Origin of the sequence: Streptomyces albireticuli (assembly GCF_021228125.1) — a bacterium.
Taxonomy (GTDB): domain Bacteria; phylum Actinomycetota; class Actinomycetes; order Streptomycetales; family Streptomycetaceae; genus Streptomyces; species Streptomyces albireticuli.
In genome coordinates this window covers 228,845-285,197 of sequence record NZ_JAJQQS010000005.1, presented here as the reverse complement: position 1 = coordinate 285,197, position 56,353 = coordinate 228,845, and the positions used below count along the sequence as shown (strand labels likewise).

Annotated in this window: 55 protein-coding genes, 3 tRNA genes and 3 pseudogenes (2 of these 61 cut by a window edge); 28 read left to right on the top strand and 33 right to left on the bottom strand. The window is 70.5% G+C overall.

Annotated elements, in window-relative coordinates; all coding sequences use genetic code 11:
• Positions 1-442: the 5' portion of a DUF5819 family protein gene (locus tag LUZ64_RS11995; protein ID WP_095584685.1), read on the bottom strand. Its footprint begins 230 nt before the window's first position; the window shows 442 of its 672 coding nt (coding positions 1-442); it begins with the start codon at positions 440-442; its stop codon lies off the left edge, out of view.
• A 190-nt stretch (positions 443-632) separates the two neighbouring features.
• Between LUZ64_RS11995 and paaA the strand changes: the two genes are divergently transcribed.
• The 6 genes from paaA to LUZ64_RS11965 all read left to right on the top strand — a co-directional run bounded on the left by paaA (position 633) and on the right by LUZ64_RS11965 (position 5,613).
• On the top strand, positions 633-1,595 hold the full coding sequence (gene paaA / locus LUZ64_RS11990) for a 1,2-phenylacetyl-CoA epoxidase subunit PaaA (RefSeq protein ID WP_095584686.1): 963 nt from the start codon (positions 633-635) through the stop codon (positions 1,593-1,595).
• On the top strand, positions 1,592-1,879 hold the full coding sequence (gene paaB, locus LUZ64_RS11985) for a 1,2-phenylacetyl-CoA epoxidase subunit PaaB (RefSeq protein ID WP_095584687.1): 288 nt from the start codon (positions 1,592-1,594) through the stop codon (positions 1,877-1,879). Before paaA ends, paaB begins: the two co-directional genes overlap by 4 nt.
• Positions 1,876-2,625: a 1,2-phenylacetyl-CoA epoxidase subunit PaaC gene (paaC, locus tag LUZ64_RS11980; RefSeq protein ID WP_095584688.1), complete on the top strand. Its 750-nt coding sequence runs from the start codon at positions 1,876-1,878 to the stop codon at positions 2,623-2,625. Before paaB ends, paaC begins: the two co-directional genes overlap by 4 nt.
• Positions 2,619-3,149: a 1,2-phenylacetyl-CoA epoxidase subunit PaaD gene (paaD, locus tag LUZ64_RS11975; RefSeq protein ID WP_095584689.1), complete on the top strand. Its 531-nt coding sequence runs from the start codon at positions 2,619-2,621 to the stop codon at positions 3,147-3,149. The genes paaC and paaD overlap by 7 nt, the downstream gene beginning before the upstream one ends.
• Positions 3,150-4,238 carry a 2Fe-2S iron-sulfur cluster-binding protein gene (locus LUZ64_RS11970; protein WP_095584690.1) on the top strand — a complete coding sequence of 363 codons (1,089 nt, stop codon included), beginning with the start codon at positions 3,150-3,152 and terminating at the stop codon, positions 4,236-4,238.
• A gap of 166 nt (positions 4,239-4,404) precedes the next feature.
• Positions 4,405-5,613 carry an acyl-CoA dehydrogenase family protein gene (locus LUZ64_RS11965; RefSeq protein ID WP_232389898.1) on the top strand — a complete coding sequence of 403 codons (1,209 nt, stop codon included), beginning with the start codon at positions 4,405-4,407 and terminating at the stop codon, positions 5,611-5,613.
• Positions 5,614-5,897: 284 nt separating this feature from the next.
• Here LUZ64_RS11965 and LUZ64_RS11960 read toward each other — a convergent pair whose 3' ends face one another.
• The 4 genes from LUZ64_RS11960 to LUZ64_RS11945 all read right to left on the bottom strand — a co-directional run bounded on the left by LUZ64_RS11960 (position 5,898) and on the right by LUZ64_RS11945 (position 10,008).
• Entirely contained in the window at positions 5,898-6,245 is a 348-nt protein-coding gene (locus tag LUZ64_RS11960) for a rhodanese-like domain-containing protein (RefSeq protein WP_095583090.1), read from the bottom strand.
• Positions 6,246-6,255: 10 nt separating this feature from the next.
• Positions 6,256-7,065, bottom strand: coding sequence for a hypothetical protein (locus LUZ64_RS11955; RefSeq protein ID WP_095583089.1), 810 nt, complete (start codon positions 7,063-7,065; stop codon positions 6,256-6,258).
• 203 nt (positions 7,066-7,268) lie between these two features.
• Positions 7,269-8,834: a DUF2252 domain-containing protein gene (locus LUZ64_RS11950; RefSeq protein WP_372471958.1), complete on the bottom strand. Its 1,566-nt coding sequence runs from the start codon at positions 8,832-8,834 to the stop codon at positions 7,269-7,271.
• A 67-nt stretch (positions 8,835-8,901) separates the two neighbouring features.
• The gene (locus tag LUZ64_RS11945) at positions 8,902-10,008 is read right to left on the bottom strand and encodes a hypothetical protein (protein WP_232389899.1); all 1,107 of its coding nucleotides are present in this window, start codon (positions 10,006-10,008) and stop codon (positions 8,902-8,904) included.
• 184 nt (positions 10,009-10,192) lie between these two features.
• Here LUZ64_RS11945 and LUZ64_RS11940 point away from each other — a divergent pair, with 184 nt between their 5' ends.
• Positions 10,193-10,585 carry a MarR family winged helix-turn-helix transcriptional regulator gene (locus tag LUZ64_RS11940; protein ID WP_095579186.1) on the top strand — a complete coding sequence of 131 codons (393 nt, stop codon included), beginning with the start codon at positions 10,193-10,195 and terminating at the stop codon, positions 10,583-10,585.
• Here LUZ64_RS11940 and LUZ64_RS11935 read toward each other — a convergent pair.
• Entirely contained in the window at positions 10,578-10,937 is a 360-nt protein-coding gene (locus LUZ64_RS11935; RefSeq protein WP_095579185.1) for a winged helix-turn-helix transcriptional regulator, read from the bottom strand. The genes LUZ64_RS11940 and LUZ64_RS11935 overlap by 8 nt on opposite strands.
• A 166-nt stretch (positions 10,938-11,103) precedes the next feature.
• Between LUZ64_RS11935 and LUZ64_RS11930 the strand changes: the two genes are divergently transcribed.
• Complete coding sequence (locus LUZ64_RS11930) at positions 11,104-11,754, top strand: FMN-dependent NADH-azoreductase (protein WP_095579184.1); 651 nt, start codon at positions 11,104-11,106, stop codon at positions 11,752-11,754.
• A 318-nt stretch (positions 11,755-12,072) separates the two neighbouring features.
• Complete coding sequence (locus LUZ64_RS11925; RefSeq protein ID WP_095581321.1) at positions 12,073-12,408, top strand: helix-turn-helix domain-containing protein; 336 nt, start codon at positions 12,073-12,075, stop codon at positions 12,406-12,408.
• A gap of 96 nt (positions 12,409-12,504) precedes the next feature.
• Here the strand turns inward: LUZ64_RS11925 and LUZ64_RS11920 are convergent, their stop codons facing one another.
• Positions 12,505-13,284: a hypothetical protein gene (locus LUZ64_RS11920; protein WP_095581320.1), complete on the bottom strand. Its 780-nt coding sequence runs from the start codon at positions 13,282-13,284 to the stop codon at positions 12,505-12,507.
• Between the two features lie 331 nt (positions 13,285-13,615).
• Positions 13,616-13,702: transfer RNA gene (locus LUZ64_RS11915), tRNA-Leu, on the bottom strand.
• A 609-nt stretch (positions 13,703-14,311) separates the two neighbouring features.
• On the opposite strand from LUZ64_RS11915, the gene LUZ64_RS11910 reads away from it, so the two are divergent.
• From LUZ64_RS11910 to pknB, 6 genes are all read left to right on the top strand, one after another.
• Positions 14,312-15,166: an FHA domain-containing protein gene (locus LUZ64_RS11910; protein WP_095580863.1), complete on the top strand. Its 855-nt coding sequence runs from the start codon at positions 14,312-14,314 to the stop codon at positions 15,164-15,166.
• Between the two features lie 10 nt (positions 15,167-15,176).
• Positions 15,177-15,704 (top strand): FHA domain-containing protein FhaB/FipA, encoded by a 528-nt coding sequence (locus LUZ64_RS11905; protein WP_087927277.1) that lies wholly within the window; start codon positions 15,177-15,179, stop codon positions 15,702-15,704.
• A gap of 66 nt (positions 15,705-15,770) precedes the next feature.
• Positions 15,771-17,297: a PP2C family protein-serine/threonine phosphatase gene (locus LUZ64_RS11900; protein ID WP_095580867.1), complete on the top strand. Its 1,527-nt coding sequence runs from the start codon at positions 15,771-15,773 to the stop codon at positions 17,295-17,297.
• A gap of 31 nt (positions 17,298-17,328) precedes the next feature.
• Positions 17,329-18,765 (top strand): FtsW/RodA/SpoVE family cell cycle protein, encoded by a 1,437-nt coding sequence (locus tag LUZ64_RS11895; protein ID WP_095580862.1) that lies wholly within the window; start codon positions 17,329-17,331, stop codon positions 18,763-18,765.
• Positions 18,762-20,219 carry a peptidoglycan D,D-transpeptidase FtsI family protein gene (locus LUZ64_RS11890; RefSeq protein ID WP_095580861.1) on the top strand — a complete coding sequence of 486 codons (1,458 nt, stop codon included), beginning with the start codon at positions 18,762-18,764 and terminating at the stop codon, positions 20,217-20,219. The genes LUZ64_RS11895 and LUZ64_RS11890 overlap by 4 nt, the downstream gene beginning before the upstream one ends.
• A 161-nt stretch (positions 20,220-20,380) precedes the next feature.
• Positions 20,381-22,420, top strand: a complete 2,040-nt coding sequence (gene pknB / locus LUZ64_RS11885) for a Stk1 family PASTA domain-containing Ser/Thr kinase (protein ID WP_095580860.1) — start codon at positions 20,381-20,383, stop codon at positions 22,418-22,420.
• Between the two features lie 103 nt (positions 22,421-22,523).
• On the opposite strand, the gene LUZ64_RS11880 is transcribed toward pknB, so the two are convergent.
• The 6 genes from LUZ64_RS11880 to LUZ64_RS11855 form a co-directional block, all read right to left on the bottom strand.
• The gene (locus LUZ64_RS11880) at positions 22,524-23,234 is read right to left on the bottom strand and encodes a class E sortase (RefSeq protein WP_095580859.1); all 711 of its coding nucleotides are present in this window, start codon (positions 23,232-23,234) and stop codon (positions 22,524-22,526) included.
• Positions 23,235-23,274: 40 nt separating this feature from the next.
• Entirely contained in the window at positions 23,275-24,117 is an 843-nt protein-coding gene (locus tag LUZ64_RS11875) for a class E sortase (RefSeq protein ID WP_420877526.1), read from the bottom strand.
• Complete coding sequence (locus LUZ64_RS11870; RefSeq protein ID WP_095580858.1) at positions 24,114-24,752, bottom strand: aminodeoxychorismate/anthranilate synthase component II; 639 nt, start codon at positions 24,750-24,752, stop codon at positions 24,114-24,116. Before LUZ64_RS11870 ends, LUZ64_RS11875 begins: the two co-directional genes overlap by 4 nt.
• Positions 24,749-24,925 carry a hypothetical protein gene (locus tag LUZ64_RS11865; protein WP_087927271.1) on the bottom strand — a complete coding sequence of 59 codons (177 nt, stop codon included), beginning with the start codon at positions 24,923-24,925 and terminating at the stop codon, positions 24,749-24,751. The genes LUZ64_RS11870 and LUZ64_RS11865 overlap by 4 nt, the downstream gene beginning before the upstream one ends.
• 68 nt (positions 24,926-24,993) lie before the next feature.
• Positions 24,994-25,767 (bottom strand): class E sortase, encoded by a 774-nt coding sequence (locus tag LUZ64_RS11860; RefSeq protein ID WP_095580857.1) that lies wholly within the window; start codon positions 25,765-25,767, stop codon positions 24,994-24,996.
• A gap of 18 nt (positions 25,768-25,785) precedes the next feature.
• Positions 25,786-26,550 (bottom strand): DUF881 domain-containing protein, encoded by a 765-nt coding sequence (locus LUZ64_RS11855; RefSeq protein WP_211304985.1) that lies wholly within the window; start codon positions 26,548-26,550, stop codon positions 25,786-25,788.
• 144 nt (positions 26,551-26,694) lie between these two features.
• Between LUZ64_RS11855 and crgA the strand changes: the two genes are divergently transcribed.
• Entirely contained in the window at positions 26,695-26,952 is a 258-nt protein-coding gene (gene crgA / locus LUZ64_RS11850) for a cell division protein CrgA (protein ID WP_087927269.1), read from the top strand.
• 376 nt (positions 26,953-27,328) lie between these two features.
• On the opposite strand, the gene LUZ64_RS11845 is transcribed toward crgA, so the two are convergent.
• Positions 27,329-28,201, bottom strand: a complete 873-nt coding sequence (locus tag LUZ64_RS11845) for a rhomboid family intramembrane serine protease (protein ID WP_095580856.1) — start codon at positions 28,199-28,201, stop codon at positions 27,329-27,331.
• Positions 28,202-28,299: 98 nt separating this feature from the next.
• Entirely contained in the window at positions 28,300-28,827 is a 528-nt protein-coding gene (locus tag LUZ64_RS11840; RefSeq protein ID WP_095580855.1) for a peptidylprolyl isomerase, read from the bottom strand.
• A gap of 247 nt (positions 28,828-29,074) precedes the next feature.
• Here LUZ64_RS11840 and LUZ64_RS11835 point away from each other — a divergent pair, with 247 nt between their 5' ends.
• On the top strand, positions 29,075-29,737 hold the full coding sequence (locus LUZ64_RS11835) for a DUF5324 family protein (RefSeq protein ID WP_095580854.1): 663 nt from the start codon (positions 29,075-29,077) through the stop codon (positions 29,735-29,737).
• Positions 29,738-29,817: 80 nt separating this feature from the next.
• Here LUZ64_RS11835 and LUZ64_RS11830 read toward each other — a convergent pair.
• Positions 29,818-29,890, bottom strand: a tRNA-Ala gene (locus tag LUZ64_RS11830).
• A 118-nt stretch (positions 29,891-30,008) separates the two neighbouring features.
• Here LUZ64_RS11830 and LUZ64_RS11825 point away from each other — a divergent pair.
• Positions 30,009-30,554, top strand: a complete 546-nt coding sequence (locus LUZ64_RS11825) for a helix-turn-helix domain-containing protein (RefSeq protein WP_087927265.1) — start codon at positions 30,009-30,011, stop codon at positions 30,552-30,554.
• A gap of 51 nt (positions 30,555-30,605) precedes the next feature.
• Positions 30,606-31,784 carry a serine/threonine-protein kinase gene (locus tag LUZ64_RS11820; protein ID WP_095580853.1) on the top strand — a complete coding sequence of 393 codons (1,179 nt, stop codon included), beginning with the start codon at positions 30,606-30,608 and terminating at the stop codon, positions 31,782-31,784.
• 159 nt (positions 31,785-31,943) lie between these two features.
• On the opposite strand, the gene LUZ64_RS11815 is transcribed toward LUZ64_RS11820, so the two are convergent.
• From LUZ64_RS11815 to LUZ64_RS38185, 11 genes and pseudogenes are all read right to left on the bottom strand, one after another.
• On the bottom strand, positions 31,944-32,078 hold the full coding sequence (locus tag LUZ64_RS11815) for a DLW-39 family protein (RefSeq protein WP_003958712.1): 135 nt from the start codon (positions 32,076-32,078) through the stop codon (positions 31,944-31,946).
• Positions 32,079-32,293: 215 nt separating this feature from the next.
• Positions 32,294-32,367, bottom strand: a tRNA-Ile gene (locus LUZ64_RS11810).
• 72 nt (positions 32,368-32,439) lie between these two features.
• Positions 32,440-33,351, bottom strand: a complete 912-nt coding sequence (locus LUZ64_RS37490; protein WP_232389900.1) for a DUF3566 domain-containing protein — start codon at positions 33,349-33,351, stop codon at positions 32,440-32,442.
• A gap of 132 nt (positions 33,352-33,483) precedes the next feature.
• Entirely contained in the window at positions 33,484-36,114 is a 2,631-nt protein-coding gene (gene gyrA / locus LUZ64_RS11800) for a DNA gyrase subunit A (protein WP_095580852.1), read from the bottom strand.
• A gap of 51 nt (positions 36,115-36,165) precedes the next feature.
• Positions 36,166-38,211, bottom strand: coding sequence for a DNA topoisomerase (ATP-hydrolyzing) subunit B (gyrB, locus tag LUZ64_RS11795; RefSeq protein ID WP_095580851.1), 2,046 nt, complete (start codon positions 38,209-38,211; stop codon positions 36,166-36,168).
• 394 nt (positions 38,212-38,605) lie between these two features.
• Positions 38,606-39,145, bottom strand: a complete 540-nt coding sequence (locus LUZ64_RS11790) for a DciA family protein (protein ID WP_095580850.1) — start codon at positions 39,143-39,145, stop codon at positions 38,606-38,608.
• Positions 39,142-40,266, bottom strand: a complete 1,125-nt coding sequence (recF, locus tag LUZ64_RS11785; RefSeq protein WP_095580849.1) for a DNA replication/repair protein RecF — start codon at positions 40,264-40,266, stop codon at positions 39,142-39,144. Before recF ends, LUZ64_RS11790 begins: the two co-directional genes overlap by 4 nt.
• 43 nt (positions 40,267-40,309) lie before the next feature.
• Positions 40,310-41,188 (bottom strand): phosphogluconate dehydrogenase (NAD(+)-dependent, decarboxylating), encoded by an 879-nt coding sequence (gene gnd / locus LUZ64_RS11780; protein WP_087927257.1) that lies wholly within the window; start codon positions 41,186-41,188, stop codon positions 40,310-40,312.
• A gap of 158 nt (positions 41,189-41,346) precedes the next feature.
• Positions 41,347-42,477: a DNA polymerase III subunit beta gene (gene dnaN / locus LUZ64_RS11775; RefSeq protein WP_095580848.1), complete on the bottom strand. Its 1,131-nt coding sequence runs from the start codon at positions 42,475-42,477 to the stop codon at positions 41,347-41,349.
• An 892-nt stretch (positions 42,478-43,369) separates the two neighbouring features.
• A pseudogene (dnaA, locus tag LUZ64_RS38190) lies at positions 43,370-44,470 on the bottom strand (chromosomal replication initiator protein DnaA); the annotation flags it as partial.
• Positions 44,471-44,557: 87 nt separating this feature from the next.
• Positions 44,558-45,340: pseudogene (locus LUZ64_RS38185) on the bottom strand (chromosomal replication initiator protein DnaA); the annotation flags it as partial.
• Between the two features lie 426 nt (positions 45,341-45,766).
• Between LUZ64_RS38185 and rpmH the strand changes: the two are divergent.
• From rpmH to LUZ64_RS11725, 9 genes and pseudogenes are all read left to right on the top strand, one after another.
• Positions 45,767-45,904: a 50S ribosomal protein L34 gene (gene rpmH, locus LUZ64_RS11765; RefSeq protein ID WP_003949374.1), complete on the top strand. Its 138-nt coding sequence runs from the start codon at positions 45,767-45,769 to the stop codon at positions 45,902-45,904.
• Positions 45,905-45,929: 25 nt separating this feature from the next.
• Positions 45,930-46,298: pseudogene (rnpA, locus tag LUZ64_RS11760) on the top strand (ribonuclease P protein component); the annotation flags it as partial.
• 62 nt (positions 46,299-46,360) lie between these two features.
• On the top strand, positions 46,361-46,678 hold the full coding sequence (yidD, locus tag LUZ64_RS11755) for a membrane protein insertion efficiency factor YidD (protein WP_095580845.1): 318 nt from the start codon (positions 46,361-46,363) through the stop codon (positions 46,676-46,678).
• 3 nt (positions 46,679-46,681) lie between these two features.
• On the top strand, positions 46,682-47,773 hold the full coding sequence (gene yidC, locus LUZ64_RS11750) for a membrane protein insertase YidC (RefSeq protein ID WP_095580844.1): 1,092 nt from the start codon (positions 46,682-46,684) through the stop codon (positions 47,771-47,773).
• Between the two features lie 14 nt (positions 47,774-47,787).
• Complete coding sequence (locus LUZ64_RS11745; protein ID WP_087930557.1) at positions 47,788-48,306, top strand: Jag family protein; 519 nt, start codon at positions 47,788-47,790, stop codon at positions 48,304-48,306.
• Positions 48,307-48,434: 128 nt separating this feature from the next.
• Positions 48,435-49,145: a 16S rRNA (guanine(527)-N(7))-methyltransferase RsmG gene (gene rsmG / locus LUZ64_RS11740; protein WP_087927251.1), complete on the top strand. Its 711-nt coding sequence runs from the start codon at positions 48,435-48,437 to the stop codon at positions 49,143-49,145.
• Positions 49,146-49,454: 309 nt separating this feature from the next.
• Positions 49,455-50,507, top strand: a complete 1,053-nt coding sequence (locus LUZ64_RS11735) for a ParA family protein (RefSeq protein ID WP_095580843.1) — start codon at positions 49,455-49,457, stop codon at positions 50,505-50,507.
• Positions 50,504-51,604 (top strand): ParB/RepB/Spo0J family partition protein, encoded by a 1,101-nt coding sequence (locus LUZ64_RS11730; RefSeq protein WP_095580842.1) that lies wholly within the window; start codon positions 50,504-50,506, stop codon positions 51,602-51,604. The genes LUZ64_RS11735 and LUZ64_RS11730 overlap by 4 nt, the downstream gene beginning before the upstream one ends.
• Before the next feature lie 301 nt (positions 51,605-51,905).
• Positions 51,906-52,523: a GNAT family N-acetyltransferase gene (locus LUZ64_RS11725; protein ID WP_095580841.1), complete on the top strand. Its 618-nt coding sequence runs from the start codon at positions 51,906-51,908 to the stop codon at positions 52,521-52,523.
• Positions 52,524-52,618: 95 nt separating this feature from the next.
• On the opposite strand, the gene trxA is transcribed toward LUZ64_RS11725, so the two are convergent.
• The 5 genes from trxA to LUZ64_RS11700 form a co-directional block, all read right to left on the bottom strand.
• Positions 52,619-52,948: a thioredoxin gene (trxA, locus tag LUZ64_RS11720; RefSeq protein WP_095580840.1), complete on the bottom strand. Its 330-nt coding sequence runs from the start codon at positions 52,946-52,948 to the stop codon at positions 52,619-52,621.
• Between the two features lie 53 nt (positions 52,949-53,001).
• Positions 53,002-53,970 (bottom strand): thioredoxin-disulfide reductase, encoded by a 969-nt coding sequence (gene trxB / locus LUZ64_RS11715; protein ID WP_095580839.1) that lies wholly within the window; start codon positions 53,968-53,970, stop codon positions 53,002-53,004.
• Between the two features lie 116 nt (positions 53,971-54,086).
• Complete coding sequence (locus LUZ64_RS11710; RefSeq protein WP_095580838.1) at positions 54,087-55,040, bottom strand: RsmA family anti-sigma factor; 954 nt, start codon at positions 55,038-55,040, stop codon at positions 54,087-54,089.
• Positions 55,037-55,726, bottom strand: coding sequence for an RNA polymerase sigma factor SigM (gene sigM / locus LUZ64_RS11705; RefSeq protein WP_095580837.1), 690 nt, complete (start codon positions 55,724-55,726; stop codon positions 55,037-55,039). The genes LUZ64_RS11710 and sigM overlap by 4 nt, the downstream gene beginning before the upstream one ends.
• A gap of 25 nt (positions 55,727-55,751) precedes the next feature.
• Positions 55,752-56,353, bottom strand: partial view of a protein kinase family protein gene (locus tag LUZ64_RS11700; RefSeq protein ID WP_095580836.1) — the final stretch only. The gene runs 1,132 nt beyond the window's last position; 602 of the gene's 1,734 nt are visible here — the last part of the coding sequence; its start codon lies off the right edge, out of view — the gene reads right to left on this strand; it ends in the stop codon at positions 55,752-55,754.

Genomic DNA, 56,353 nt, shown 5'->3' with positions numbered 1-56,353 from the left:
GCTCCCGCGCATCGTGCGTGCCCGCGTAGAAGTCCCAGGCGCGCCGCAGCTGGTTCTGCTGGGTGTGGCTGGGGAGGAGGTTGTGGTGGATGGCGGCACCGTCCTGCGCGGAGAGATCGGTCCAGCGGGTGAGGGTGGTGCGGCCGTCCGGGCCCTTCAGCTCGGCACGCGCCTGGACGGCGACGTTCTGCTGGAGGGGGTTGGGGGCGAAGAACTTCCAGTTCTGTTCGAACTCGGGGTAGATGTAGTCGCCAATGGCCTGGGCGTGCTGCTTACTGACCGTGTTCGACGGCGCCACATGCAGGAACACCATCCCCATGTGCACGGCCGCCGCGACCGTCACCACCGCGGCACCGGCGGCGACGGCGACGCGCGCGGGAAGCGACAGTCGGGTCAGCCCGGCGCCGCCGCCGGGCTCGTCGCGCTCGTCATCCGGCCCCATGCCCCGCCCCGTTCCTGCGTGTCACCTGTCGTCCCACCTGTCGTCGTGCACCCCGAACCGTACCGATGGCTTCGGGCCCGGCACAGCGCACCGGGGTTATCCACAGGCTTGACACCCCCGGAGGCCGCGGCCCACCATTGAACCGAACGATCGGTCGGTCGGGAGTCAATCGAGAGGCAGGGGGCATGCCATGACGACGATGGCGCCGGACACGGGGTCGTACGAAGCGGTGTTCGACGCCGCCGTGGCCGCCGACGAGCGCATCGAGCCACGCGACTGGATGCCCGACGCCTACCGCGCCTCACTCGTCCGGCAGATAGCGCAGCACGCCCACAGCGAGATCATCGGCATGCAGCCCGAGGCCAACTGGATCACCCGGGCCCCCTCGCTGCGGCGCAAGGCCATCCTGATGGCCAAGGTGCAGGACGAGGCGGGCCACGGCCTCTACCTCTACAGCGCCGCCGAGACCCTGGGCACCAGCCGCGACGAGCTCCTCGACAAGCTCCACTCGGGCCGCCAGAAATACTCCTCGATCTTCAACTACCCGACGCTGACCTGGGCCGACGTCGGCGCCATCGGCTGGCTCGTGGACGGCGCGGCCATCACCAACCAGGTCCCGCTGTGCCGCTGCTCCTACGGCCCCTACGCCCGTGCGATGGTCCGGGTCTGCAAGGAGGAGTCCTTCCACCAGCGCCAGGGCTATGAGCTGCTGCTCACCCTGAGCCGCGGCACCGAGGCCCAGCACGCCATGGCACAGGACGCCGTGGACCGCTGGTGGTGGCCGTCCCTGATGATGTTCGGCCCGCCCGACGGCGAATCGGCGCACTCCGCGCAGTCCATGGCCTGGAAGATCAAGCGCCACTCCAACGACGAGCTGCGCCAGCGGTTCGTGGACATCTGCGTACCGCAGGCGGAGTCCCTCGGCCTCACGCTCCCCGACCCCGACCTCCGGTGGAACGAGGAGCGCGGCCACCACGACTTCGGCCCCATCGACTGGGCCGAGTTCCATGAAGTCCTGCGCGGCAACGGCCCGTGCAACGACCAGCGGATCACCCGCCGGCGGCAGGCCCACGAAGACGGCGCGTGGGTGCGCGAGGCCGCCGCCGCGTATGCCGGGAAGCACCGCGACACCCAGGGGGAGGCAGGGGCATGACCAGCACCGATTGGCCGCTGTGGGAGGTGTTCGTGCGCAGCAGGCGAGGTCTGTCGCACACCCACGCGGGAAGCCTGCACGCACCGGACGCCGAGATGGCCCTGCGGAACGCCCGGGACCTCTACACCCGGCGCTCCGAGGGCGTCTCGATCTGGGTGGTGCCCTCCGCCTCGATCACCGCCTCGTCGCCGGACGAGAAGGACCCCTTCTTCGAGCCGGCCGCCGACAAGCCCTACCGCCACCCCACCTTCTACGACATCCCGGAGGGGGTGCGGCACCTGTGAAGCAGGCCCCCACGCCCGTCCCGCCCGCCGCCGGCGCGGTGCCCACGGCCGCGGCGCTGGCCCTCGGCGACGACGCCCTGGTGCTCTCCCACCGCCTGGCCGAGTGGGCCGGGAACGCCCCCGTCCTGGAGGAGGAGGTCGCGCTCACCAATATCGCGCTGGACCTCCTCGGCCAGGCCCGCTTCCTCCTCTCCCTCGCCGGTGACGAGGACGAGCTGGCGTATCTCCGGGAGGAGCGCGCCTTCCGCAACGTCCAGCTGGTCGAGCAGCCCAACGGCGACTTCGCCCACACCATCGCCCGCCAGCTCTTCTTCTCGACCTACCAGGAGCTGCTCTTCGGTCAGCTGGCCGCCGGGGACGGCCCGTTCGCGCCGCTGGCCGGCAAGGCCGTCAAGGAGGTCGCCTACCACCGCGACCACGCCGAGCACTGGACGCTCCGGCTCGGTGACGGCACCGAGGAGAGCCACCGCCGGACACAGACCGCGCTCGACGCCCTGTGGCGCTATACGGGCGAGCTCTTCGAGCCGGTCGAGGGCCTGGAGGTGGATGTCACGGCCCTGCGCGACGGCTGGCTGACCTTGATCACCAAGACGGTGCGGCAGGCCACCCTGGAGCTCCCCACGGGCCCCCAGGCGGGCGCGTGGACGGCCGGGGCGGGGCGCCAGGGGCTGCACACCGAGCCGTTCGGACGGATGCTCGCCGAGATGCAGCACCTGCACCGCAGCCACCCGGGGGCGTCATGGTGACGACCCGCGCCCCGCTGTCCGCGCCGCCGCCCACACCGCTGGAGGAGCGGCTCCGGGAGCTGGCCGGTGCCGTGCCCGACCCGGAGCTCCCGGTGGTGACCCTCGCGGAGCTGGGCGTCCTGCGCGGTCTCCAGATGTCCGGTCCCGGGCGGGTCGAGGTGGAGCTCACCCCCACCTACACCGGCTGCCCGGCCGTCGAGGCGATGGCGGCGGACATCGAGCGGGTGCTGCACGAGGAGGGCATCCCCGAGGTCGAGGTCCGCACCGTCCTCACCCCGGCCTGGTCCACGGACGACATCACGGCCGAAGGCCGGCGCAAGCTGGCCGAGTTCGGGGTGGCACCGCCGCGCGTCAGCGGCGGGGGCGACCGGAGCGGCCCCGTGCCGGTGTCCCTCGGCATCCGCTGTCCGCACTGCGGATCCACCGACACCACCCTCCTCAGCCGTTTCTCCTCCACCGCCTGCAAGGCCCTGCGCCGCTGCGAGGCATGCCGCGAACCGTTCGACCACTTCAAGGAGTTGTAGATGGCAGCGGCCCGCCATGGCGCCTTCCACCCCCTGCGGGTGACCGCCGTCGACACCCTCACCGACGACTCCGTCGCCCTGACCCTCGCCGTGCCCCCGGAGCTCCGCGAGGCGTACCGCTACACCCCGGGCCAGCACATCACTGTCCGCCGCCGCACCGAGGACGGCGAGATCCGGCGCACCTACTCCCTCTGCGGCACCGCGCCGGCTCCGGAGGACACCGGCGCGGCGGAGCTGCGGGTGGGGGTGCGGCTGGTCGACGGCGGGGTGTTCTCCACGTACGCCCTGAAGGAGCTGACCGCCGGAGACACCGTGGAGGTGATGACGCCGGTCGGCCGGTTCGTGCTGGAGCCCCGTGCCGGGCACTTCGCGGCGATCGTCGGCGGCAGCGGGATCACCCCCGTCCTGTCCATCGCCTCGACCCTGCTCGCGCGGATACCGGATGCCCGGTTCTGCTTGATCCGCGGCGACCGCACCACGGCCTCGGCGATGTTCCTGGAGGAGGTCGCCGACCTCAAGGACCGCTATCCCGACCGCTTCCAGCTGGTCCACACCCTCTCCCGGGAGGAGCAGCAGGCGGGCCTGCCGTCCGGCCGACTGGACGAGGAGCGGCTCATACGGCTGCTGCCCGCGCTGCTGCCCGTGGAGGCCGTCGACGGCTGGTATCTGTGCGGCCCGCACGGGTTGGTGCGGGGGGCCGAGCAGGCGCTGAGCGGTCTGGGCGTCCCCCGGGAGCGCGTGCACCAGGAGATCTTCCACGTCGAGTCCACGGCGCCCACGACCGCGGCACCGGCGGAGGTGCCCGCCCCCGCCCACAGCACGGTGACCGCACAGCTGGACGGGCGCAGCGGCAGCTGGCCCGTCCGGGAGGGGGAGTCGCTACTGGAGGCGGTCCTGCGCAACCGCGCCGACGCCCCGTACGCCTGCAAGGGCGGCGTCTGCGGCACCTGCCGGGCCTATCTGGTCACGGGTGAGGTGCGAATGGAGCGGAATTTCGCCCTGGAACCCGAGGAATTGGCGGCCGGATATGTGCTGGCCTGCCAGTCGCACCCGACGACGGAAGAGGTGGAGCTGGACTTCGACCGCTGAGCGAGGACGGGCACCGACCGCGGGCCGCCCGTACCCCGGTCAGACACCCGCCGCGCACGGACCGCCTCCCGTTCCCCTGCCGCCGACTGTTCCCAATTCCTGCAACCTGTTCTAAGTTGACGCTCCGTCAGTTCAGGCGTCGGCGGCGGCTCGCAGGAGGACGGCAGTGGACTTCACCTTCACCGAGGAGCAGCGGGCCGCCGAGGAGGCGGCCGGGGCGGTCTTCGCCGGGGTCTCCCCCGACGGCGTCCCCAGCCCGGCGCTCACCCGGGGCGCGGTCGCCGAGGACTTCGACCGGACCCTGTGGGACCGGCTCGCGGAAGCCGACCTGCTGAGCCTCTACGGTCCGGCCGAGCAGGGAGGCGCGGGTCTCGGCCCGCTCACTCTGTGCCTGGTGCTGCGCGAGGCCGGGCAGGTCCTCGCCCGGGTGCCGTTGCTGGAGACCGGCGCCGCCGCCCTCACGCTGGCCGCCGTGGGCGGGCCGGTGGCCGCCCGGCTGCTGCCGCTGATCGGCCGTGGCGAGCTGACCGTCACCGCCGCCTCCAGCGGCCGTACCGGTCACGACCCGGCCGAACTGGCCGTCACGGCCCGCCCGGCGCCCGGCGAGCCCGGCGGCTGGCTCCTGGACGGGGTACAGACCGCCGTCCCGTGGGCGGCCGACGCCGACCTGGTGCTGCTGCCCGCGCGCCGAGCCGAGCGGACCGCCGACCCGGCCGGCGAGGAAACGATCGAGGCAAGTGGGGCGGGGAGGGGTGGGGGAGGGGGGGAGGGCCCCCTCCTGGCGTTCGTTTCCCGCGACCGCCCCGGAGTCACCCTCGCCGACCAGGTCTCCACCAACGGCGAGCGCTACGGCGAGCTCCACCTGGACTCCGTACACCTGACTCCCGAAGAGGTGATCACCACCGCGGGGGCATGGGAGCGGCTGCGCGGCCTGCTCACCGTGGGCACCTGCGCCATGGCCCTCGGCGTCGGTACGGCGGTCTCGCGGATGACGGGCGCGTACACCGCCGAGCGGGAGCAGTTCGGCTTCCCGATCGCCACGTTCCAGGCCGTGGCCGTCCAGGCCGCCGACCGTTACATCGACCTGCGGGCGATGGAGGCCACGCTCTGGCAGGCCGCGTGGCGGCTGGAGTCCGGGGCCGACGGCGCGCTCCCGGTCGCCGCCGACCTGGCTGTCGCCAAGATCTGGGCCTCGGAAGGGGTCCGCCGCGTCGTCCAGACCGCCCAGCACCTGCACGGCGGCTTCGGCGCGGACACCACCTACGTCCTGCACCGGTACCACGCCTGGGCCAAGCAGCTGGAACTCTCGCTCGGCCCCGCGGCGGCACACGAGGAAGCCCTGGGCGACCTGCTGGCCGCCCACCCCCTCGGCTAGGAATCCGGTGACGACAGGAAGCCCTGCCCCTCCGACCGTAGACCCGGACCTCCGTCCCGTAGACCCGGACTTTCGGCCTGTGGACCCGGCCCGTCGGCCGGAACCCCCGGTCTCTCGGCCGGAAACCGCGACCTCTCGACAGGAACCCCGGTCTGCCGGCAGGAGACCGCGACCTCTCGACAGGAACCCCGGTCTGCCGGCAGGAGACCGCGACCTCTCGGCAAGAAGCCCGGTCTCCCGCCAGGAACCCCGGTCTCCCGGCAGGAAGCCCGGCCGGATCCCCGCTAGATCACCGTGCCGGGCGCGCCCTCGGCGTCCACGACCGGGCGGCCCAGGGCCTCCCACGCCTGCATGCCGCCGTCGACGTTCGCGGCGTCCAGACCCTGCTGGACGAGGTAGGCCGTCACCTGCGCGGAGCGGCCGCCCGAGCGGCAGATCACGTTGATCCGGCCGCCGTCGGGGGCCTGCTCCGTCAGGGCGCCGTAGCGGGCGACGAAGTCGCTCATCGGGATGTGGAGCGCACCCTCCGCGTGCCCCGCCGTCCACTCGTCCTGCTCGCGGACGTCCAGCAGAAAGTCGTCGGAGGAGAGCGCGTCGACGTTGACCGTGGGAACCCCAGAACCGAAATGCATGACCCCGACGCTACCCGACCAGCGAGGCCAGACGGGCCTCCCTTTCGGCTACCTGTGCGCGCAGACCGTCGGCGATCTCCGCCAGCAGGCCGTCCGGGTCGTCCGGCGCCATCTTGATCATCGAGCCGATCGCCGAGCCCTCCAGCTCCGCGGCCAGCGCCGACAGCATCTCCTTGCGCCGGGCCAGCCACTCCAGCCGGGCGTACAGCTCCTCGGCACGGCTCGGGCGGAGCTCCTCGGGCACCGGACCCGCCGCCCACTCTTCCGCCAGCTCCAGAAGCAGTGTCTCGTTCCCGGCCGCGTACGCGGCGTTGACCCGCACGATGAACTCGTCGCGGCGCACCCGCTCCGCCTCGTCCCGCGCCAGGTCCGGATGGGCCTTGCGGACCAGCTCGCGGAAGACCCGGCGGGCCTCGTCGCTCGGCCGCACCCGCTCCGGCGGCCGCACCGGCTGCTCCGTGAGCATCGCCTGGGCCTCGGGCGACAGCCCGTCCGAGTCCATCCAGCCGCCGAACAGCTCCTCCACGCCGGGCAGCGGCTGCGCCATGGCGCGCGCCTCCCGCGCCTTCCTGAGGTCCTCCGGGTCCTGCGTACGGGCGGCCACGGCCTCCGCGATCCGGGCCTCCAGCTCGTCCAGGTGCGCGTACATCGGGCCGAGGCGCTGGTGGTGGAGGCGGGAGAAGTTCTCCACCTCCACCCGGAAGGTCTCCACGGCGATCTCGAACTCGATCAGCGCCTGCTCGGCCGTCCGCACCGCCTGTTCCAGGCGCTCGGTACCCGGTTCGCGCGCGTGCGGGCTCTGCTCGGCTTCGGGTGTCATCACCCGCCCAGCGTACGAGCTCCCGGACGCCCCACGGGCACGCCCGCTCCCACCCGCACCGCCGACCCACCCGTTCCGGCCGCCCCCGGGTGCCGTGCGGCGCGCCCACGCGGGACCACGCGGCTCCTCCCGTCACCCACCCCTTCCCTCATGTCCTCGATCGCCGGAAGGGCCGGAACGCCGCCCCGGCCCCCGGCCCCCGGCTAAACCCCCGGCTCCGCCGCCAGGCGCCCGCCGCGGACCGCCGCCACCAGCTCCCCGTGGTCCTCCTCCGTCCGGTCCGCGTAGGCCCCGGCGAACCTCGCGACCGCCTCGTCCAGCTCCGCGGACTTCCCGCAGTACCCCGCTATCACCCGCGGGTCCGCGCTGTGCGCGTGCGCGCGGGCGAGCAGCGCGCCCGTCATCCGCCCGTAGTCGTCGAGCTCGTCGGGGGCCAGGGCCGCCGGGTCGACGCTGCCCTTGCGGTTGCGGAACTGCCGCACCTGGCACGGCCGGTCCTCGACCGTCGCCCAGCCGAGCAGCACATCGCTGACCACCTGCATCCGCTTCTGCCCGAGCACCACACGCCGCCCCTCGTGCCCCACCGCGGGCGGGGCGAAGCCGGCCTTCTCCGCGTACGGCAGCAGGACCGACGGCCGGGCCTCCTTCACCTGGAGGACCAGCGGCTCGCCACGGTGGTCGAGGAGCAGCACCACGTACGAGCGCAGGCCCACGCTCCCCGTGCCCACCACCCGGAACGCCACGTCCTGCACCTCGTAGCGCCCGAGGAGCGGCAGCAGTTCCTCCGGCAGGGTGCGCAGATAGCCGGGGAGGGCCATGGCGACGGCCGTCGCCTCCTCGTCCGGCACCCGGCTGAGCACCGGCGGCGCGTCCAGGAACCGCCGCCCGCCCTCCACCTTCTCCGTCGCCTTCGCGGCGAAGCGGGCGCTGGTGTTCCGGCGGGCCTTCTCCTCGACCCGCTCCAGCGTGCCCACCAGCTCCCGGGCGTCCGCGTGCGTGACGAGCCGTTCGTCGGCGATGGCGTTCCACGCGTCGGCCACCGGCATCCGGGCCAGCAGCCGCATCGTGCGCCGGTACGAGCCCACGGCGTCCCGGGCGGCCGCCCGGCAGGTGTCCTCGCCCGCGCCCGCCTCGCGCCCCGCCAGCACCAGCGAGGTCGCGAGACGCTTCAGATCCCACTCCCAGGGGCCGTGCAGCGTCTCGTCGAAGTCGTTGAGGTCGACGACCATCCCGCCGCGGGCGTCGCCGTAGAGCCCGAAGTTCGCGGCGTGGGCGTCGCCGCATATCTGGGCGCCGATGCCCGTCACTGCCGTACGCACCAGGTCGTACCCCATCAGCCCGGCCGAGCCGCGCAGGAACGCGAAGGGCGACGCGGCCATCCGCCCCACCCGTATCGGCGTCAGCCGCGGCAGCCGGCCCGCGTTCGACGCCTCGACCATGGCGACCGCCCCGGGCCGGCCCGCGTCCGCCTCCCACTCGGCGTGTTCGGCGCGCGGCACCCGGGCCCGCAGGGCCTTGCCCGCCCCCTTGGCCGACAAAGCCGCCCCGGAGCCCTCCGAGCCCCCGGACGTCCCCTCACCGCCGAAGCCCCCGAAACCCCCGAAGCCCCCGAAGCCCCCGGACGTCCCCTCACCCCCGGCGTCGGCCGAAAGCCCGGACCCCCCGTCCGAAGCCGCCACCCTCCCCGGTGTCCCCGGTGTCCCTGGTATCCCCGGCACCCCGGAGAGCACCGCCCCCGCGAACCCCGGTACGTACGGCAGTCGCGACATGGCGCGCCCCCTCCCCCTCCACCTCCACGCGGACTCCTCCGAAGCTACAGCCCGCCACTGACAGCGGTCAGACCCCGACCGCTTCCTCCATCTCCTCCTCCATGTCCCCTCCGCCCCGGCCGACTTCGGCAGAACCGGAAGCGCGCCGCGCCCGCGCGGCCTCGACGGCCCACGCCACGCCCACGACCACCGCTCCGGCCACCAGCCACAGCACCAGCGTCGTCACGTGCCCGCCCAGTCCCTCGCTGCCGAAGTAGACGAGGCTGCGGGTGCCCTCGACGAAGCCGGCGCCGTTCCAGAAGCCGTGCAGCCCGGCGAAGAACCCGTTCTGGAGTTCGGGACGGAAGACGCCGCCGGAGCTGGTGAAGTTGAGCATCACGAACAGGACCATCACGCCCAGCGTCGTCCACCGCTTGAGGAAGGTGTGCAGCCCGACGCCGACGAAGAGGATGCCCGCCGAGTAGATCCAGGCCATCCCCCACAGGCCCGCCAGACCATGGTCGACCAGGTGGAAGACGGGCCCGGCGAAGGCCACCCCGATCAGGCTGACCACCAGTGACGTCCCGGCCGCCAGCAGCGCGCGCAGCCGCATCGGCAGCGCCGCCCCCGCGCCGCCGAGCACGGCGACCGAGGCGTACGAGCCGATGCTCAGTGCGACCAGCAGGAAGAAGATGCCCTGCCCGGTCGGGTCGTCCTTCGAGGCCGGCACCACGTCGGTCACCTTCAGCGGGGCGCCCTGTGCCACCGCGACCCGGCTGAAGACCTTCTCCACGGCCGTCGCGGTGGTGTCGGAGCCGGCCGTGGCCACCAGGAGCTCCGCCGTCCGCCCCCGGTCGCCGGGCACGTACGCGCCGAAGACGTCCTGGCTCCGCAGCTGCCGCACCGCCTCGTCCCGGCCGGTCACGGTACGGACCTCCAGGGCGCCGTCCGCCTTCTCCTCAAGGCTGTGCGCGAGCGCCTGGGGGGCGGCGCCGCTGCCGACGACCGCGACCGGCATCTCGTGCGGGGACGGGGTCGCGAACGCCCCCAGATAGGCGAGGCCCATTCCGACGCACATCAGCAGCGGGGTGAGCAGGTGGATCAGGACATGGCGCAGCCCGGGTGTGTGGGCGGCCGCGTGCGCTGTACGGGCCGCATGGGCCCCGTGGGACCCGTGCGCGGAAGCGGAACTCATGGACGGTCTCCTCGGTTCCTCGGACCGGCGCTTGGGGCCGGCACCCCGGCCGGTCTCCCCGGCTCCTCGGAACAGATAGTTGGCTTATACAACTCTTGCTCTAAGTTGTACTGTACAACTACATTCGGAAAGGGAGCCCTCCGTGCCGCATCGAGACGAGTCCGTCGAGACCATCCAGCGCGAGATGACAGCCTTCGCGCGCCGCGCGCGGGCGTCCGCCGCCCGGACGCACCCCGAGCTCTCGCTGGTCTCCTTCACCCTGCTGTCCCACCTGGAGGACCGCCAGGGCTGCCGGGCCACCGACCTCGCCGCGCACTACCTGCTCGACAAGTCCACGGTCAGCCGGCAGGTCGCCGCCCTGGAGCGGCTGGACCTGGTCGAGCGCCGGGTCGACCCCGACGACCACCGCGTCCAGGTGCTGCACCTCACGGCACACGGCGTCGCGACCCTCGCCCAGGTCGCCGCCACCCGCCGATCGGCCTTCGAGGAGCGCCTGACCGGCTGGGACGAGGCCGACCTCAGCCGGTTCGCCGCCTATCTGCTGCGCTACAACGCGGCGGCGGAACGACTCAGCTGAGGTCGCCGGGACAGTAGGGGTCGCGCTGGAGGTACTTCGCGGCCCACGCGCCCAGCTCCTTGAGCGCGGGCTCCATCGCCTGCCCCGCCTCCGTCAGCCGGTACGCCACCCGCAGCGGCGGACCGGCGCACACCTCGCGTACGACCAGACCGGCCGCGGCCAGCTCCGTGAGCCGGTCCGACAGCATGCGCTCACTGATCCCCGGGATGGCCCGCCGCAGGTCGGCGAAGTGCACCCGGCCAGGCATCAGCGTGGCCACGATCAGCCCCGTCCAGCGCTTGCCGAACAGCTCGAAGACACGCGTCATGCCTACGTCGACACTCTTGCACGCCTGCTCACCGTGGTCCGCCATGCGCCCAGGGTACTGCGCCACCCTTAGGTACTGCGAAAAAGTAAGCTGCTGTGCTATTAATAGCTCCATACGGAATTTCAGCTCCGTATGTCAGGTAACCACGGCGCTCCGCCCGTCCCGGTGCTCCACGCCCGTCAGGCGCCCCGCCCGTCCTTTGGAGATCCCCATGGCCACGCTGCTGCACCTCGACTCCTCCGCGCTCCCCCAGGGCTCGGCCTCCCGCGAGGTCACCGCCGCCTTCCGCAAGGCGTGGGAGGAGCAGCACCCCGACGGCACGGTCGTCCACCGCGACCTGGCCGCCGACCCGCTGCCGCACCTGGACGCCGCGGCGATCACCGCCGAGTTCACCGACCCCGCCGACCGCACCGAGGAGCAGCGGGCCGGTTCCGCCCGCCGGCACGCGCTGGCCGACGAGCTGGAGCGCGCGGACGCGGTGCTGATCGGCGCGCCGATGTACAACTTCACGATCCCGTCCACGCTCAAGGCGTGGCTGGACCACGTGCTCATCACGGGCCGCACGATGGGCGTCGAGAACCTCCCCAACGCCGGCACCCCGGTCACCGTCGTCGCCAGCCGCGGCGGTTCCTACGCGCCCGGCACCCCGCGCGAGGACTTCGAATTCGTGACCACGTACCTGGAGAAGGTCCTGGGCGCCGGACTCGGCATGGAGGTCGACTTCATCGTTCCGGAGCTGACGCTCGCCCGGGCCGTACCCGCCATGGCCGGTCTGATCGACAAGGCCGACGCCTCCCGCGCCCAGGCCGACGCGGACGCCGCCGCCAAGGGCAAGGCCCTCGCCGCACGCCTCACCGCCTGAGCGTCATCCGCCCACAGGGCCCGCGTCACCGGGGGACGGGGCCCGGGGGGGGGACCCGCAGGGGCCGGGGGGGAGAGAGAGACCCGGAGGGGCCGGGGGGACCCGCAGGGGGCCGGAGGCCGGAGACCCCGCCAGAAGATTCGGGAGTTGGCCGAATTCGACCGTTTGCCGCGTCGTCCCTGGTCACCCGGTGCCCGAGAAAGGCCGACCGCGCCCGAGGCCCAATCTTTAGCCGAATCAAGGCTTTTAGCTAAGCCTAAAGGTGGCATCCTCTCTAAGGGAGCCGCCTGGCGGCACTACAAGTCCTGGGGGTAGAGCATGGCCTGGCGAACACATACCGAGGGCGGCAGGACGGCCGACGCGGCCGGCGCCCGCCTCGCACGCCACGCGACGGCCTCGCTCGCCGGCCTCCTGGCCGAACAGGGCATGTCCCGCAAGGATTTGGCGGACACGATGGGCGTATCCCCCGGTCGGGTCAGTCAAATCCTCTCCGGCGACGAGAATTTGACCATGCGGTCCCTGGCGGCCGTCGCCGAAGCCCTCGACCTACGCGTGGAGATCTCCTTCAGCGAGAGGCCGGCCGCAGAGCACCGTGAGCCCGTGGAGAGCGCGCGTTCTCCTCACCGTCGCCCCTTAGCTCCCGTCCACCGCTGACGCCACGCCCCGTGCAGCCACCTCACCGGCCCTACGCGGCCGCCCACACACCCCGCAGGGCCCACACGCCCCGCACACGCTCACGGGGTGGCCGGTTCAGCCGGCCGGTGCCCCGTCCACGGAGGCGTTCCCGGGACGGTTCCGCAGGTCGCGGATCCTTCTGTCGTCACTGCGCTTGCCATGGGCGTGCGCCAGATCGAGCAGATACGCGCAGTACTGCTCGGCCTCGCCGAAAGCCCGCCGCGCCTGCCGCAGTTCCTCGCGCGTGCGCTCGCGTCCCTGCTGCTGGCAGGCCTTCTCGATCCGCGTCTCGATGGTGATCCATTTCTGGGCGGCCGTCCGCACGTCCCTGTGCCGTTCCACGATCTCCTTACGGAGGTGGGTACGGCTCCTGCCCGTACGCCCCGGGGCGTCCACGCGCGACAACAGATGCTGCCTCACCCGGTCCGCGAAGGTGTCGAGGTCCCAGCAGTCCTGAAAGCCGCCGACCATGCGGTACGACCACTCGGCGCGGTCGGTCTGGAGCCGCATCGCGAGGCTGTTCAGCAGCAAGGAGTCGCCGAGGGTGACGATGGCCATCAAGGGGTGCTCGCCCGACTGCTCCAGCTTCCGCTTGGGCACCAGCCCCAGCCCCGCCACGACGCCGACCGCCGCGGGCGGCACGCTCGACGCGTGCGGCAGCAGCAGCCCGCTGGCCAGCGCGGCCATGGCGGCCGTCCACAGCACCACGGCGACCGCCGACGCCGCCGAGCGGACCGTACCGAGCAACCGCCCGTCCTCACGGAACCGCCAGACCAGGCACACCCAGGTCACCGGCGCGCAGATGGCGGCGGGCAGCACCCACTCGGTCAGCACGGAGGTCTGGTCCCACGCCACAGCGTCCCCCATTCCGGTTGCAGACGACGCCCCCCTACGACACCGGACTCCGACGCCCTTCACACAGCGCCCCAGCGCGACTACAGAATGATGTTCCCACTGCTGTCACTCGCGCGGGCAATGATCCGGCCAAGCTCTTCCGTCACAGCCGAATTCGCGCCATCGCACCGGCCGTCGGGCAAAGATCAGGGCAAGAATCCGAACAGGAGACCGACGGACATCCGCACGAAAGAACGCGGAAGCCCAGGAAAAAACAGACGAACCGGTAGACGGGCATAACGAAACGGACCCCTCCAGGTGACCTGAGTCACTCGGAGGGGTCCGTCTCGTATGGTGCGCGAGGGGGGAGTTGAACCCCCACGCCCTTTCGGGCACTGGAACCTGAATCCAGCGCGTCTGCCTATTCCGCCACCCGCGCATGGGTGTTGTCTTCGTTACCCCGCACCTTCTTCGGACTCGTCCGTCCGGGTCTTGTGCGTTCGCCTTCCGACATCGAGAACATTAGCACGCTGCGGAGGGGGTCTTCACACGCGTTCGCCGTGGCCCCCGCCACACGGCCCCCGTGCGCCCCCGCGGGCCGCCCCACCGCCGCCCACCAGCCCCGGCGCCCCTCCGGACCACGCCCCGGGCGTCCCGCGCGACCGCGTCTCCGGCACCCCGCCCGCACGCGCGCCCACCCCGCCCGCACCCCGCAGCCGCCGACGCCCCGCCGCACCCTCCCGGAGACCGCTCCGAAGACCGCTCCGAAGACCACTTCGGCGACCGCTTCGGCGACCGCTCCGGAGACTCCGGGGCCCGGGTCGTGACGGCGGGGCCTACGGGGTACCGCTCCGGTTGCGGGACACTGACTCACGGCCGCCTCTACGATCCCTAGTGAAGGCGACACGAAGGCGCCTTCAAGGCGACACTCGTCACTCCTGGCGCCGAAGGGGAACCAGCCGTTTTCCCGACGCGTGGATACGATCAGTAAGCAGTATCAGGAACGACACTGAGCATCAGGAACGTCACTGAGGGAAGGAGGTGCCCCGTGGGAGTACTGAAGCGCTTCGAGCAGCGACTCGAGGGTCTCGTGAACGGCACCTTCGCCAAGGTGTTCAAGTCCGAGGTGCAGCCGGTGGAGATCGCCGGCGCGCTCCAGCGTGAGTGCGACAACAACGCCACCATCTGGAACCGCGACCGCACCGTCGTCCCCAACGACTTCATCGTGGAGCTGAGCGCCCCGGACTTCGAGCGTCTCAGCCCCTATTCCGGGCAGCTCGGCGACGAGCTCTCCGGGATGGTCCGCGACTACGCCAAGCAGCAGCGGTACACCTTCATGGGGACCATCAAGGTCCACCTGGAGAAGGCGGACGACCTCGACACCGGGCTCTACCGGGTGCGCAGCCGCACCCTCGCCGCCAGCGAGTCGCAGGAGCCGGGCGCCCGCCCGGCCGCCCCGCGGCCCGGCACCGGCGGCGCCGTCACCCAGGGTGGCGGCGGCTATCCGGCCCCGCCGGCCGGCCTGCCGCCCATGCCCGCGTCCCCGCCGCCCGGCGCCACGCCTCCGGGACGCCCCGCGCCCCGTCCGGCGGGCCCCGCGGCCGGGGCCGCTCCCGGCGGCCAGACCAGGCGCTGGATCGAGATCAACGGCACCCGCCACCAGATCTCACGGCCCACCCTCGTCCTGGGCCGCAGCACCGAGGCGGACGTACGCATCGACGACCCCGGCGTATCCCGCCGGCACTGCGAAATCCGGGTCGGCACCCCCGCGACGATCCAGGATCTGGGGTCGACGAACGGCATCGTGGTGGACGGACAGCACACCACGCGCGCTACGCTCCGCGACGGCTCGCGCATCGTCGTGGGCAGCACCACCATCGTTTATCGGCAAGCCGAAGGGTGAAGCGGGGGCAATGTCAGAGCTGACCCTCACGGTCATGCGGTTGGGTTTCCTCGCCGTCTTGTGGCTGTTCGTCATCGTGGCCGTCCAGGTCATCCGCAGCGACCTCTTCGGCACGCGCGTGACCCAGCGCGGTTCCCGCCGCGGCGGCTCCGACCGGCAGCCGCAGCGCGCGCAGCAGACCGCGCCGCCGCAGCAGCGCCAGCAGCAGGGCGGCGGCCGCCGGGCCGACCGCGGGCGCCGTGGCGCGCCCACGAAGCTGGTGGTCTCCGAGGGGACGCTCACCGGCACCACGGTGGCCCTCCAGGGACAGACCATCTCCCTCGGCCGCGCGCACGACTCCACGATCGTGCTGGACGACGACTACGCCTCCAGCAGGCATGCCAGGATCTATCCGGACCGCGACGGCCAGTGGATCGTCGAGGACCTCGGTTCGACCAACGGCACGTACCTCGACCGGACCCGGCTGACCACCCCGACCCCGATCCCGCTCGGTGCGCCGATCCGCATCGGCAAGACCGTCATCGAGCTGCGGAAGTAGTAGGACCATGACGACCGGAGGGTGGGCACCGTGCGGATGTACCCGGAGCCGACGGGCGAGGTGCGCATGAGTCTGTCACTGCGCTTCGCCGCCGGATCGCACAAGGGCATGATCCGGGAGGGCAACGAGGACTCCGGTTACGCCGGCCCGCGCCTGCTCGCCATCGCCGACGGCATGGGCGGCCAGGCCGCGGGCGAGGTCGCCTCCTCCGAGGTGATCTCCACCCTCGTCACGCTCGACGACGACGTCCCGGGCTCCGACATCCTCACCTCGCTCGGTTCCGCAGTGCAGCGCGCCAACGAGCAGCTCCGGGTCATGGTCGAGGAGGACCCCCAGCTGGAGGGCATGGGCACCACGCTCACAGCCCTGCTCTGGACCGGCCAGCGGCTCGGCCTGGTGCACGTCGGCGACTCGCGCGCGTACCTGCTGCGCGACGGCGTGCTCACCCAGATCACCCAGGACCACACCTGGGTGCAGCGGCTGGTCGACGAGGGCCGGATCACCGAGGAGGAGGCCACCACCCACCCGCAGCGCTCCCTGCTGATGCGCGCGCTGGGCAGTGGCGACCACGTGGAGCCGGACCTCTCCATCCGCGAGGTGCGCGCCGGCGACCGCTACCTGATCTGCTCGGACGGCCTCTCCGGCGTCGTCAGCCATCAGACGATGGAGGAGACGCTCGCCAGCTACCAGGGCCCGCACGAGACGATCCAGGAGCTCATCCAGCTCGCCCTGCGCGGCGGCGGACCCGACAACATCACCTGCATCGTCGCCGACGTCCTCGACGTCGACGGCAACGACACCCTGACCGCCCAGTTCAACGACACGCCCGTGATCGTCGGCGCGGTCGCGGAGAACCAGCTCCAGCTGGGCGACGACGGCGCCATGCAGACGCCGGCCGGCCGCGCCGCCGAGCACGCCCGCGCCAACCGTCCGGTGCCCCCGCAGGCCCCCGCGGGCGGCTTCGGCCCGCCCGGCAGCGGTGAGCCCGGCATGGGCGGCGCTCCGGACGGCTCCTTCGGCGCGTTCATGGACGAGGATTTCGTCAAGCCCGCACGCCGGGGCAAGTGGATCAAGCGGTCGGTGATCGCCGCGATCGTGCTCGGCGTCGTCGCCGGCGGCCTCTACGGCGGCTACAGCTGGACCCAGACGCAGTACTACGTGGGCGCCAAGGACAACAACCACGTGGCCGTCTACCAGGGCATCAACCAGGACCTCGCCTGGGTCGGCCTCAGCAAGCTGTACGAGGACCACCCCGAGATCGAACTCAAGTACCTCCCGGTCGACCAGCGCACGCGCGTCGAGGAGACGATCCCGCTCGACAGCCGGGCCAAGGCCGTCCAGAAGGCCAAGGACCTCGGTCTGCTCGCCGGCACCTGCAAGAAGGAAGACGAGCGGCGCAAGGCCGAGCAGAAGCAGCGGGAGGCGGAGAAGCAGAGCGGCGACAAGGCCGGCGGCGCCCTGGGCGACGCCCGCGACCCCAACCGGGCCGACGCCAAGCCGAACCCCGTCCAGGCCACCCCGACGCCCGCGCCGGGCCCCACCCTCACCGAGGAAGAGCAGAAGTTGGTCCCGCAGTGCAGCGCTCAGCAGTGAAGCCGTAGGGGGCCATCAACTCATGTCAGCCATGCCATCCACGCCGAGTACCACCACCACGACCACGATCAGCACCGTGGGCCCGCCCAGCCGGCGCAACACCGAGCTGGCGCTGCTCGCCTTCGCGGTGATCCTGCCGTGCTTCGCGTACGCCAACGTCGGCCTCGCCCTCGACGGCGAGATGCCCTCGGGCATGCTCGGCTACGGCCTGGGCCTCGGCCTGCTGGCCGGCGTCGGCCACCTGGTGGTCCGCAAGTTCGCCAAGTACGCCGACCCGCTGCTGCTGCCGCTGGCCACCCTGCTCAACGGCCTGGGCCTGGTCATGATCTGGCGGCTGGACCAGTCGGAGCGGCTCGCCCGGCTGGCCAAGGCGCAGGGCTTCACCTTCCAGGCGTCGGCCCCCAACCAGCTGCTGTTCTCGGCGATGGGCATCGCCCTGTTCGTCGGTGTGGTGATCTTCCTCAAGGACCACCGCATCCTCCAGCGCTACACCTACATCTCGATGGTGGTGGCGCTGGTCCTGCTGGTCGCCCCGGTCTTCTTCCCCGGCAAGTTCGGCGCCAAGATCTGGATCACCGTCCCGGGCCTCGGCTCCATCCAGCCCGGAGAGTTCGCGAAGATCATCATCGCGATCTTCTTCGCCGGCTACCTGATGGTGAAGCGCGACGCGCTCGCCCTGGCCAGCCGCCGCTTCATGGGGCTGTACCTGCCGCGTGGGCGTGACCTCGGACCGATCCTCGTCGTCTGGGCGCTCAGCCTGATGATCCTGGTCTTCGAGACCGACCTGGGCTCCTCGCTGCTGTTCTTCGGCATGTTCGTCGTCATGCTGTACGTCGCCACCGAGCGCACCAGCTGGATCGTCTTCGGTCTGCTGATGTCCGCGGGCGGCGCGGCCGTGGTCGGCTCGGTCGAGCCGCACGTGAAGGTCCGTGTGATGGCCTGGCTGCACCCCTTCGCGGTGTACGACACGCCGCGCCCGTCGTGGGCCACCACCGAGCAGATCGCCCAGGCGCTGTTCGCCTTCGGCTCCGGCGGCGTCTTCGGCACGGGCTGGGGGCAGGGCGCCTCGGACCTCATCCAGTTCGCCGCCAACTCCGACTTCATCTTCGCCTCCTTCGGCGAGGAGCTCGGCCTGGCCGGCGCGATGGGGCTGCTGCTGATCTACGGTCTGATCGTCGAGCGCGGCATGCGCACGGCGCTGGCCGCCCGCGACCCCTTCGGCAAGCTTCTGGCCACGGGCCTGTCCGCCGGTTTCGGCATCCAGGTCTTCGTCGTGGCCGGCGGTGTCATGGGCCTCATCCCGCTGACCGGTATGACCATGCCGTTCCTCGCGCAGGGCGGCTCGTCCGTCATCGCCAACTGGGCCCTGATCGCCATCCTGATCAAGATCAGCGATACGGCGCGCCGTCCCGCACCGGCACCCGCACCGTCCACCGACGCCGAGATGACCCAGGTGGTCCGCCCGTGAACAAGCCCGTGCGCCGGATCGCGATCTTCTGCGGGCTGCTCGTGCTGGCCCTGCTGATCCGCGACAACTGGCTCCAGTTCGTCCAGGCCGACGAGCTGAAGACCCACAAGAAGAACCGCCGCGTCGACATCGCCCGCTACAGCCAGCCGCGCGGCAACATCATCGTGGACGGCCAGGCGATCACGGGCTCCCAGGAGACCGGCGGCGTCGACTTCGCGTACAAGCGGACGTACAAGAACGGCGAGATGTGGGCGCCGGTCACCGGCCGCTCCTCGCAGGTCTTCGGGGCCACGCAGCTGGAGAACATCTACGACCGGGTGCTCATCGGCGACGACGACCGCCTGTTCTTCAACCGCACCGTCGACATGATCACGGGCAAGGGGAAGAAGGGCGGTGACGTGATCACCACCCTGAACTCCAAGGCCCAGGAGGCCGCCTTCAAGGGCCTCGGGGACAAGAAGGGCGCCGTCGCCGCGCTCGACCCGCGCACGGGCAAGATCCTGGCCCTCGCGTCCACCCCGTCGTACGACCCGTCGAAGATCGCGGGCGCGAACGACGGCGAGGCCTGGACATCGCTGGACAAGGACAAGAACCAGCCGATGCTCAACCGGGCCCTGCGGCAGACCTACCCGCCGGGTTCCACCTTCAAGGTCGTCACGGCCGCCGCGGCGCTGGAGAACGGCCTGTACAAGGACGTCGACTCCAAGACGGACTCGCCGCTGCCGTGGACGCTGCCGGACACGGTCACGAAGCTGGACAACGAGGGCAACCTCCCCACCTGCAAGGACGGCTCGCTGCGCGAGGCCCTGCGGATCTCCTGCAACACCGTCTTCGGCAAGGTCAGCGCCGACCTGGGCAACAAGAAGATGATGGCCATGGCGGAGAAGTTCGGCTTCAACAACAAGGAGATCTTCACTCCGGTCCGCGTCGAGCAGAGCGTCTACCCCAAGGACAACCGCCCGCAGAACGCGATGGCGGGAATCGGTCAGGCGTCCAACCGCGCCACGCCGCTCCAGATGGCCATGGTGGCCTCCGCGGTCGCCAACAACGGCAAGCTGATGGAGCCGTACATGGTCGACAAGGTGCGGGCGCCCAACCTCAACGTGATCGAGACGCATCAGCCGAAGGAGATGTCGCAGCCGTTCTCCAAGCAGACGGCGCAGCAGCTCCAGTCGATCATGGAGACGGTGGTCCAGGACGGCACCGGTAAGAACGGCCAGATCCCCAACGTCACGGTCGGCGGCAAGACCGGAACCGCCCAGCACGGCGTCGACAACACCGCGAACCCGTACGCCTGGTTCATCTCCTACGCCAAGACGGACAACGGCTCGCCGGTGGCCGTGGCCGTGGTGATCGAGGGTTCGGACACCGACCGCAGTGACATCGCCGGCGGCAAGCTCGCCGCGCCGATCGCGAAGAGCGTCATGGAGGCCGTGCTCAAGACGTCGAAGTGACGCCGTTCACCTCCGCTCCGGTGCGCCGCGGGTGACGGTACCGGTCGTGTATCAGGTGGCCGTCGCGGCCGGAAGGCGTGGGGCGTGCCGGGTACGGTATGCCGGACAGCACACCGCCGGACCCACGCCGGTGCGGTCAGGAAAACGGAAGGGCTGGAGCTATGGAAGAGCCGCGTCGCCTCGGCGGCCGGTACGAGCTGGGCTCGGTGCTCGGCCGCGGTGGCATGGCCGAGGTCTACCTCGCGCACGACACCCGGCTCGGTCGCACCGTCGCCGTGAAGACGCTCCGGGTGGATCTCGCCCGCGACCCGTCCTTCCAGGCCCGGTTCCGCCGTGAGGCCCAGTCCGCCGCCTCGCTGAACCACCCGTCCATCGTCGCCGTGTACGACACCGGCGAGGACTACGTGGACGGGGTCTCGATCCCGTACATCGTCATGGAGTACGTCGACGGGTCGACCCTCCGCGAGCTGCTGCACTCCGGCCGCAAGCTGCTGCCGGAGCGCTCGCTGGAGATGACCACGGGCGTCCTCCAGGCGCTGGAGTACTCCCACCGGGCCGGCATCGTCCACCGTGACATCAAGCCGGCCAACGTCATGCTGACGCGCACCGGCCAGGTCAAGGTCATGGACTTCGGCATCGCCCGCGCGATGGGTGATTCCGGCATGACGATGACTCAGACGGCGGCCGTCATCGGCACCGCGCAGTACCTCTCCCCCGAGCAAGCCAAGGGCGAGCAGGTCGACGCGCGGTCGGACCTCTACTCCACCGGCTGTCTGCTGTACGAGCTGCTGACGGTCCGTCCGCCGTTCGTGGGCGACTCGCCGGTGGCCGTCGCGTACCAGCACGTGCGGGAGGAGCCCAACCCGCCGAGCATGTTCGACCCCGAGATCACGCCGGAGATGGACGCGATCGTCCTCAAGGCGCTGACCAAGGACCCGGACTACCGCTACCAGTCGGCGGACGAGATGCGCGCCGACATCGAGGCGGCCCTGGAGGGCCAGCCCGTGGCGGCCACCCAGTCCATGGGCGCGGTCGGCTACGGCGAGGACCAGCCGACCACCATGCTGCGCTCGCAGGACCACGGGGCCGGCCAGACGTCGATGCTCCCGCCGGTCCGCCACGACGACGGCGGCTACGGCGGTTACGACGACGGCAGCGGCCACCGGCGCGGCGGCGGGGGCGGCAAGAAGGGCAATCTGTCGACGATCCTGCTGATCGTCGCGGGTGTCCTGGTGCTCGTCGGCGCGATCTTCATCGGCAAGTCGCTGTTCAGCGGGAACGGCAACAACGGCGACGTGACCGTGCCGCGGCTGATCGGGCAGACGCTGGCCGACGCCAAGAAGATGGGCGAGAACGTCGATCTGAAGGTCGTCGAGGGCGGCACCAAGGCCTGCGACCAGGACAAGGGCAAGGTCTGCGAGCAGAATCCGCAGCCCGACTCCAAGGTCGACCGGGGCGCCGAGATCAAGGTGACGGTGTCCGAGGGGGCGCCGAAGATCGAGGTCCCGGACGTCACCGAGAAGCAGGTCGACAACGCCCGCAAGGTGCTGGAGGAGAAGGGTTTCGTCGTCAAGGTGAAGCAGAAGGTCACCGACGAGGCGTCCGCCGGTACGGTGCTCTCGCAGGACCCCGCGGGTCTCTCGAAGGCCACGAAGGGCTCTGATGTCACCCTGACCGTCGCGGAGGCCGCGCAGACCAAGCAGGTGCCCTCGGTGGTCAACCAGCCGTTCGAGGCGGCCAAGAAGCAGCTGACGGACCTCGGCTTCAAGGTGGAGAAGCAGGAGGAGGAGTCCTCCTCGCCTCCCGGCACGGTCGTGCGGCAGAGCCCCGACGGCAACACCGCCGCCAAGCCCGCTTCCACGGTCACGCTGACCGTGGCCAAGGCCGGTCAGAAGGTCACCGTGCCGACCACGGCGAACACCAAGCTGAAGGACGCCAAGAAGGCCCTGACCGACGCCGGCCTCCAGGTGGGCCCCGTCCAGGGCCCCCAGGACGACAACGCGGTGGTCATCAACACCAACCCGGGCCCCGGCGCCCAGGTCGACAAGAACACCCCGATCAGCATCTTCACGCAGGCGGGCGTCCCGGCCACCACCGGCGGTGACGTCGGCGGCCCGGGCGGCGGCGACACCGGCACCCCCGGTGGCAACACCGACGGCGGCCTCTTCGGCGGCAACTGGATCGGCGGCCGCAGGCACTGACCCGCGCGCTCCGGAACGGCCGAGGTCCCGGCACCCTCCCTGGGTGCCGGGACCTCGTGCTGTACGGACCTCGTGCCGTACGACCTCGTACCGTACGGACCGCCTAGCGCAGTTCCTTCGGCTTGGTGCGCTCGCTGTCGACCTTCTCCGTGCGCTCCAGCTCCGCCCACACGATGTAGCGGTAGTCGGAGGTGTAGACCGGGGTGCAGGTCGTGAGGGTCAGATAGCGGCCCGGCCTGGTCTTCCCGGACTCCTTGGGGACGGGGTCGATGACGTCGACGTTGTACTTCGAGGTCTCCTTGAGCTCCGCGTAGACCTTGTAGACGTACCAGACGTCCCGGGTCTCGAAGACGACCGCGTCACCGGTCTTGATCTTGTCGATGTTGTGGAACTTAGCGCCGTGGCCGTCCCGGTGGGCCGCCAGGGTGAAATTCCCGCTCTTGTCCCAGGGCATCGCGGCCTTCACCGGGGAGCGGTAGAAGCCGGCGACGCCCTCGTTGAGGACGTCGCCGCCGGTGCCGCTCTTGACCAGGACCTCGCCGTTCCGCATGGACGGGACATGGAGGAAGCCGATGCCGTCCTTGGTGTCCAGGGCGCCCGGCCCCTTCTTCGCCCAGTTCTCGCGGACGGTGCCGCTCTGGCGCTTGGCCTCGCGGTCGGCGAGGACGTTCGTCCACCACAGGGAGTAGACGACGAAGAGGGCCATCAGCACGCCCGCGGTGATCAGCAGTTCGCCGATGACGCCCACGGTGGCGGCGAGCCGGCCGCGCGCGGGGGCCGGCCGGTGGGGTTCGTCGCCGTCGTTCCGTGCCACCGCGTCGTACCCCGATTCGCTCTGCTGTCCGGTAAGTGGTTCATCCGACGAGAGCGTCCGGCTTGCCCTTGCTCCGGGGGCGCTCGTCGACCATCTTGCCCCAGACGATCAGACGATACGTACTGGTGAATTCCGGAGTGCAGGTGGTGAGCGTGATGTAGCGGCCGGGCCGGGTGAAGCCGGATCCCGGCGGGACGGGGCGGATGACCGTGACATTCGCCGGGGGCGTCTGTTCCAGACGGGTGGTCATCTCATAGGTGTAGAAGGCGCTGCGGGTCTCCACCACGATCTTGTCACCGGGCTTCAGCCGGTTGACGTAGCGGAAGGGCTCGCCGTGGGTGTTGCGGTGACCGGCCAGCGCGAAGTTCCCCCGCGCGTCCCAGGGCATGGCCGTACGGAGCGGGCCCTCGGCGTAGTGGCCGACCATGCCGCGGTCCAGGACCTTCTGCTTGCCGATGCCCTCGGCGATCGGCGCCTTCACGTCCAGCGACGGGATGTAGAGGATCGCGAAGCCCTCGCCCGGGGAGAAGGCGCCCGCGTCCCGGTCCTCGCCCGCGCCCTTCTCCCACGTCCTCCGCAGGTCCTTCGCGGCGCCGCCCGCCTGCTGATGGGCGATCACATTGGTCCACCACAGCTGGTAGGCGACGAAGAGCAGCATCACCGCGCCCAGGGTGATGAACAGCTCGCCGACCAGCCGGCAGAGAAGCACGCCCAGGCTGCCCCTGCGGGCCTGCCGGGCCGCCTTGCGGCGTGCGGCCCGCCCACCCGTCCGTACGGGCGCGGGAGCGGCCGCGGAGGCCCCTCCCGGCACCCTGCGCAGCACCATCGTCGCCCGGTCCTCGGGCGGCAGGGGCTGCGACACGACGCGCGGGCCGTCGGTCACGCCCCGGCCTTGCCCACCACCGGGGCGAGCCCCGCCGATCGCTCCACGGCGCCGGCGTCGCCACAGGTCACCAGCCAGTTGGCGAGCATCCGGTGGCCCCACTCGGTGAGCACCGACTCCGGGTGGAACTGCACGCCCTCGACGGGCAGGTCGCGGTGGCGCAGGCCCATCGCGATGCCGGAGTCGGTCCAGGCGGTGATCTCCAGCTCGTCCGGCCAGCTCTCCCGCTCGACCGCGAGCGAGTGGTAGCGGGTGGCGGTGAAGGGCGTGGGCAGGCCGTGGAAGACGCCCTTGCCCTCGTGCGTCACCAGGGAGGTCTTGCCGTGCAGCAGCTCGGGGGCCCGGCCGACGACACCGCCGTACGCGACGGCCATCGACTGCATGCCCAGGCAGACGCCGAAGACGGGCACTCCGGTACCGGCGCAGTGCCGGACCATGTCGATGCAGACGCCCGCCTGCTCGGGCGCGCCGGGGCCGGGCGACAGCAGCACGCCGTCGAAGCCGTCCTGGGCGTGCGAGAGCTCCACCTCGTCGTTGCGCAGCACCTCGCACTCGGCGCCCAGCTGGTAGAGGTATTGGACGAGGTTGAAGACGAAGCTGTCGTAGTTGTCCACGACGAGGATGCGCGCGCTCACCGACTGACCGCCATTCCGTTGTCGACCGTGACGTCGTTGAACGGCAGCAGCGGTTCCGCCCAGGGGAAGACGTACTGGAAAAGGGCGTAGACGATCGCCAGTACGAGCACCAGCGAGATCAGCGCCCGCACCCACGCGTTGCCCGGCAGATGCCGCCAGATCCAGCCGTACATGCCGTCCCCATTTGCCGATGACGTTGGATTGCAGCACCAGGGTAAGGGGCGGGCGCGGGCCGCGGGGGTCAGCCGGACAAAGCCCCGGGCCTGCCGTCGGAGACCGGACGGGTGGCTTCCAGGCGCGCCCAGACGATCAGCCGGTGGCTGTGCCCCCACTCGGGCTCGCAGGTGGTCAGGGTCAGATAGCGGCCGGGCCCGCGGAAGCCGGAGGCGGCCGGTACGGGGTCGATGACGCCGATGTCCTCGGGCCGGGTCCGGTAGGGCTCGCGGTCGACGCGGTAGGTGTACCAGGTGGTCCCGTCGGTCAGGACGACGGCGTCGCCGGGGCGCAGCTCGGGGACGTCCTTGAAGGGGTCGCCGTAGGTGCGGCGGTGGCCGGCGACGGCGAAGTTCCCCACGGCGCCCAGGGGGGCGGTGCGGTCGTAGTGCCCGAGGCCCTTCTTGAGCACGTCGGTCCCGGTGCCCTGGAGGACGGGCTTGGTCCAGCCGGAGCCGAAGCGGGGGATGTACATGACGGCGAAGGCGCGTCCGTCGCGGTAGGCGCCGGGGGCGGCTCCGGTGGTGTGGGGCCGGTCGCCGCCGCGCGCGGGCGGGGCGGCGGCCCGGTCGCCGCCGCCGTGTGCCGGGGGTGTGCTCCCGGTGGTGCCGTCCCCGGTGGCCGGGGGCTGTGCCACGGGTCCGGCGGACCACTGGTCCTGGAGGCGGTCGATCGCGCCGTCCATGGCGTGGTCCGCCCGGACGCCGGTCCAGTAGAGGACGTAGACCACCAGGAGGACGATCAGGGTGCCGGCGGTGACGCAGAGTTCGCTGAGTGTCCGGACGACGAGTCGCGCGCGCACCGGCGCTCCCCTCCTCGGTTACCCCGTGGGCTTCGCGTAGTGGAGATCCACTGTGCCCGAGTAGCCGGGAAGAGTCACCGCGTCGTGCTGGTCGACTTTCCAGCCGAGTCCGTAGGCGGTGACGTACTGGAGGTAGTTCTGGATCGCGGGGGAGGTGTCCAGGGCCTTGCGGAGGGCGCCGCGGTCGCCGACGGCGGTCACCTTGTAGGGCGGGGAGTAGACGCGGCCCTGGAGGATGAGGGTGTTGCCGACGCAGCGGACCGCGCTGGTGGAGATCAGCCGCTGGTCCATCACCTGGATGCCCTTGGCGCCGCCCTGCCACAGGGCGTTCACGACGGCCTGGAGGTCCTGCTGATGGATGACCAGGTCGTTCGGCTGGGGGTCGGGGACGCCGGGGATCCGGGGGGTGGCGTTGGGCGGGGCGTCGGTGAGGGTGACGGTCAGGGCCGTGCCCTTGAGCTCGCGGGTGCCCGCGCCGTTCTCCAGGGCGGCGAGCTCGCGGTCCTGGGCGGCGGTGCTGCCGCTGTCGCGCCGGGCGAGGGCGTCGACCTCGGAGCGGACGGCGCCGGCGCTCTCGTCCAGGGCGGCGTTCTTACGGCTGCGTTCCTGGATGAGGTCGGAGAGCCGGAGCATGGAGTCGTCGGTGCGGATGTTGGTGCCGTGAGCGGTGTTGAAACTCATCCAGAAGATGAGGCCGGCCAGTGCGAAGACCCCGCCGGTCAGTAGCCGGACCGGCCGGAATCGCCGGGAAGGCGTGCTGGTGGAGTCCGCAGAATTGCTCAACGTACCCTTATCCTCTCCGACGCCGCGGAAGCACTACGCTAACGGACGCCCGAGGGAAGGTGGCGTCCCGTCGCTCGCCGACTCGGCGGTCAGCCCTTTGTATCCCCAGCGCGGTCACGCAGCGCATCGACAGGAGAGTTCCTCGTGCCGAAGTCACGGATCCGCAAGAAGGACGACTTCACGCCGCCGCCGGCGAAGCAGCAGCAGAGCATCAAGCTGAACAGCGGGCGCCGCTGGGTGGCGCCGCTGATGCTGGCGATGTTCCTCATCGGGCTGGCCTGGATCGTCATCTTCTACGTGACCAGTGGCGACATGCCCGTGGAGTCCCTGCACAACTGGAACATCGTGGTCGGCTTCGGCTTCATCGCGGCGGGGTTCGTGGTCTCCACCCAGTGGAAGTAGCGCCTCCGTAGCGCGGCGGCGGCCTTTCCGGGCCGCCGGAGGGGTTGTCCTCAGGGGGTTGTCCACGCCGGTTGTCCACAGCGCGTACAGAATCTTGTGCATCCCGTGGGGAACAGCTGTCCGCCCTCGCACAGAGCTACGTTTCCGCTGGAAGCGGCGCTGCGGTGGTCGATACGCAGCGCTTGTGATCAGTCACACCGGCGTCAACGGCGAGGAAGTTATCCACAGATCTTCTGAGTTTTTCCCCACTGTGGACGAGGGTGTGGATAACTCCTCGGAAAGCTCCCCGGAGGGCTTGCGCGCCGGGCCCGCGCACCCCTCTCACGGGGGCCCGGCCCGGCTCGGGCACCGACTCTCACAGGAGCCGCGGGCCCGCTCAGGCACCGATCTGGAGGGTCCGCGCGATCACGGCGACGACCACCACCAGCAGCGCCGCCCCACAGGTGAGCCGCTGCACCAGCACGCGCTTCTCCCGGGGCGCGTGCACCAGGCCGTACGCCACCGCCGTGCCCATCACCAGGCCGCCGATGTGCGCCTGCCAGGCGATGTTGTGCCAGGTGAAGGTGAAGATCAGATTGAGCACGAGCAGCGCGATCACCGGGCGCATGTCGTAATTGAGGCGCCGCATCAGCACCGCGGTCGCGCCCAGCAGACCGAAGATCGCCCCGGACGCGCCGAGCGAGGGCTCGTACGGCCCCGTGACCAGGTAGGTCAGCGCGCTGCCGCCCAGGCCGGACAGCAGATAGAGCGCGAGGAAGCGGGCCCGGCCGAGCGCCGCCTCCAGCGGGGGGCCGAGCCACCAGAGCGAGAGCATGTTGAACGCCAGGTGCATGGGCGCCTGGTGCAGGAACGTCGAGGTCAGAAGGCGGTACCACTCGCCTTCCGCCACACCGTAAGGACCCAGCCGGGTGAACAGGTCGAGGTCAAAGACGAGCTCGTCGCCCACGGACATCACGGCGATCCACAGGGCGACGTTCAGCCCCAGGAGGACCTTGGTCACCAGCCGGGGGTCGGCCGAATGGGCGGCGCCCGCGATCGTACGGGGCGTGGTGTCCCGCACGGGGGCGGCCCGCCCGGGCCCCTGACCGCTTCCGGCGGCGTCCGTACGGCCGCTCACACAGTCCGGGCACTGGAATCCGACGGAGGCGCTGACCATGCAGTCCGGACAGATCGGGCGATCGCAGCGGGTGCAGCGGATGCCCGTCTCCCGGTCCGGATGCCGGTAGCAGCCGACGGCCTGGTCGTTCATGCGTTCCCCTTGCGCCTGTCGCGGGCGGGCCTGTGCATGCCGCGCGGCCCCGCCCGTCTTACGGACGGGCGGGGCGCCGGGTTCCCGGAGGTCCGGGCTCAGCGGGTCTCGACGACGACCGACTCGATGACGACGTCGTTCACCGGGCGGTCGGTGCGCGGGTTGGTCTCGGTGGTCGCGATGGCGTCCACGACCTTCTTGCTGGCGTCGCCCACGACCTCGCCGAAGATCGTGTGCTTGCCGGTCAGCCAGGCGGTCGGCGAGACCGTGATGAAGAACTGCGAACCGTTGGTGCCCGGCCCCGCGTTGGCCATGGCCAGCAGGTAGGACTTGGTGAAGGCGAGGTCGGGGTGGAACTCGTCCTTGAACTTGTACCCCGGGCCACCGGTGCCGTTGCCCAGGGGGTCGCCGCCCTGGATCATGAAACCCTCGATGACGCGGTGGAAGACCGTGCCGTCGTAGAGCCTGTCCGTGGTCTTCCGGCCCGTCTCCGGGTTGACCCACTCCCGCTCGCCCCGAGCGAGCTCGACGAAGTTCTTGACCGTCTTGGGCGCGTGGTCCGGGAGGAGCCGGATCTCGATGTCGCCCTGGTTGGTCTTCAGGGTGGCGTAGAGCTGCTCAGCCACGATCTACCTTCCATAGTCTTCACTGACGGCTAACGATCCTCGCACGTGCCGGTTCGCGGCGAGTAGCGGGCAAACGCCCGCGCGCGGCGCGGAATCGTGGCATTGTCGACCGAAGCTCCCCGGAAATCCGATGCCCTCCCGCATGACCCGGATGCCCGCTCGCACGTGCCGGACCGCCCGCCGGCAGGCATGATTTTCCACTGGGTGGAAAGGCGACAAAACATACGCCACCGAGGAGGAGGTTCTCGTGACCCGCAAAGACAGCGTGCGCGCCGCGGCCGACCAGGCGAAGGAAAGCGTGCGACACGCCGCGGACGTGGTGGCGCCCTACGCCGGCACGGCCAGGGACGCCGCCGTGCACTACGCGCACGAAGCCCGTGTCCAGCTCGCCCCCAAGGTCTCCACGGCGGCGCGCCAGGTCCGCACCACCGCCGGGGAGCAGTACCACGCCCGGGTGGCACCGCACCTGGAGCACGTCCGCGGCTCCCTCCCGCCCAAGGTCGACCAGGCCGCCGCGCGCGCCCGCGCCGTCGCCGAGCCGGTCCGTGACGAGGCCGTCGCCCGGTCCGCCGCCGCCCTCGCCGCGCTCCGCGGCCATGTCTCCGCCGAAGAGATCGACAAGCTGGTGAAGCGGCGTGACCGCCGGTGCCGCTCCGGGCGGGTCGCCAAGCGCGTCGCCCTCCTCGGACTGCTGGCCGGCGGGGCGTACGCCGCCTGGAAGTGGTGGGACAAGCAGGCCAACCCCGACTGGCTCGTCGAGCCGCCCGCCCCCACCGAGATCGCCGACCGTGCCCCGCTGAGCTCCGTCGACGGCAGCGCCGAGGCCTCGCTCGACCCCGAGGTGCAGGCCAAGCAGGACCGCGAGGACCGGGTGGAGGACGAGATCGAGGAGCGCGGCGAACAGCGCTGACCTGCGGCGACTCCACAAGCTGTGGAAAAAGCCGCGAGGCGGGAGACCTGCTGGTCTCCCGCCTCGCGGCTTGTGGGCTGTGGAGCCTAGGAGAGTCGAACTCCTGACATCCGCCATGCAAAGACGGCGCTCTACCAACTGAGCTAAGGCCCCTTCGCCGATCAGGATACCCGGTGACGGCGCTCTTTCCCGACCGGGTATCGCCGGGGCACACCACTCTCCGTAGGATGCACCGCAAGATTCGCGGCAGCGAAGCGAAGGGGAGAGCGAGATGGACGCAGCACAGCAGGAAGCCACCGCCCGCGCACGGGAGCTCCAGCGGAGCTGGTACGGGGAGCCCTTGGGCGCGCTCTTCCGCCGTCTCATCGACGACCTCGGCCTCAACCAGGCCCGTCTCGCGTCCGTTCTGGGGCTGTCCGCGCCCATGCTCTCCCAGCTGATGAGCGGTCAGCGGGCCAAGATCGGCAACCCCGCGGTGGTGCAGCGGGTGCAGGCGCTCCAGGAGCTCTCCAGCCAGGTCGCGGACGGCAGTGTGAGCGCCGCCGAGGCCGCCGACCGGATGGAGGAGGTCAAGAAGAGCTCGGGCGGCTCGGTCCTCAACTCCACCCAGACGACGGCCAGCAGCGGCGCGCCGACCGTGCGGCGGGTGGTCCGCGAGATCCAGTCGCTGCTGCGCTCCGTGGCGGGCGCCGGCGACATCATCGACGCGGCGCGCGCCCTCGCCCCGACCCACCCCGAACTGGCCGAGTTCCTGCGGGTGTACGGCGCCGGGCGGACCGCCGAGGCGGTCGCGCACTACGAGGCGCACCAGAGCTGACCGTGCCGGGGTGGGGCCGGGGACGGCCGACGCGGGGGTGATACGAGCGCCATGGGTGAGGTCTTCGCCGGGCGGTACGAGCTGGTGGACCCGATCGGGCGCGGCGGGGTGGGAGCCGTCTGGCGGGCGTGGGACCGGCGCCGGAAGCGCTATGTGGCGGCGAAGGTCCTCCAGCAGAGCGACGCGCACACCCTGCTGAGGTTCGTCCGCGAGCAGGGGCTGCGCATCGACCATCCCCATGTGCTGGCGCCGATGAGCTGGGCGGCCGACGACGACAAGGTGCTGTTCACCATGGATGTGGTGCGCGGCGGCTCGCTGGCCCATCTCATCGGCGACTACGGCCCCTTGCCGCCGCACTATGTGTGCGTCCTGCTGGAACAGCTGCTGTCGGGGCTCACCGCGGTGCACACGGAGGGCGTGGTGCACCGGGACATCAAGCCCGCCAACGTCCTGCTGGAGGCGACCGGTACGGGCCGCCCCCATGTCCGCCTCTCGGATTTCGGCATCGCCATGCGCAAGGGCGAGCCTCGGCTGACGGACACCAACTATGTGATGGGCACGCCGGGTTATTTCGCGCCCGAGCAAATGCTGGGGGAAGAACCGGACTTCCCCGCGGATCTCTTCGCCGTCGGGCTGATGGCCCTGTATCTCCTCACGGGTGCCAAGCCCGACGCCGAGGCCCTGGTGCGCCGGTTCCTCGAGAACGGCACCCCGCACGCCCCCGAAGGGGTGCCCGGGCCCCTCTGGCAGGTGATCGCGGGCCTGCTCCAGCCCGATCCCTGTGTGCGCTTCCGTACGGCCTCGGGGGCGCGCAAGGCACTGGCGGCGGCCGTGGAGCTGATGGACGGGCCGGCCGCGGACGAGGAGCCGATCGAGGTCTTCGACCAGCTGGGTCCGCTGCCGCCGGGGTTCGGGCCGCACGGTCCCCTGCCGAAGACGGAAGCACAAGCGGAGGCTGCGGACGGACCCCCGCGCCCGGCGCCTCCCGGGCCCCGGTACGTGCCCGGCGACACCCCTCCCGCGCCCGCGGTCCCGCCCCGGCCTCCCGTGCCCGCCTATCCGCCCACGCGCCCGTACACGGCCCCCAGCCCCGCCGGGCCGCCCGGGAGTCCCGCCTCCGCGCCCGCGCCGGGGAGGCGCCCGGGGCCGCCCGCGAAGGTGGCGGTCCCGGTGCTGCTGGTGGCCCTGATCTGCCTGGCGGTGGGCATCTGGGCGCTGTCCGTCAGCTGATTCACTTTCGCAATCATTTTATTTGCTAGAGCGAATCAAGTGGGGTGGGGGCGCGTCGGCGGCCGGGCTACGGAAAGACCGCCCGCCGCGGAAAGACCCCGGGAACGACAGAGCCCCGGCCGCGTCGGCGGCCGGGGCTCTGCTTCAGGACTTGTTGTCTCACACACCCGAACCTGCGGGCACGGAGTCGGTCGCCTCCGTCCACAGGTCCTGCTCGGCGCGATCCGCCTGGATCTGGCGGTACACGAGGAGCCCGCCGATGGCGGCCAGTGCGACCAGGAGGAGCTTCTTCACCGCGCGACCTCGTCTTTCCTTGACGTAAGGGGACCTCTGGTGGCCGATGATACACACCGGCCGATACCGATCGGTGACCTGGCGGGGTCCGCTTCCCGCACCGTGACGGAGCCCGGACGCGCCGCGGACGAACCACGGACAGAAGCCCAACTTCCCCGCCACGCAAAACAGATCGGCCCGGGCGGAGAATTCTCCGTCCGGGCCGATCTGGCCGGTGGGGCTAACAGGACTTGAACCTGTGGCCTCTTCCTTATCAGGGAAGCGCTCTAACCGTCTGAGCTATAGCCCCGCGCTGCACCGAAAGATTAGCGCACTTGGGGCCCAGTCCCAAAATCGTCCGGGCCCCGGCCGCCGAGGACGGCTATTCGTCCTCGGCGAGCGTCAGCTCCACGCCGCCCACGAAGCCGGCGGAGAGGTTGTAGACGAAGGCGCCCAGCGTCGCCAGAGCGGTCGCCAGGACCACGTCGATCACCGCGATGAGCGACGTGAAGATCAGGACGTTCGGGAGCGACAGGAACGACTCCAGGTCGAAGCCGCCGCCCTCGCTGCCCGTGGTGGCGTCGCTGACGGTGCCGCCGACGGCCTGGAAGACGCCCATGGCGTCCATGACCGTCCAGAGCACCGCGGCGGCCACGATCGTGCACACGCCCACGGCGATCGACAGCAGGAAGCTGACCTTCATCACCGACCACGGGTCCACCTTGGCCACCCGCAGCCGCGCCTTGCGCGTACGGGGGGCCGACGGGGCCGCCTGGGCCTCCTGGGCCGTACGCGGCTCCGGACGGGGCCCGGGGACCCTCGGCTGCTCCGCGGCCCGCTGGGCGGCCGCCGGGGCGCTCCGGGCGCCCGTGGAGGCCTTGGCGCCCACGGCGTCCGGTGCGGCGTCCGGTGCGCCCTTGTCGAGCTTGGTGCTCTTGCCGGACGGCTGGGCCACCGGGGCGGGCCGACGCGGGTCGACCTTCCCGGGCTTGCCCACCTTGCCGGAGGTGTCGGCCTCGGCGGCCGGCTTCCCCGCCGGCCCGGCCTCGGCGGCCTTCGGCGTGGCCGTCTTCTCGGAAGCCGTCCCAGAAGCCTTCCCGGGGGTCTTCCCGGCAGCCTTGCCGGCCGCCTTCCCGGAGGTCTTCTCCGACGTCTTCTCTCCGGCGGCCTCGGCCGGCTCGCCGGCCTTCGTGCCGTTGGAGTCTGTGGAACCGGAACCCGAAGCGGAACGCTCCGCCGGCGGCGCGTACGCCTGCGGCGGGTGGTAGGGCTTCGGGTCTCGGGTGTCCGTCACGGTCCCCCCTTGGGAGTCGACGCCGTCAGCGCCTGAACCACGGGCACCGGGATCGTCGGCGACAGGGCCGGCGGGGCTGCGCCGCTTGGCACCAGCACCGCTTGCCGCGGCGCCCGTGGTTCGACTCACGACTTACTCCTCGGTGTCCTCGACCGAGGGCGCCTCGCCCTCGGCCATCTGAGACCCGTCGCCCTCGGCTGCGTCGACCAACTCATCGACCTCTTCCGCCTCGCGACCGGCCTCGGCATTGCGTGCGATGCCCACGACGGCATCCCGCTTGCCCAAGTTGATCAGCTGGACGCCCATGGTGTCACGGCCCGTCTCCCTGACCTCGTTGACCCGGGTGCGGATGACACCGCCCCCGAGCGTGATGGCGAGGATCTCATCCGTCTCCTCGACCACCAGCGCGCCGACCAGCGAGCCACGATCCTCCACGATCTTGGCCGCCTTGATACCGAGGCCGCCGCGGCCCTGGACGCGGTACTCGTCGACGTTCGTCCGCTTGGCGTATCCACCGTCGGTGGCGGTGAAGACGAACGTACCGGCGCGGACGACGTTCATCGAGAGCAGCTCGTCGCCCTCGCGGAAGCTCATGCCCTTGACGCCGGAGGTCGCCCGGCCCATGGGCCGCAGAGCTTCATCCGTTGCGGTGAACCGGATCGACTGGGCCTTCTTGCTGACCAGCAGCAGGTCGTCCTCGGCCGACACCAGCTCGGCGCCGATCAGCTCGTCCTCCGCGCCGCTCTCCGTCTCCCGGAGGTTGATCGCGATGACACCGCCGGAGCGCGGCGAGTCGTAGTCCTTCAGGGAGGTCTTCTTCACCAGGCCGGACTTGGTGGCGAGCACCAGGTACGGCGCCGCCTCGTAGTCCCGGATGGCCAGGATCTGGGCGATCTTCTCGTCCGGCTGGAAGGCCAGCAGGTTGGCCACGTGCTGGCCACGGGCGTCCCGGCCGGCGTCCGGCAGCTCGTACGCCTTGGCCCGGTAGACCCGGCCCTTGTTGGTGAAGAAGAGCAGCCAGTGGTGCGTGGTGGAGACGAAGAAGTGGTCGACGATGTCGTCCTGCTTCAGCTTCGTGCCGCGCACGCCCTTGCCGCCGCGCTTCTGCGAGCGGTAGTCCTCGGTCTTGGTGCGCTTGACGTAGCCACCGTTGGTGATGGTGACGACGATGTCCTCCTCGGCGATCAGGTCCTCGATGGACATGTCACCGTCGAAGGGGATCAGCTTGGAGCGCCGGTCGTCGCCGAACTTCTCGACGATCGCCGTCAGTTCCTCGCTGATGATCATGCGCTGCCGCTCGGGCGAGGCCAGGATCGCGTTGTACTCGTTGATCTTCGCCTGGAGCTCGTCGTGCTCGGCGGTGATCTTCTGGTGCTCCAGGGCCGCGAGGCGCCGCAGCTGCATCTCCAGAATGGCGTTGGCCTGGATCTCGTCGATCGTCAGCAGGCCCATGAGGCCCTCGCGGGCGATCTCGACGGTGTCGCTGCGCCGGATCAGCGCGATGACCTCGTCGATGGCGTCGAGCGCCTTCAGCAGACCGCGCAGGATGTGCGCGCGCTCCTCGGCCTTGCGCAGCCGGAAGCGGGTGCGCCGGACGATGACCTCGACCTGGTGGGTCACCCAGTTGCGGATGAAGGCGTCGATCGAGAGGGTGCGCGGCACCCCGTCGACGAGCGCCAGCATGTTCGCGCCGAAGTTCGTCTGGAGGTCGGTGTGCTTGTAGAGGTTGTTCAGCACGACCTTGGCGACGGCGTCGCGCTTGAGCACGACGACCAAGCGCTGGCCCGTGCGCGAAGAGGTCTCGTCACGGACGTCGGCGATGCCACCGATCTTGCCGTCCTTGACCAGATCGGCAATCTTCTGGGCGAGGTTATCCGGGTTGACCTGGTAGGGCAGCTCGGTGACCACCAGGCACTGACGGTTCTGGATCTCCTCGACCTCGACCACCGCGCGCATGGTGATCGAGCCGCGGCCGGTGCGGTAGGCGTCCTCGATGCCCTTGCGGCCGACCACGAGGGCGCCGGTCGGGAAGTCGGGGCCCTTGATCCGCTCGATCAGCGCCTCGAGGAGCTCCTCGGGGGTCGCCTCCGGGTTGGCCAGGTACCACTGGGCACCCTCGGCGACCTCGCGGAGGTTGTGCGGCGGGATGTTGGTGGCCATACCGACGGCGATGCCCGCCGAACCGTTGATCAGCAGGTTCGGGAAGCGCGCCGGCAGGACCGTCGGCTCCTGGTTGCGGCCGTCGTAGTTGTCCTGGAAGTCGACGGTCTCCTCGTCGATGTCCCGGAGCATCTCCATCGACAGCGGGATCATCTTGCACTCGGTGTACCGCATGGCGGCGGCCGGGTCGTTGCCCGGAGAACCGAAGTTGCCGTTGGAGTCGACGAGCGGCATGCGCATCGACCAGGGCTGGGCGAGGCGCACCAGGGCGTCGTAGATCGAGGAGTCGCCGTGCGGGTGGTACGTACCCATGACGTCACCGACGACGCGGGCGCACTTGTAGAAGCCCTTCTCGGGGCGGTAGCCGCCGTCGTACATCGCGTAGAGCACACGGCGGTGCACGGGCTTGAGGCCGTCCCGCACATCGGGCAGCGCACGCGAGACGATCACGCTCATCGCGTAGTCGAGGTACGAGCGCTGCATCTCCGTCTCGAGCCCGACGGGCTCGACGCGCATCCCGACGCCCTCCAGCGGGGCGGGCGCGCCCTCGGGCGTCACCTCGGGCACGGGGGCGGTGGGAGTCTCAGGGGTCTCGTCGGCCATTGCTGTTCAAAGTCCTTTCGCGCTGCGGCTGTTTCTCGTGGGCCGACAGGCTCAGATGTCGAGGAAGCGGACGTCCTTGGCGTTGCGCTGGATGAAGGAGCGCCGCGCTTCGACGTCCTCGCCCATGAGCACCGAGAACAGGTCGTCCGCCTGCGCGGCGTCGTCCAGGGTGACCTGGCCGAGCACGCGGTGGTCGACGTCCATCGTGGTGACGCGCAGCTCCTCGGCGTTCATCTCGCCGAGACCCTTGAAGCGCTGGACCGAGTCGTCCTTGATCCGCTTGCCGTTCTCCCGGCCGAGCTGGATCAGGGCGTCGCGCTCGCGGTCGGAGTACGCGTACTCGAAGTCGTCCCGGCCCCACTTGATCTTGTACAGCGGGGGGCGGGAGAGGTAGACGTGCCCGGCCTCGACCAGCGGCCGCATAAAGCGGAAGAGGAAGGTGAGCAGCAGGGTGTTGATGTGCTGACCGTCGACGTCGGCGTCCGCCATCAGGATGATCTTGTGATAGCGGAGCTTCGCGATATCGAAGTCCTCGTGCACACCGGTGCCGAAGGCCGAGATCAGGGCCTGGACCTCGGTGTTCTGCAGGATCTTGTCGATCCGCGCCTTCTCGACGTTGAGGATCTTGCCTCGGATCGGGAGGATCGCCTGGTACTGCGGGTTGCGGCCGGACTTGGCCGAGCCGCCGGCGGAGTCACCCTCGACGATGAAGATCTCGCACTTCGTCGGGTCGTTGGACTGGCAGTCGCTGAGCTTGCCCGGCAGCGACGCCGACTCCAGCAGGCCCTTGCGGCGGGTGAGGTCACGGGCCTTGCGGGCCGCGACACGGGCCGTCGCCGCCTGGATGGACTTGCGGATGATGTCCGCGGCCTCGTTGGGGTTGCGGTCCAGCCAGTCCGTGAGGTGCTCGTGGGCGACCTTCTGGACGAAGGTCTTCGCCTCGGTGTTGCCGAGCTTCGTCTTCGTCTGGCCCTCGAACTGCGGCTCGCCGAGCTTGACGGAGATGATCGCCGTCAGACCCTCGCGGATGTCCTCGCCCGTGAGGTTGTCGTCCTTCTCGCGGAGCAGCTTCTTGTCGCGGGCGTACCGGTTGATCAGACCGGTCAGGGCCGCGCGGAAGCCCTCCTCGTGCGTACCGCCCTCGTGGGTGTGGATGGTGTTGGCGAAGCTGTAGACACCTTCGCTGTACTGGCTGTTCCACTGCATCGCGATCTCGACCGAGAGCATGCGCTCCTTGTCCTCGGCCTCGATGTCGATGACGGTCGGGTGGATCAGCTCGCCCTTGCGCGAGTTGAGGTACTTCACGAAGTCGACGATGCCGCCCTCGTAGTGGTAGTCCACCATGAGCGGCTTGCCCTCTTCGTCGACGTGGTCGACGCGCGTGTCCGTCAGCGAGATCCGCAGTCCCTTGTTGAGGAACGCCATCTCCTGGAAGCGCCGCGAGAGCGTCTCGAAGGAGTACTCGGTGGTCTCGAAGATGTCGCCGTCGGCCCAGAAGGTGACGGAGGTGCCCGTCTCGTCGGTCGCCTCGTTCTTCTGGAGGGGGGCCGTGGGGACACCGAGCTTGTAGTCCTGGGTCCAGCGGTGGCCGTCGGTCTTGACCTCGACCGCGACGCGCGTCGACAGGGCGTTGACGACCGAGACGCCGACGCCGTGCAGACCACCGGAGACGGCGTAGCCGCCGCCGCCGAACTTGCCGCCCGCGTGCAGGACGGTCAGCACGACCTCGACGGCGGGCTTGCCCTCGGAGGGGACGATGCCGACCGGGATGCCTCGGCCGTTGTCCACGACGCGCACACCGCCGTCGGGGAGGATCGTCACATCGATGGTGTCCGCGTGGCCCGCCAGGGCCTCGTCGACGGAGTTGTCGACGACCTCGTAGACGAGGTGGTGGAGGCCACGCTCACCGGTCGAGCCGATGTACATACCGGGTCGCTTGCGGACCGCGTCCAGTCCCTCCAGCACGGTGATCGCACTGGCGTCGTACGACGTCTCGCCGGCGACGGCGCCGGTGACGGCGTCCTCGGCCGTGGAGGGGGTGGTGTTCTCGTTGGGGTTGCCGGAATCGGCCACGAAGCGCCCTTTCTGGCACAGCACAGGCCCTCCCCTGCCTACGGCGGGGAGACCCCACCCGGAGCAGGCAGGAGCGGCTGCGTCGTTCTGCGTTGGTCGACGTGTCCCGCGAACCGGCGGGATTGTCACCAGTCTACCGGTAGCACTGACATGAATGGGGGTTTGGCGGTGCCTGAGTCCTCACGTGCCGCCCTGAACCGGCATCAGCCGACTCCCTATATATGGACCCGGGCTCCAAGAGGCTCACAGCGGCACTCAGCGCTTCGGGCTGTCAACCGCCCGCTACCGTGCGCGGAGGACCGGCCCCGGTGTGTCGCGAGCCCGCGGCGGGCGCCGGGCGCGGGACGGGCGCGCGGCGGTCCGCGGGCCGTCTACCAGGGGGCGGGAGAGGGGACGGACGACGCCCGGCCGGCACCGGTCATCCGTAGGTGTCGCCGGGGCCCGTGCTCCCGGGCGCGCGCAGCGGCCCGTACCGGCGGGCGGGGCCGCCCGGACCCAGCACCTTGATCATCTTGACGGTGCCCTGGCCCAGGTCGGCGTTGAGCCGGGCCACCAGCTGGGGGGCCAGCAGCCGCAGCTGGGTCGCCCAGGCCGTCGAGTCGCACTGCACGGTCAGCACCCGCGCGTCCTCGTCGTACTTCTGCGGCTCGCAGTGCAGGGCGACCTCCGGCCCCACCATCTGCGGCCAGCGGCCCATCACACCGCCGACGGCCGCGGGCGTCTCCCAGCCGCGCTCGGTGATCAGCCGGTTGATGGCGGCGCCCAGCGGCAGCGGGTCGCGCCCGTCCGCCCGCGCGCCCGAGCGCAGACCGCCGCGGCGCGCCTGCTTCTTCTGCTGGGCGGCGTTGCCGCGCGCCCGGGCCTGCTCCTTGGCGGCCCGCAGCGCCACCCGCGCCAGGTCGACGCCTGAGGGTTCCGGGGTCGCGGGCGCCTTCGGGTTCTTCTCGCCGTCGCTCACAGCCGTTCCACCACGCCTTCCGAGACCGCGTACCGCGCGCCCACCAGGACGTCCGGCACGTCGTCGTCGACCGCGGCCGTCACCAGCACCTGCTCGCCGGGGGCCACCAGCTCGGCCAGCCGCTCCCGGCGTCTGGCGTCCAGCTCGGCGAAGACGTCGTCGAGCACGAGGACCGGTTCGTTGCCCTCGGCGCGCAGCAGCTCGTACGAGGCCAGCCGCAGCGCCAGGGCGTACGACCAGGACTCGCCGTGGCTCGCGTAGCCCTTGGCGGGGAGCCGGCCGAGCTGGAGGAGCAGCTCGTCGCGGTGCGGTCCGACCAGTGTCACCCCGCGTTCGATCTCCTGCTTGCGGACCTCGGCGAGGGCGGTGAGCAGCGCTTCGTAGAGCTCCTCGCGGGTGTGGGCCCCGGCCAGGGCCTCGGGCCCGCGGTATTCGAAGGAGACCGGGCCGCCGCCGGGGGCCAGCTGCTCGTACGCCTTCTCGGCCAGCGGCCGCAGGGTGGCGATCAGGTCGAGGCGGCGGTCCAGCAGCTCCGCGCCGGCCCGGGCCAGGTGCTGGTCCCAGATGTCGAGGGTGGAGAGGTCCAGGCCGCGGCCACCGTGGCGGCGGGCCATGGCCGCGCTCTTCAGCAGGGTGTTGCGCTGCTTCAGGACGCGGTCGTAGTCGGAGCGCACGCCCGCCATGCGCGGCGAGCGGGCGGTGATCAGCTCGTCCAGGAAGCGGCGGCGCTCTCCGGGGTCGCCCTTGACCAGGGCCAGGTCCTCGGGGGCGAACAGGACCGTCCGCACGATGCCGAGGACGTCGCGGGGTCTGACCTGGGAGGAGCGGTTGATCCGGGCCCGGTTCGCGCGGCCCGGGTTCAGCTCCAGCTCTATCAGCTGCTGCCGGTCGCCCTGGACGACCGCGGCGCGGACGATCGCGCGGTCGGCGCCCATCCGCACCAGGGGCGCGTCGGAGGAGACCCGGTGGCTGCCGAGCGTCGCCAGATAGCCGACGGCCTCGACGAGGTTGGTCTTCCCCTGGCCGTTCGGCCCCACGAAGGCCGTGACGCCCGGGTCGAGCGGGACCTCGACCCGGGCGTACGAGCGGAAGTCGGCCAGCGACAGATGCGATACATGCATGGGGGCGCGCCGACCTCTCCCGGCTCTTCCTGCTGAGTGGTGCTTACTTCTTGTTCTCGACCGCGTGGCCGCCGAACTGGTTCCGCAGCGCGGCGATCATCTTCATCTGGGGCGAGTCGTCCTGGCGGGACGCGAAGCGGGCGAAGAGCGACGCGGTGATCGCGGGCAGCGGCACGGCGTTGTCGATCGCGGCCTCGACCGTCCAGCGGCCCTCGCCGGAGTCGGCGGCGTAGCCGCGCAGCTTGTCGAGGTGCTCGTCGTCGTCCAGGGCGTTGACGGCCAGGTCGAGCAGCCAGGAGCGGATGACCGTGCCCTCCTGCCAGCTGCGGAAGACCTCGCGGACGTCGGTGACCGAGTCGACCTTCTCCAGGAGCTCCCAGCCCTCGGCGTAGGCCTGCATCATGGCGTACTCGATGCCGTTGTGGACCATCTTGGCGAAGTGGCCCGCGCCGACCTTGCCCGCGTGGACGGAGCCGAAGTCGCCCTCGGGCTTGAGCGCGTCGAAGATCGGCTGGACCTTCGCGACGTTGTCGGCGTCGCCGCCGTACATCAGGGCGTAGCCGTTCTCCAGGCCCCAGACGCCGCCGGAGACGCCGCAGTCGACGAAGCCGATGCCCTTGGCCGCGAGCTCCTCGGCGTGCTTCTCGTCGTCCGTCCAGCGGGAGTTTCCGCCGTCGACGACGACGTCGCCGGGGGAGAGCAGCTCACCGAGCTCGTCGATCGTGGACTGGGTGGCGGCGCCGGCCGGGACCATGACCCAGACGACGCGGGGGCCCTTCAGGGAATCCACAAGCTCCTGGAGGCTGTGGACATCCGCGAGGTCCGCATTGCGGTCGTATCCGATGACGGTGTGGCCTGCGCGGCGGATGCGCTCGCGCATGTTGCCGCCCATCTTGCCGAGACCGACGAGACCGAGCTCCATGGGTGATCCTCTATGCCTTGATTGCGTGCGTGCCTGGGTCCGAGCCTACGCCCGAGGGTCCGTGCACAGCTGTGGGCTCAGCCGCTCAACGGGTGAGTGGGCCGGCTGTGGACAGCCGACCCACTCCTTCCGGCGGCTTCGGCCGCTTCCGGGACGGATCAGCCCGACAGCCGCACCGGCATGATCAGGTACTTGTACGCGTCGTCCGCCTCGGCGTCCAGCGCGGGCCGGCCGCTGAGCAGGGCGGGCTTGGTGGACGTCGTGAAGGACAGCTGGGCGACCGGGGAGTCGATCGCGGAGAGGCCCTCCAGCAGGAAGCCGGGGTTGAAGGCGATCGAGATGTCGTCGCCGTCGAGCTGGGCGTCGACGCGCTCCACAGCCTGTGCGTCGTCGCTGGAGCCGGCCTCGAGGATGAGCACACCCTGCTCGAAGCTCAGCCGGACCGGGGTGTTCCGCTCGGCGACGAGGGCGACGCGCTTGACGGCCTCGACGAACGGGGCGGTCTCGATCACGGCGATGGAGTTGAACTCCGTCGGGAAGAGCGTGCGGTACTTCGGCAGGTCGCCCTCGAGCAGCCGCGTGGTGGTGCGGCGGCCGGCGCCCTCGAAGCCGATGAGGCCCTCGCCCGCGCCGGAGCCGGACAGGGCGATCGAGACCGTGTCACCGCCGCTGAGCGACTTGGCGGTGTCCAGGAGCGTCTTGGCGGGCACCAGGGCGACCGCGGAGATGTCCGGCGTCTCGGGCTTCCACATGAACTCGCGGACCGCGAAGCGGTAGCGGTCGGTGGAGGCCAGGGTGACGGTGTCGCCCTCGATCTCGATCCGGACACCGGTGAGCACCGGCAGCGTGTCGTCACGGCCGGCGGCGATGGCGACCTGCGCGGCGGCGGCGGCGAAGACCTCGCCCGGGACGGTGCCCGTGGCCGTCGGCATCTGCGGCAGCGCCGGGTATTCCTCCACAGGCAGGGTGTGGAGTGTGAATCGCGAGGAGCCGCAGACGACGGTGACGCGCACGCCGTCGGTGGAGATCTCCACAGGCCTGTTGGGAAGCGCGCGGCAGATGTCGGCGAGGAGCCGGCCGGAGACGAGGACGGTGCCGTCCTCCTCCACGTCCGCGTCGACCGAGACGCGGGCCGAGACCTCGTAGTCGAAGCCGGAGAGGCTCAGGGAGCCGTCCTCCGCCTTCAGCAGCAGGCCCGCGAGGACGGGCACCGGCGGACGGGCCGGGAGGCTGCGGGCCGCCCAGGCCACTGCCTCCGCGAGTACATCGCGCTCCACCCGGATCTTCACCGGAACCGCCTCCTGCTTGTTGCTGGCTCGCCCTGCTGGCTTCTTCGTCGGCTGCTTGCCGGAGACCAGTCTGACGCACACCGCTGACAGCTCGTGCGTCTCGGGGTCAAGTCGGGTCGGAGGGCGTGGCGCGGCCCGCGGCCGAGTTGTGCACAGGGCCCACTTCGAAACCAGTTCCCCGCTAGATCTCTGTGGTCGTAGTAGTAGGGCCTGTGGAAACGGTGGAAAACCGCCTTTGCCCAGGTCAGACCCATTTTTTTGTCCACCGGGCCTGTGGGCGGCGGCGGTGGAAAAGCGGGGTGGTCTGTGGACCGGGGAAAGTTCTGCACACCCCGTGCACAGGCAGGGGGTACTTCTCCCCAGGGCTGTCCCCAGTTTTACCCACGTTCCCCACAGCCCAACCCGGCAACTTCGTGTGACGCCTTTCACTCGAGCCGGTGAGCGGGGGTGTTTCGTTACCGAACAGTGGACAGGGGTGTGGACAGGCTGTGTACAACATCCACTTCCCTGTGGGTGGCCGGTGGACAACCTTCGCTGGGCCTTGTGGGTGATTCCGTCGTCCACAGGCTGTGGAATCCCGTCAGCCACAAATCCACACGCCGCTGACCTCCCCTGATGGCCTATCAACAGCCTGGGCTGTGGACAGCCTATGGACAACTTCGCCGTCCCCAGGGTGTGGACAGCCGGTCGGCCGGAAATCTGTGGAGAACCGGCGGCCGGGCTTCCGTATTCGAACAGAGCTCCTGCCCGGCCGCGGTCGCGGCGCCCTCCGGATCGTCCACGGACCGGCCACAGACCGGCCACGGATCGTCCACGGACCGCCCGGAGGACCGCGAAAAGGCGCTCCGGGAAGCCTCCCGAAGCGCCCTCAGCGGTGCTTCCGCGGTCTGTGTCAGCCGTTCTTGATGCGGTTGGTCAGCTCCGTCACCTGGTTGTAGATCGAGCGTCGCTCGGCCATCAGCGCGCGGATCTTGCGGTCCGCGTGCATCACGGTCGTGTGGTCGCGGCCGCCGAACTGCGCGCCGATCTTCGGCAGCGACAGGTCCGTCAGCTCGCGGCAGAGGTACATGGCGATCTGCCGGGCCGTCACCAGCACCCGGCTGCGCGAGGCTCCGCAAAGGTCCTCGACGGTGTGCCCGAAGTAGTCGGCCGTCGCCGCCATGATGGCCGGCGCGGTGATCTCCGGTGAGGCGTCCTCGCCGCCCGGGATGAGGTCCTTGAGGACGATCTCGGTGAGGCCGAGGTCCACCGGCTGGCGGTTCAGGCTCGCGAACGCCGTCACCCGGATCAGCGCGCCCTCCAGCTCACGGATGTTGCGCGAGATGCGGGACGCGATGAACTCCAGCACCTCCGGCGGAGCGTTCAGCTGCTCCTGGACCGCCTTCTTGCGCAGGATCGCGATGCGCGTCTCCAGCTCCGGCGGCTGGACGTCCGTGATCAGGCCCCACTCGAAGCGGTTGCGCAGCCGGTCCTCCAGGGTCACCAACTGCTTGGGCGGCCGGTCGGAGGACAGCACGATCTGCTTGTTGGCGTTGTGGAGCGTGTTGAAGGTGTGGAAGAACTCCTCCTGCGTCGACTCCTTGCTCGCCAGGAACTGGATGTCGTCGACCAGCAGGATGTCCATGTCGCGGTAGCGCTTGCGGAACGCGTCCGCCTTGCCGTCGCGGATGGAGTTGATGAACTCGTTGGTGAACTCCTCGGAGCTCACGTAGCGCACGCGCGTGCCCGGGTAGAGGCTCCGCGCGTAGTGCCCGATGGCGTGCAGCAGGTGGGTCTTCCCCAGCCCCGACTCGCCGTAGATGAAGAGGGGGTTGTACGCCTTGGCCGGCGCCTCGGCGACCGCGACCGCCGCCGCGTGCGCGAAGCGGTTGGACGCGCCGATGACGAACGTGTCGAAGAGGTATTTCGGGTTCAGACGGGCCGTCGGCTCACCCGGGCCGGCCGCGGGCGCGGGCTGCGCGCCGAGCGGGCCGGGGGCACCGCCGGGCTTGGGGCGCCCGCCCTGGCCGCCGCCGCGGGAGTGGCTGTCGGGCAGCTCGCGGCGCTGCTGGGGCTCGTACGGCTGGCGCTCCGGCTGAGAGCGGTAGTCCGGCTGCGGCTGCTCGTACGACTGCTGCTCGTAGGAGGAGCCGTGCTGGGTCGCGTACGGGTCGCGCTCGCCGTCCTGGAAGCCGCCGAGGCGCTGCTGCTGCCAGCCGTAGTCGCCCCGCTCCCCACGGTCACCGCGTTCCCCGCGGTCGCCCCTGTCGCCCCTGTCGCCCCTGTCACCGCGCTCGACGCGCTCGCCGCGGTCCGCCGCGGGGCCGGGCGGGCCGGAGTGGCGGGGCCAGGCGCCCGGCTCGCTCCGGGGCTGCTGGTAGTCGGGGTAGGCGGGGCGTACGGACGGGAGGTCGTCGCCCGGGGCCTGGCGCCCGTAGCTCTCCCGGCCGTCGTAGCCGCCGTGGTTCTCGTAGCTCTCGTATCCGTCGCGGCCGTCGCGCGCGTCCCGCTGGTCGTAGGCGTCGCGGCCCTGGCCCTGGTGGGCGCCGCCCGGCTCGTCGTAGCGCGGCTGCTGGGGCGCCTGGGGGCGCTCGGCGGGCGGCTCGCCGGCGGATTCGTCGACGGTGATCGCGATCCGGATGGGGCGGCCGCACTCGCGGCTCAGCGTCTCGCTGACGATCGGGGCGAGCCGGCCCTCCAGGACGCCCTTGGCGAATTCGTTGGGCACGGCGAGCAGGGCCGTGTCGGCCACCAGCGCGAGCGGCTGGCACCGCTTGATCCAGTGCTCGTCCTTGCTCTCCACGCCCTGGCCCCGGCCTTCGCCCAGGAGCTGTTCGAGCACGCGCGGCCACACTGCGGCAAGATCGGCGGGCAGGTCAGCCACAGGGCACGCTCTCTCAGTCACTGGGGGGAACCCTGGAGTCCCACGAATGTGTGGTTCTCGGGACGGTCGGGAAGGATTCGGAGTTGAGCCACGGTAGTCAGGGCGAGGTGCGTGGTTCAAGTCGTTGTCCACAGGGTGTGTACAAATGTGCCATGAGGTGGGGCGTGGCGACTCACCGCCCTGTGGGACGCTACGGTGTATCCCTGGTGCACTGCCGGTTTGACCGAATGGCGTAGCCGCGCGTACCGTGACCAGGTCGAGTTGTCGATGGCTGCTGCCGCCTGCCTCCGATGGGCAACGGCCGCTTCCCCTTCGGGGAGGTGGTCATGAAGCGGTGCACTCGGGCGTATTGCGAGCTTCTCGTGGGCGCACGGTGACAGCCAGGCGATGTCCCGCCATCACACGATTCATTTCTGGAGCCCCCGAGTGAGCAAGCGCACCTTCCAGCCGAACAACCGTCGTCGCGCGAAGACCCACGGTTTCCGCCTGCGCATGCGCACCCGTGCCGGCCGCGCGATCCTCGCGTCCCGCCGTGGCAAGGGTCGCGCCCGCCTGTCGGCCTGATCATCCTGACGTCAAGGTCCATGACGTGCTGCCTTCCGAGTCTCGGCTGAGGCGGCGCGAGGACTTTGCGACCGCGGTTCGCCGAGGGCGCCGGGCCGGCCGCCCGCTCCTCGTCGTCCACCTACGCGCAGGTTCCACGGACCCGCACACGCCTGGGGAGATTCTTCCCCAGGCGCGTGCGGGTTTCGTCGTGAGCAAGGCCGTGGGCATCGCCGTCGTCCGCAATCTGGTGAAGCGGAGGCTGCGCCACCTGATGCGTGACCGGCTGGATCAGCTGCCCGCCGGTAGCCTTGTGGTCGTACGGGCCCTGCCCGGCGCGGGCGAGGCGGACCACGATCAGCTGGCCCGTGATCTCGACACCGCGCTGCAGCGGCTGCTGGGAGGGGCGCCGCGCGACTCCGGTCCCCCGGGGGACACCCCCCGGAGCCCTGGCCGAGGCCCGGGAGGGAGCGCACGGTGAAGTATCCGCTGCTGTGGTTGATCAAGCTCTACCAGTGGACCATCAGCCCACTCCTGGGCCCGGTCTGCAAGTACTACCCGTCGTGCTCGCACTATGGCTATAAGGCCATCTCCGTGCACGGCGCGGTCAAAGGAACGGCGCTGACGGCCTGGCGCATCCTGCGCTGCAACCCGTGGTCGCTCGGTGGCGTCGACCACGTCCCTCCCCGGAAGCGTCCGGTCTGGCACCAGCGGCTGAGGAGCCGACTGGGTGGGCACCGCCTCACGGGGCCCGCCGCGCAGCCCGAGACCCAGCCCAACGCCCAAGGAGCCTGATTCGTGGACACGATCCTCGGTCCTCTCTATACCGCAGTTTCCTGGATCATCGTCCAGTTCCACTCGCTGTACAGCCTTGTCTTCGACGAGGACAGCGGCTGGGCGTGGGGTCTGTCCATCGTTTCGCTGGTGGTCCTGATCCGTATCTGCCTGATCCCGCTCTTCGTGAAGCAGATCAAGGCGACGCGGAACATGCAGGCGCTCCAGCCGAAGATGAAGGCGATCCAGGAGCGGTACAAGAGCGACAAGCAGCGCCAGTCCGAAGAGATGATGAAGCTCTACAAGGAGACGGGCACCAACCCTCTCTCGAGCTGTCTCCCCATCCTGGCCCAGTCGCCCTTCTTCATCTCGCTGTACCAGGTCCTGAACCACATCGCGCAGGGCAAGACGGTCGGTGTCATCGACAAGTCGCTGCTCGACAGCGCGCGGTCGGCGCACATCTTCGGCGCCCCGCTCTCCGTGAAGTTCATGGACTCCGCGTCCAAGGTCGAGAAGCTCGGCGCCTCGCTGACCGACGTCCGCGTCGTCACGGTCATCATGATCGTTCTGATGTCGCTGTCGCAGTTCTACACCCAGCGTCAGCTGATGACGAAGAACGTCGACCTCACGGTGAAGACGCCGTTCATGCAGCAGCAGAAGATGCTGATGTACGTCTTCCCGATCATGTTCGCCGTCTTCGGCATCAACTTCCCGGTCGGTGTCCTCGTCTACTGGCTGACCACCAACGTGTGGACCCTGGGTCAGCAGATGTTCGTCATCCGCCGTAACCCCACCCCGGGCAGCATCGCCTTCACCCAGCGCCAGGAGCGGCTGCGGGCCAAGGGCAAGCTGAAGGAGGACCCGGTGGAGGTCGAGGCGAAGAAGGCGGCCGAGGTCGCCCGCGCCAACCGGCAGCAGCCCAAGCGGCAGACGAAGTCCAAGCGCCAGCTCGCCGGCACCGTCCAGCCCGAGGCCGAGAAGACCTCGCTGGAGAAGCAGACGCCCGGGGACACCAAGCCCAAGCCCAAGCAGGCCGGCGGCGGCTCCGCCCGCAGTGCCAAGTCCGGGCAGCGCAAGGGCGGCCCGCAGCGGCCCAAGCACCCGACCAAGAAGTGACGAAGGAGTCCACCGTGACGGACACGCAGCCTCAGACCGGTGCCGCCGCCGAGGGCACCGACACCCTGTCCCGCCTGGAGCAGGAAGGCGAGATCGCGGCCGACTACCTCGAGGGGCTGCTGGACATCGCCGACCTCGACGGCGACATCGACATGGATGTCGAGGCCGACCGTGCCGCGGTGTCGATCATCAGCGACTCGACCAGCCGTGACCTCCAGAAGCTGGTCGGCCGCGACGGTGAGGTGCTGGAGGCGCTCCAGGAGCTCACCCGGCTCGCCGTGAACCGGGAGACCGGTGACCGCAGCCGCCTCATGCTCGACATCGCCGGCTTCCGCGCTCGTAAGCGCGAGGAGCTCGCGCAGGTCGGCGCCAAGGCGGCCGAGGAGGCGAAGAGCACCGGCCAGGCGGTCAGGCTCGACCCGATGACGCCGTTCGAGCGCAAGGTCGTCCATGACGCCGTGGCCGCCGCCGGTCTGAGCAGCGAGTCCGAGGGCGAGGAGCCGCAGCGCCGCGTGGTCGTCCTCCCGGCCTGAATCCAGCCCTTCTAGATCCCGCTTCTAGGTGTGTCCGGCCCCGTCTGCTCGCAGGCGGGGCCGATCCTTGTCAGCCTGATATTCGACTCTGACTTTCAGAGAGACGTCGTACGGAAGGACGGTTCCCCGTGGAAGAGGCAGCGGAGCTCCCCCCGGCGCCACCGGAGGCGCAGGAGGTCTTCGGCGACCGCCTGCCAGAGGCCATCCGGTACGCGGAGCTGCTCGCGGACGCGGGCGTACGGCGCGGCCTGATCGGGCCCCGTGAGGTTCCGCGGCTCTGGGAGCGGCACCTGCTGAACTGCGCGGTGCTCTCCGAGGCCGTGCCGGACGGCGTCTCGGTGTGCGACGTGGGCTCGGGTGCCGGGCTGCCGGGTATCCCGCTGGCCCTGGTGCGTCCCGACCTCCAGATCACGCTCCTGGAGCCGCTGCTGCGCCGTACGACGTTCCTCCAGGAGGTCGTCGAGCTGCTGGGCCTCGACCATGTCACGGTCGTCCGCGGCCGCGCCGAGGAGATGCTCGGCAAGGTCCAGCCGGTGCATGTGGTGACGGCCCGGGCGGTGGCCCCGCTGGACAGGCTGGCCGGCTGGGGCGTGCCGCTGCTGCGTCCCTACGGCGAGATGCTGGCCCTCAAGGGCGACACGGCCGAGGAGGAGCTCAAGGGGGCCCGTGCCGCGCTGAGCAAGCTCGGTGTCGTACGGACCTCGGTGCTCCAGGTCGGTGAGGGCATCGTGGACCCGATGTCCACGGTCGTGCGCGTCGAGGTCGGGGAGAGCCCCGGCGGAGTGCGTTTCGCGGCCAAGCGGGCCAAGGCCGCGGGTCGCTCGCGCCGCCGGCGCTGACGGGTGGGCCGCCGGGCAGGCGGCCCTCTCGCCGGGCGGCTCTCCACAGGACGAGCCGCCCGTCACCGGGCAATGCTCCATACAAGCTGCCAAACCTATGCAATGCGGAGTGTCGTGGCCTGGTAGCGGAGCGTCCGGTGCATCGTGTTTCACGTGAAACGTCGCTCCTTGCTCAAGGGAATCATCGGCCGTGGCCGGGCGGACGCCGAGCCGCGCGATCGCCGGGCGGCTCGGAACCCGGGTTCATCCACAGGTCTGGTGGATTCATCCACAGGAGAACGGGCCTCGCTGGTTCACGACCCCGAAACCATGGCAGGCTCTGTCTATTGCGAGCCTGAAGTCGAGGAGAGTGAATCCTTGCGGTCCGACGCCAATATCGCGGGGCCGATGGCCGATCCGGTCCCCGGTCCCCGTCCCGCCGACCCCCAGCCGGGAGCCGACCTCGGTCACCTGCCGACGGGCGAGGTCGTTTCACGTGAAACGCCACCACCGCCGATGCCCCGGCCGGACAAGACCCGGGTGATGGTGGTCGCCAACCAGAAGGGCGGGGTCGGTAAGACCACGACGACCGTGAACCTGGCGGCTTCGCTGGCCCTGCACGGCAACCGCGTCCTGGTCATCGACCTGGACCCCCAGGGCAATGCCTCCACGGCACTGGGCATCGACCATCACGCCGATGTCCCGTCGATCTACGACGTTCTCGTGGACAGCAAGGCGCTCTCCGATGTGGTGCAGCCGGTGCGCGATGTGGAGGGGCTCTTCTGCGCGCCCGCCACCATCGACCTGGCGGGCGCCGAGATCGAGCTGGTCTCCCTCGTGGCCCGCGAGAGCCGGCTGGACCGGGCGATCAAGGCTTATGAGCAGCCGCTGGACTACATCCTCATCGACTGCCCGCCCTCGCTCGGCCTGCTGACGGTCAACGCCCTCGTCGCCGGCGCGGAGGTCCTCATCCCGATCCAGTGCGAGTACTACGCGCTGGAGGGCCTGGGGCAGCTGCTCCGCAATGTGGAGCTGGTGCGGGGACATCTGAACCCCGAGCTCCATGTGTCGACGATCCTGCTGACGATGTACGACGGCCGGACCCGGCTCGCCTCGCAGGTGGCCGACGAGGTCCGGAGCCACTTCGGGCACGAGGTGCTGCGGACCAGCATCCCCCGGTCCGTGCGTATCTCGGAGGCGCCCAGCTATGGGCAGACCGTCCTCACCTATGACCCGGGTTCCACCGGTGCGCTGTCCTATCTGGAGGCGGCCCGGGAGATCGCGCTGCGGGGGGTCGGCGTGCGTTACGACGGTAGTAAGGCCCACACGGTGGGTCGCCAGCAACAGCAAGACCAGCACAGCATGTCGGAGGGGCTTCAGTGAGCGAGCGACGTAGAGGACTGGGCCGAGGGCTGGGAGCGCTGATTCCGGCCGCACCCAAGACCTCGGACAACGCCGGGCCGGTGGTGGGCCCCGGCGCGACGTCGCCGACGGCGGTCCCGGTGCTGACGGCCGAGCGAGATGTGGCCGAGGCGTCCTCTCCGCCCGTGGCCGATGTCCCCGTTTCACGTGAAACCGGGAGCGTCAGCCCCGCGGCTGATGCGCGGGCCGTGGAGATGCCGTCCTCGGGGGCGTATTTCGCCGAGCTCCCGCTGGAAGCCATTACCCCGAACCCGAGGCAGCCCAGGGAGGAGTTCAACGAGGACGCCCTCGCCGAGCTCGTCACCTCCATCAGCGAGGTCGGGCTGCTCCAGCCGGTGGTCGTCCGCCGGCTGGCTCCCGAGCGCTATGAGCTCATCATGGGCGAGCGGCGCTGGCGGGCCTGCCGCGCGGCGGGGCTGAAGACGATTCCGTCCATCGTCCGGGCGACCGAGGACGAGAAGCTTCTGCTGGACGCGCTGCTGGAGAATCTGCACCGCGTCCAGCTGAACCCTCTCGAGGAGGCCGCCGCCTACGACCAGTTGCTCAAGGACTTCAACTGCACGCATGACCAGCTGGCGGACCGCATCGGCCGGTCGCGTTCGATGGTCTCCAACACGCTCCGGCTGCTGAAGCTGCCGCCGGATGTGCAGAAGCGGGTCGCGGCCGGTGTGCTGTCCGCGGGTCACGCCAGGGCACTGCTGTCGATCGACGATGCCGCGGAGCAGAACCGGCTGGCCGTACGGATCGTGGCCGAGGGCCTGTCGGTGCGCTCGGTGGAGGAGCTCGCGACCCTGTGGAAGAAGGGCACGCGGAGCTCGACGAAGGCCAAGGGACCGCGCGCGGGTGCCAGGGTCTCGCCGGCACTCACCGGTCTCGCCACCCGGCTCTCGGATCGTTTCGAGACGCGGGTGAAGGTGGACCTGGGCCAGAAGAAGGGCAAGATCGTCGTCGAGTTCGCCTCGATGGAGGATCTGGAGCGCATTCTCGGCACGCTCGCCCCCGGCGAGGGCCGGGTGCTGGAGCAGAAGCTCTCCGGTGAGGACGGGGACACGGAGTAGGTCTGCCGACGGTAGTCGCGGAGGGCGGGTGGTGTTTCACGTGGAACACCACCCGCCCTTTGCCTTTCCCCGCTTTTCGGTCAATGCCCGTCCGGATACGATGCGTTGGGGCACGGCGCATCCACGTGGGACACGGTTCACGGAGGGGCGGGGCCATGCGAACGGTGAGTCGGACCGGACTGATGGCAGCGGGCTTCGGCCTGGGGGCGGTCGGCGGATTCGTCGGCGGCCTCCTCAGGGAACGGAGCGCACTGAGCGCCGCCCGGCGTGTGACACACGACGGAAGTGAGGAATCGGCTCCATGGGGCGTCGGCTTGTACCGCTCACGCTGGACAACCTCTCGGATCTCCCTCCGCGCTGTCGTGCCTGCGTCTTCTGGGAGCTGGACCCGGTCAGCGGTGAGGCCGCGCTGAGGACGGGCCGCCCGGAGCTGGAGAAGGAGGCATGGATCTCGGCCGTGCTGCTGGAATGGGGTTCCTGCGGCCGGGTCGTCTATGTCGACGAGGTCCCGGTGGGCTTTGTGCTCTACGCCCCGCCCGCCTACGTTCCCCGCTCGGCGGTCTTCTCCACGAGCCCGGTCGCCGCGGACGCCGTCCAGTTGATGACGTCCTGGCTGTCGCCGGCCTATCAGGGGCAGGGGCTGGGCCGGATGATGGTGCAGACCGTCGCCAAGGACGTCCTGCGGCGGGGCTTCAAGGCGATTGAGGCGTTCGGCGACGCCCGCTGGAAGGAGCCCGCGTGCGTCCTGCCCGCCGATCATCTGCTGGCGGTGGGCTTCAAGACCGTACGGCCGCACCCCCGCTATCCCCGCCTTCGGCTGGAGCTCCGGACGGCGTTGTCCTGGAAGGAAGACGTGGAGCTGGCCCTGGACCGGCTGCTGGGGGCGGTGCAGAAGGAACCCGCCCTCCGGCCGCTCTAGGAGCTGAGTACGTCGCGGACACGGAACAGGCCCGCCCCCTCGTGGAGGGGGCGGGCCTGTTCGTTCCGCTGTTTCACGTGAAACAGCGGAAGGGCTTACTTGGCGCTGATGAAGACGTCCAGGTCGCGCTCGATGGCGGCCTTGGGCTTGGCGCCGACAATGGTCTTCACGACCTCGCCGCCCTGGTAGACGTTCAGGGTCGGGATCGACATGACGCCGTACTTCGCGGCCGTGGCCGGGTTCTGGTCGATGTTCAGCTTGACGATCTCGATCTTGTCGCCGTGCTCGGCGGCGATCGCCTCCAGGGACGGGGCGATCTGACGGCACGGGCCGCACCAGTCGGCCCAGAAGTCCACCAGAACGGGCTTGTCGCTCTTGAGGACGTCCTCGTCGAAGGAAGCGTCGGTCACGGTCTTGAGAGCCACGGAGGTCTCCTTAAGTCTTCTCAGCGTGGGGGTGATGGAGGTGGGGGGGTGAGTCAGGCAGTCTTCTCGGGCTCGCGAACGTGCTCGCTGTGGGAGAGGGAGGCGAGGAAGCGCTCGGCGTCGAGGGCGGCGGAGCAGCCGGTGCCGGCGGCGGTGATCGCCTGGCGGTAGGTGTGGTCCACCACGTCACCGGCGGCGAAGACACCGGTCAGGTTGGTGCGCGTCGACGGGGCGTCGACCTTGAGGTAGCCCTCGTCGTCCAGGTCCAGCTGGCCCTTGAAGAGCTCGGTGCGCGGGTCGTGGCCGATCGCGATGAAGAGGCCGGTCACCGGGAGCTCGGAGGTCTCGTCGGTCTTGAGGTTGCGCAGGGTGAGACCGGAGAGCTTGTTCTCGCCGTGGATCTCGGCGACCTCGCTGTCCCAGACGAAGGAGATCTTCGGGTCGGCGAAGGCACGCTCCTGCATCGCCTTGCTGGCGCGCAGGGTGTCGCGGCGGTGGACGACGGTGACGGACTTGGCGAACCGGGAGAGGAAGGTGGCCTCCTCCATCGCGGTGTCGCCGCCGCCGATGACGGCGATGTCCTGGTCCTTGAAGAAGAAGCCGTCACAGGTGGCGCACCAGGAGACACCGCGGCCGGACAGCTCGTCCTCGCGGGGCAGGCCCAGCTTGCGGTGCTGGGAGCCGGTGGTGACGATCACGGCCTTGGCGCGGTGGACGGTGCCGGCGGAGTCCGTGACGGTCTTGATCTCATTGCTGAGGTCGACCGAGATGACGTCGTCCGGGATCAGCTCGGCACCGAAGCGCTCGGCCTGGGCGCGCATGTTGTCCATGAGGTCCGGGCCCATGATGCCGTCGCGGAAGCCGGGGAAGTTCTCCACGTCGGTGGTGTTCATCAGCGCGCCGCCTGCGGTCACGGCTCCCTCGAAGACCAGCGGCTTCAGCGAAGCGCGGGCGGTGTAGAGCGCGGCCGTGTAGCCGGCGGGCCCGGAGCCGATGATGATCACGTTGCGGACGTCGCTCACGGGAGTCTTCCTTGTCTGCCGACTGCTGTCTCGGGACCTTGCGGGGTGTTCACCCCACCCAACGGATCCTAAGGGGCGAGCATTCCCGAAATGTGACAGCTGGGGCCAGGACAGGCTCAGGAGCGCGGCAGAGTGCGCTTCACCAGCACCTTTCCGGGTGCCGTCGGTGACGCGGTGACACAGCTCGAACTGACGACATAGGCATCGACCAGTGTGGTGTCGCCCGTGTGCGGGAGGACGACCAGATGAACGTCCTGACCGTTGTAGGAGTCCGGCTCCGCGGCCAGCGCGGTGTCGGGCCTGCCGATCCCCTCGCGTACGCAGGAAGGGGTCGGCGCGCCGCCCGGAGCGCTGAGCGTGGTGTGGCCCGTCTCCTCGGGGGCGCCGTTCCCGGAGCTCATGCCCCGTGTCTCGGCCTTCTGGAACGGCCTTCCCAGGAGGTCCTGGACCCGGGTCCCCAGCTCGCCGGAGGCGAGGACGACCGCCGGCGGCGGACTCTCCTGGCCACCGTCCGCCCCGCTCGTGCCGCTGTCCCCGCTCTGACTCTGAAGGAAGAAGCCGCCGGCTCCGATCACCGCGGCGGCGCAGGCGCTGCCGAGGAGGACCCTCGGCCAGCGCCGGGCACGGCGGTCCCCGTTCGCCGTGCCGGCGCCCGGTGTCTGCCGGCCGGGGCCGGTGGCGGCCCGTGGGCGTCCGGCGGGACGGTCGGCTGTTTCACGTGAAACAGGCTCGGGGGACACCCGCACGGGCACGGACTCGACGGCTTCACAGGAGACGGTTTCACGTGAAACGTGGGCGTCGGCCTCGGGTGAGGTCGAGTCGAGGAGCGCTTCCGCGGCGAGGGCGGCCTCGATACGGCCCGCGACGTCCGAAGGCATCCGAGGCGGCCCGGGCAGGGTGCCCAGCAGTCCGCGGATCTCGTCCAGCGAGCTCCGTACGTCCTCGCACAGGTCGCAGTCGGCCAGGTGCCGACGCAGGTCCGAGGTCCTGGACGGGGAGAGTACGCCCTCGGTGAGCGCGGAGATCTCCGCGACCTCCGGGTGCTCATCCGTGCCGGTCGTCAAAGTCACGCTCGCCCACCTCCACCCTTCACTGGATCTGCGTCACTCTGTCCTGCCGGTGGTGGGACGGACGCGCTCTGCGACCGGTTCCTTCCCCCGCCGGGGGCCGGACTACCCCCACGATCGGCGCGCAGATGGGTGAGCATCGGCAGCAGCCGGGCCCGGCCTCGCGCACATCTGCTTTTCACCGTGCCCACAGGGACATCAAGAACCCTTGCCGCCTCGGCGACGGGGTAGCCCTGCATATCGACGAGGACGAGGGCCGCCCGCTGGTCCGGCGGCAGGGTGGACAGGGCCTGGAGCAGCTCACGGTGCAGATCTCCGCGCTCGGCGGGCGCGGCCGCGGACTCATGGGGTTCCAGCAGCTGCTCAAGCCGCTCGGTCTCGGCGAGCGGCGCGGTCCGCCGGGAAGCGGCCTTGCGGGCCCGGTCCAGACAGGCGTTGACGGTGATGCGGTGCAGCCAGGTGGTGACCGCGGACTGTCCCCGGAAGGTGTGCGCGGCGCGGTAGGCGGAGACCAGGGCGTCCTGGACGGCGTCCGCGGCTTCTTCCCGGTCGCCCAGGGTGCGGAGCGCGACGGCCCAGAGGCGGTCGCGGTGGCGCCGCACGAGCTCCGTGAAGGCATCGGGGTCGCCACCCACATGCTTCGCGAGGAGGTCGGCGTCGCTCAGGTCGTCGTGGGTGACGTCGTCCAATGTGGGTCCCCCTCCCCTGGCTCCGCTAGTGTGCCAGCCCCTTGAACTTCACGTCATTGATGCCCTGTTTGTAGCCGGGATCGCTGTAGTTGTAGGGGCCGTTCTGCGCCGGTGCGTGCGGCATGGCGGTGATCCAGAGGAGGACGTACCGGGTCTCCGAAGGCTTCTTGACGGTGAACTTGAGGCGCTTGCCGTCCGTCTTCTCGGACGACGCCAGTTTCTTCATGTCGTCCAGAGGGGTCGACGGGTTCAGCGCGTCGGTCGCGTAGAGCGTGATGGTGGTGTGGGGACCGCCGAACTGGAGCTTCACCTCGGCGCCGCTGAACTTCTGCTTCGACCCCAGGTCGTAGACGATGCCGACGCCGCGCTTGAACGACGGATCGAGATCCGGACCGTTGTAGAAGGAGCTGGAGTACCAGCCGGTGCGGGCGTCCTTGTCGTAGGTGTTCCCGACGTCCGAGGCGTGCTGGTACTTGCCGTCCGGGGCGTACTCCCTCGCGCCTTCCACGGCCAGCGTCCGCTCGGCCTTCTTCGAGGAGCCGTCGTTGGCCGACGTGGAGCGCGGGGTGTCCGGCTCGCCGGTCTTCAGGAGGGTGTCCGCCAGCTGCCAGCTGCCCAGGCCCAGTG

Bases quoted from the DNA above. Each gene is read 5' to 3' on its own strand.
- paaA (WP_095584686.1), top strand. From the start codon at position 633: ATGACGACGATGGCGCCGGACACGGGGTCGTACGAAGCGGTGTTCGAC.
- paaB (WP_095584687.1), top strand. From the start codon at position 1,592: ATGACCAGCACCGATTGGCCGCTGTGGGAGGTGTTCGTGCGCAGCAGG.
- paaD (WP_095584689.1), top strand. From the start codon at position 2,619: ATGGTGACGACCCGCGCCCCGCTGTCCGCGCCGCCGCCCACACCGCTG.
- LUZ64_RS11970 (WP_095584690.1), top strand. From the start codon at position 3,150: ATGGCAGCGGCCCGCCATGGCGCCTTCCACCCCCTGCGGGTGACCGCC.
- LUZ64_RS11960 (WP_095583090.1), bottom strand. From the start codon at position 6,245: ATGCATTTCGGTTCTGGGGTTCCCACGGTCAACGTCGACGCGCTCTCC.
- LUZ64_RS11955 (WP_095583089.1), bottom strand. From the start codon at position 7,065: ATGACACCCGAAGCCGAGCAGAGCCCGCACGCGCGCGAACCGGGTACC.
- LUZ64_RS11950 (WP_372471958.1), bottom strand. From the start codon at position 8,834: ATGTCGCGACTGCCGTACGTACCGGGGTTCGCGGGGGCGGTGCTCTCC.
- LUZ64_RS11945 (WP_232389899.1), bottom strand. From the start codon at position 10,008: ATGAGTTCCGCTTCCGCGCACGGGTCCCACGGGGCCCATGCGGCCCGT.
- LUZ64_RS11940 (WP_095579186.1), top strand. From the start codon at position 10,193: ATGACAGCCTTCGCGCGCCGCGCGCGGGCGTCCGCCGCCCGGACGCAC.
- LUZ64_RS11935 (WP_095579185.1), bottom strand. From the start codon at position 10,937: ATGGCGGACCACGGTGAGCAGGCGTGCAAGAGTGTCGACGTAGGCATG.
- LUZ64_RS11930 (WP_095579184.1), top strand. From the start codon at position 11,104: ATGGCCACGCTGCTGCACCTCGACTCCTCCGCGCTCCCCCAGGGCTCG.
- LUZ64_RS11925 (WP_095581321.1), top strand. From the start codon at position 12,073: ATGGCCTGGCGAACACATACCGAGGGCGGCAGGACGGCCGACGCGGCC.
- LUZ64_RS11905 (WP_087927277.1), top strand. From the start codon at position 15,177: ATGTCAGAGCTGACCCTCACGGTCATGCGGTTGGGTTTCCTCGCCGTC.
- LUZ64_RS11900 (WP_095580867.1), top strand. From the start codon at position 15,771: ATGAGTCTGTCACTGCGCTTCGCCGCCGGATCGCACAAGGGCATGATC.
- LUZ64_RS11895 (WP_095580862.1), top strand. From the start codon at position 17,329: ATGCCATCCACGCCGAGTACCACCACCACGACCACGATCAGCACCGTG.
- pknB (WP_095580860.1), top strand. From the start codon at position 20,381: ATGGAAGAGCCGCGTCGCCTCGGCGGCCGGTACGAGCTGGGCTCGGTG.
- LUZ64_RS11865 (WP_087927271.1), bottom strand. From the start codon at position 24,925: ATGTACGGCTGGATCTGGCGGCATCTGCCGGGCAACGCGTGGGTGCGG.
- LUZ64_RS11845 (WP_095580856.1), bottom strand. From the start codon at position 28,201: ATGAACGACCAGGCCGTCGGCTGCTACCGGCATCCGGACCGGGAGACG.
- LUZ64_RS11825 (WP_087927265.1), top strand. From the start codon at position 30,009: ATGGACGCAGCACAGCAGGAAGCCACCGCCCGCGCACGGGAGCTCCAG.
- LUZ64_RS11820 (WP_095580853.1), top strand. From the start codon at position 30,606: ATGGGTGAGGTCTTCGCCGGGCGGTACGAGCTGGTGGACCCGATCGGG.
- gyrA (WP_095580852.1), bottom strand. From the start codon at position 36,114: ATGGCCGACGAGACCCCTGAGACTCCCACCGCCCCCGTGCCCGAGGTG.
- recF (WP_095580849.1), bottom strand. From the start codon at position 40,266: ATGCATGTATCGCATCTGTCGCTGGCCGACTTCCGCTCGTACGCCCGG.
- gnd (WP_087927257.1), bottom strand. From the start codon at position 41,188: ATGGAGCTCGGTCTCGTCGGTCTCGGCAAGATGGGCGGCAACATGCGC.
- LUZ64_RS11735 (WP_095580843.1), top strand. From the start codon at position 49,455: ATGGCAGGCTCTGTCTATTGCGAGCCTGAAGTCGAGGAGAGTGAATCC.
- LUZ64_RS11725 (WP_095580841.1), top strand. From the start codon at position 51,906: ATGGGGCGTCGGCTTGTACCGCTCACGCTGGACAACCTCTCGGATCTC.